Here is a 48,436-nt window from a genome sequence, read left to right on the forward strand (position 1 = left end):
GCAATTGGAAATAGACAAGTCCTCTCTCGTTGTTTATGAAGCCTTGGCAAGTGAAGTACGAATAAAAATCATTCAGTTACTCTCCAAAAATAAGATGAACATCAAAGATTTGGCAGAAGAACTTAAAATAAGCAGTCCCATCGTAACAAAACACATTAAAAAGTTAGAAGATGCAGGAATCATAAAAACAGAAAAAGTTCCTGGTAAATCCGGAATGCAAAAAATCTCAATTCTTAGAGTCGACCATATTGAGATTAACTTCCCTAAAAAAATCTTTCATTCTTTTGCCTCTTATGAGACATCGGTGCCGATTGGTCATTATACGGATTATGATCTGAAGCCTACATGCGGACTTGCCACAGAGAAAGAGTTTATCGGCAGAGTAGACGAACCTAAGTATTTCATGGATTCTAAAAGAGTCGATGCAGAGATTCTATGGTTTACCCAAGGTTATGTTCAATACAACATTGCCAATTTTCTAAAAAAAGATGAAACCTTACAGCAATTTGAAATTAGCTTAGAGCTTTCTTCCGAATTTCCATTTGCCAATGACGTATGGCCTTCAGACATCACCTTTTCATTGAATGGCTTGGAATTAGGTACTTGGACAAGCCCAGGGGATTTTGCTGATGCAAGAGGTAAATTCACACCTGAATGGTGGCCGCACAATATTAACCAGTATGGATTACTAAAAACGATTAGAATTACTAATCACAATGGCACATACATTGACGGTGACCCCATGTCTTCCGTTTCGATTGAGGATTTAGATACGACCTGTGACAGATGGACTTTCCGGATCGAAGTGAAGGAAGATGCAAAACACGTCGGAGGCGCGACAATTTTCGGAAAAAAATTCGGAAATCATGATCAAGATATCATGTTCAAAATGTATTACCTTTAAAATCTTCTAGAATGCACATGTATCAAGGTTGGTTCTTTCATGGGGGCGAACAACAAATTCGTATTATACTTCCTTAGCCCCCCTATCTGTACTCTGATATGAACCAGTTATCACTTCCCCCTATCCATCTCTTTATCGCCCACATCTCCCACCTTCTTTCACTTTACACAGCTCCAGTAGTAATCTGCAGTACTTTTCATACGCTATCCAAACCCAACTACCTTTTGTTAATAAAAATATAAATAGATTCATTGTTTTATAAATTTCTATTTGACTATATGCTAACATCATGCTTAAAATGAGATCAACATAAAACGTTTTCCACGATATGGTTTGTATAAATATAAAACAAATCCATTTTGATTTGTGAAAAACGTTTTTTTAGTAGTTCTATTGTAAGCGTTTTACATTTTTCGTACCGCCGCAATCTCTAATCAATAGAATCGGAGGATCATGAATTTGAGGAAAACAACTCGTAAGCTAACCGCTTCACTTCTTGCACTCACGCTGCTAGTACCTGCACCATTCATTTCAACAGCTTCTGCAAGCGATTCCAAAACAATCCCACCATCCACGCAACAACAGGCTGTCGATTATTCGGGCCACTGGGCACAGAAAGATTTTCAATCCTGGGTGGATAAGGGCTTGATTTCAGGCTATGGAAATGGAATTTACAAACCGAATCAAGAGATCACCCGCGCGGAATGGGTCACATTGATCAATCGCGTCTTTAATTTGCAGGAAAAATCAGAAATTGCCTTCACGGATGTACTGGAGTCAGGTGCTTATTACAGCGATATCCAGAAAGCTTCGGCTGCAGGATATGTATCAGGATATAGCGATGGCACCTTCCGACCAACACAGGTAGTAAGTCGTCAAGAAGCCGCGGTTATGCTGCACAGACTATTCCAGCTCAATTCTTCTGCAAATACTTCTGCACCAAAAGATGTTGAAGATTTACCCTCATGGAGCCAAGAAGCTGTATTATCTTTATTTGGTGAAGGTTATTTGAATGGTTATAGTGATGGCAGCTTTAAAGGCGCAAAAGCCGTAACAAGAGCGGAAGCACTGCGTATGATTGAGAAGTTGGCTGGGGAAATCACTTCTAAGAGCGGGAGTTATACGGGGATTACCACTCAGAATATGGTAATTAGTAACCCGGGTGTTGAGTTGAACAACTCCACTATCTCCGGAAACCTGTACCTTACCGAAGGTATTGCAGAAGGTGATATCACGCTGAATAACGTCACTGTTAAAGGAACCATATTCGTAACCGGCGGCGGCGAAAATAGTATCGTACTTAGTAACTCTAATGCAGGTGACATGGTTGTAGATAAGCGTAATGGGAAACTCCGTGTCGTTACTAAAGGAACGAGTGCCGTACCAAGTGTACGTGTACATTCCGGTGTAATGCTTGAGGAAGATACTACTTTGACGGGAGCAGGCTTCGGCCGGGTCGTTATAGAGAATACGCTCCCGAACGATTCAATCATCAGGCTGAGAGGAAACTTTGATTCTGCTGAGGTACGAGCGTTAGGAGTGCCTACACTACATCTAACTGCAGGCAACATTACTGAAGTTACATTGAACCAATTAGCCAAGCTGCGTATAGATACTGATGCAGCAATCAAGAATCTTATCCTTGGTATAAACGACATGATTACTATCCAAGGCACTGGGAAGGTTGGCTTTGACAGTAAATACAGTAACCAAATCAAATTTGAAACACCTACTCCAACACCTACGGCAACGTCTGGTTCTGGTAGTTCAGGTTCTGGTGGATCAGACGGCAGCGCTGTTGCTACACCTACTACTACCCCGATTCCTACAGCTACAGCGACTCCCACTGCTACGCCGGGTCCGTCAGCAACGGCGCCAGCACTCACCAATGTTTCTGTACATGATCCGTCAGTAGCTGTAGACAAAGGAACGTATTATGTATTCGGGTCTCATATCGATGCGGCGAAATCGGATGATCTGCTGAACTGGACTCGTTTCACAAATGGTTATACAACACCAGGCAACGTACTCTTTGGTGATCTTTCCGCGAATCTGGCAGAATCCTTTAAATGGGCTGGAGAGAACGATTCTGACAGTAAAGGCGGATTCTCCATATGGGCTCCAGACGTTTTCTGGAATGAGAATTATGAGAATATGGACGGCACCACTGGCGCTTATATGATGTATTATAGTGCTTCTTCCACTTACATCCGCTCAGCGATTGGCTTTGCCACTTCGCAAAATATTGAAGGTCCTTATACCTATGGAAATACCGTAATTTATTCCGGCTTCACCAAGGAAGAAGATTATGATACTAACAGCAAAATTAATAAAAAATGGACAAACACAAATATTCAAAAGCTTATTGATAACGGAACATTAGAAGATGCCAACCCAGATTGGTTTGACGCAGGCGGTTCATATAAGAACAAAACGTATACAAACGCAATTGACCCGACGTTATTCTACGATAAAGACGGCAAGCTGTGGATGACTTATGGATCATGGTCAGGCGGTATATTTATTCTAGAAATCGATCCAGCTACCGGCGAGCCTAAATATCCAGGTAAAGACGGAACGACCGCTGATGGACGTCTAATCGACCGGTATTTCGGTACCCATATTTCTGGCGGTATGACCAAATCGGGCGAAGGTCCGTATATCGTTTACGACAAGAATACAGATTACTACTTCTTATATGTAACTTATGGAGGACTAGCGTCCGACGGTGGTTACAATATGCGTCAGTTCCGTTCAACGAATCCGGATGGTCCTTATGTGGATGCTGCCGGACAAAGTGCAGTGCTGGCAACGAGCAATGACCATTCAGCCATTGGCAACAAAGTTCTTGGTAACTTCATGTTCACGAACGTGAATAGTGACCCAGACTTCCAAACTTACGGTTATGTTGCATCAGGCCATAATTCAGTGAATTATGATGAAGAGACGGGTAAAATATTCAACTTTTTCCACACTCGGTTCCCGCAGCGTGGTGAAACACATGAGCTTCGTGTGCATCAAATGTTCACCAACGAAGATGGATGGCCGCTCACTTCTCCTCATCGTTACACTGGTGAAACTATCGCAGTTGTTATGCATGAAGATGTTATTGGAGCTTACCAGTTCGTGAATCACGGGAAAGATACTTCTGCTAAAATAAAATCCACAACAGCTATCGAACTGCGAAGTGATGGAACCATTACAGGGTCCGTAACCGGCTCTTGGGAGCTAAAAGGAGAGTATTACGCCGACCTGCTCATCAATGAAATAGAAAACGGAGCTACTGTACAAAATCTCTACAAAGGTGTATTCGTAAAACAATGGGATTCCACTCGTCAGAGCAATGTTATGACTTTCACAGCCATGTCCAATAAGGGTGTTACCGTCTGGGGCAGCCAAATTGAACTGCTGAGCACAGATCAAATTGTATCCAATGTTAAAGATAGTTTAAGCTTGGGCAATACAAGTAAAGTATACAAAGATCTTACGCTCCCAACTGAGGCCGTAAGAGGAACAGTCATTACGTGGTCGTCTTCCAATGAAGCCGTAGTAGGAAACGATGGTTCAGTTGTTCGTCCTGAAAAAGGACTCGGAAACGCAACGATTGAACTTACTGCTACGATTGCATTGGGTGAGTCTACTGCAACTAAGACCTTTACTATCGTTGTAATGGAACTGACTGGAAATATACTGGAAGACGGTTTGGTGGCAGCTTATGATTTTGAAGGAGATCTTTCAGAGAACGGAGATCGTACTGATAAGGGTACAATTACCGGCAATCGGATTAACAATACTGGTGGGAACATCACCTATGAGACAGGTGAAGTTGGTCTTGCAGCTAAATTCGACGGTAGCTCCGGTATTCGCCTACCAAATGGTTTGATTAAAGGCAACACCTACACAGTAGGCATGTGGCTTAACCCACAAGAACTGACTCCATTCACTACAGCCTTCTTTGGTGCTACAACAGATACGAATTGGATTAGTCTCTTGCCTTATGGAAACGGTGGAGCTACTACCCGGATGTGGTTTGGTAGCCAAACCTTCCACGATGCAGAAGCAGGCATGCAGATTCCAGTTAACCAATGGTCGCATATAGCTTTCACTTACGATGCCGGGACTGTGAAGCTCTATGTAAACGGAGTATTGAAGTACACTGGAAAAGAATTTACGGATGTATTTGACAGCGCAGATGCAGTATTCGCACTGGGTGTAAACTACTGGGATATCCCTTACAAAGGTTTGATTGATAACCTGCGTATCTACGAAAGTGCACTTTCCGCTGAAGCTGTAGACTTGCTGGTAAACGGTGAGCCTGACAGCAATGTTAAAGTAAGTACGATAACCATTCGTGATGCTGAAATGGATGTGGCTGTGGGGAATACCTTTACCCCTCAAGTAAAAGTACTGCCTACCAATGCAGGAAATAAGAAACTTACTTGGAGTTCTAGTGATCCTAGCGCCATTTCAGTTGATGCTACAACCGGAACCGTAACAGCACTAACGGTAGGTGGAGAAGCAGTGATTACAGCCACTGCGACTGATGGCAGTGGAGTCTCAGCAGACTATAAGGTAGACGTTACGGATGGAAAAGTAGCCTATTATGCTTTTGATGGAAACCTTGATGACTCCCTCCAATTGGTCGGTACTGGCCAGGTTACGGGAATAAAAATCGAGGCTCCAACTGTAGGTAATATCACTTACGGTAACGGTATCACTAATCAAGCAGCAGTATTTGACGGTGTTTCCGGGATCCGGTTACCTAATGGATTAATTGACAGCAATACCTATACCGTATCTATGTGGTTAAATCCTGAGCAGCTTACTGATGCAACGACAACTTTCTTCGGTGCTGCTTCGATCAACAACTGGATTAGCTTCGTTCCACAGAACGGTGGAGGTAAAACACTGCTATGGTCTGGCGAGGCATGGTATGATGCTATTTCCGCTATGAAGATTCCAGAGAATAAATGGACGCATGTAGCATTTACGGTCAACAACGGTACCGTGAAGGTATACCTCGATGGAGTTGAGCAATTCTCCGGTGAGGGCTTCCCGAATGTGTTTAAGAACAAGAATGGTGTGTTCGCTCTTGGCGTAAACTATTGGGACGTACCTTATAAGGGAATGATTGATGAACTGAAGATTTACAGCAGAGCACTCAAATCAGACGAAATACTGACCGAATATAACTCAAATGTAAATTAAGAGAATCATAATTTGGAAAGAGAGCGGAGCCTCAGGCTCCGTTCTTTTTATCTTAAATCACGCGATCAAAGTGAATGAGCGTCCAGAAAATTTCTCACCTTCGTATTGTAAAACAAGCATTTAAATAATATAATCATTAACTATACGTCTTGAACTAAATTGGAGGCCATCTATGAAACTTGACCTGTCGGAAGAATCTCTTCCCGTCTACGAAGCTTTAGCCAGTTCAGTTCGTCTGCACCTGCTGCGCTTGCTTGCCGAGAACCCAATGAATGTCAAGGAATTGGCCGCAGCGGTAAATTTGAGCAGCGCCATTATGACAATGCATGTGCGTAAGCTAGAAGCTGCAGGACTTATCCAGACACATATGGCACCTGGACGAAGTGGTCTGCAAAAGATCTGTACGCTGGCTGCTGAAAGTGCCGAGATCACCTTTCCAGGCAGACAAATTAATGAGCGCAAAAGCTACCGCAAGGAGATTCCTGTTGGGCATTATTCCGACTTCATGATCGAGCCTACCTGCGGTCTTGCCACTACAGAGCAAGTGATTGGCAGCTTTGATGATCCCCGTTATTTCTGGGATCTCGAGCGTATGAATGCTGGTATTCTCTGGTTCGGCAAAGGATATATCGAATATAAAATCCCTAACTTCCTTCTCTCCAGTCAACAGCCCGAGGAGCTAATCATTACGATGGAGATTGCCTCCGAAGCGCCTTCCATTAATAATAATTGGCCCTCCGATATCACTTTCACACTGAACGGAGTACAGCTTGGATTCTGGACAAGTCCGGGTGACTACGGAGATAGACGTGGTAAATACACGCCAGCTTGGTGGCCAGCACTCACGAATCAATACGGCCTCCTTAAGCAGCTGCGCATTACATCTAAAGGCACGTTTATGGACGGCCTGAAACTGTCCGACGTTACGCTGGATCAAGTGAACATTCGCAACAAGCAATGGACTTTCAAGCTTTCCGTCGATGAAGAGGCCGAGCATATTGGCGGCATTACCCTTTTTGGCAAAGGCTTTGGCAACTATAATGATGATCTAATCGTTGAGCTGTTCTACACAGATACCCATGAATAAAGCCGCATTCATCTCCCATCGGAGAGTCGAATGCGGCTCTTATTTTACCTTATTTCATGTTCAATGAAGGGTCCCCATAATCCGCCACCAGGCAGTGGACAGCCACGTTCCTTAAGCTTAGCTACAACAGGAATAATGCATCCACAAGCTACGCAAGTCACACTCTCATGCAGCTTAGGACAAGTCCCGCAAAGCGAAATCCGTTCAGCATAAACCTCATCTGGAACACAAAGCTCTGTCTTAAACATGGATGATGACAAGATTCGCTCTATCTGTGCATCGGTAACCTTATAATCGTCGCGACACCCCTTGCATGCAGATGTTGTTGACATGATAACACCACCTTATGCCTTCGGCGTAATCTCCAGCACAGTTACTGACATTGGAGCCAGCTCTACATTAAGAAGATCACCTTCAAGTGTAAAGGCTGTAAAAGCTTGCGGTACGACAGCATCTGGCTGACTAAATGTATTATGAGCATCTATCTTGTTACCTGTGAGCGTAGTGCCTGTCACTTCAACCTTCTGCCCGGAAAGGCCACGCAGCTCGAGGGGTACAGTAGCTGATGCAGCGTGATTCAAGTTGCAAAAACTGACATGAATGATCCCAGCGTCTGTTACGGAAGCTGAAGCAGATACTTCAGGAATCTCGCGGCCTTCAAAGCTGTAAGTCCCACTATCGATTGTTAAATCCAACAACTCAGCATCCTGATGGACTTTAAACATATTGAATACATGATAGGTAGGCGTTAGCAGCATTTGTTCTCCTTCGGTTAAAATCACTGCTTGAAGCACGTTAATGGTCTGCGCAATATTTGCCATCCGTACCCGGTCACTGTGTTTATGGAAAATATTCAGTGTTACGCCAGCTACAAGGGCATCCCGAATTGTATTTTGTTGATATAGGAATCCTGGATTCGTACCCGGCTCAACATCATACCAAGTTCCCCATTCGTCAACGATAAGGCCTACTCTTTTTTCTGGGTCATATTTGTCCATAATAACGCCATGTTTAGTAATCAGCTCATCCATGCGAAGGGCCTTCTCTAAAGTGCTAAACCATTCACTAGTTTCAAAGCCTGTTGCTGCCCCTTTATTCTCCCATGCTGGACCAGGAATCGTATAATAATGAAGGGTAATCGAGTCCATAAAGCGTGTAGCTTCACGCATAAGAACTTCCATCCAGTGATAATCATCCACGTTAGGACCACAAGCGATCCGATGAATACGATTCTCCCCGTAATTACGTACATACGTCTGATATTGGCGATAAAGATCTGCATAATATTCTGGACGCATATTCCCGCCGCAGCCCCAATTCTCATTACCAACGCCAAAATAAGTGACAGCCCAAGGCTCTTGATGACCGTTCTGCTGGCGAAGCTCAGACATCGGTGAGACACCGCCAAAGGTTAAATACTCTACCCATTCGGACATCTCTTGAACCGTACCACTTCCCACATTACCATTGATATAAGGTTCACATTCCAGCATCTCACATAATTCCATAAATTCATGTGTACCAAAATGGTTGTTCTCAACCGTGCCGCCCCAATGCGTATTGATCATACGTTTACGAGCTTCGCGATCACCAATACCATCTTTCCAATGATATTCATCTGCAAAACAACCACCCGGCCAGCGAAGTACTGGAATTTGTATTTCTTTAAGCGCTTTCACAACATCATTACGAATACCGTTAGTGTTAGGAATCGGTGAATCTTCTCCGACCCAAATGCCTTCATAAATACAACGTCCTAGATGCTCAGAGAAGTGTCCATAAATATTTTTGTTTATCATACCTTTGCGAATGTCTGTGTTAAGGATTGCGCGATCTGCCATGAATAAACTCCGCCCTTCAACATTTATATTTTTATTAACTAATTAATAATTATACAAATATTATAGAGCGGTCCTCAGCGATCCGTCAATCTCCAATATGAATGAATCTATTCTTTATCAATCGGTTTGTTTATCCCATCTTCATAATAATCAAAAACGAGCTGCCGCTGCGTTCCTCTTACCCCGTAAAATACGTCGGAGATCCGTTTCCCCTTCCGTCTTAATTCGTTCTCCAGCCATTCTCTGGTCAGTCCATTATTCTCAAGATTCTCTTCAATGAGGACGCCATCCATAATTAACTCAACGGGAAAGCTCTGAGGAACCGAAAGAAGCTTCAAATCTTTTCGAGTAACATATTGATACTCTTGTTTCTTTAAGACGGATACCATTCCGTTATCTTCTAATACGGCATACTCTACTACCTCTAGATTAAAAATTTCTTTTTCCCTCAGTGCCTGATCCAAGGAGTCTAGCGAATACCTTACCTTTTTCATATTCCCTTCAAGAATTTTCCCGTTTTCGATAAGTACCGTAGGTGATCCTGAGATCCAGCTTCTCATTTTACGATTCTTTAAAGCGAGAACAGAAAATAAAAAGGACACGGCTACAACAACTAGAAGAGCCACGATCATATACGAAGATTTCAGGTCTTTATTAAACGCTAAATTCGATGCAATCGATCCTAATATAATCCCTGTCACGAAATCGTGGAATGTCAGATTAGAAATGGTCTGTTTGCCCAATACTTTAGCGGTCAATAAGAGCATGATCATAGCAACAACGGCCCGTAGCACTATATCCATATATTCTTGCATCTCTAATGCTCCCTTCCTATTTAATCCTCCATTATTCACAAACCGAGTAGAAATGAAACCTCAACAAAAGCTCTGCCCATCCAAACCCGCCGATTTCTCTAAATGCTAAAAGGGCTCTGGAATGGTTCTACTGAACCGTCCCAAAGCCCTAGCTTCAAATTCTTACTTTTCAGTCTTAATTGCTAAAAGATTGTGTAGAACCATTGCACTCTCAGCTCGAGTTGCTGAGCCTCCCGGAGCGAATTGCTGTTCACTTCGACCCTGGATAAGTCCAAGGGCTTGGGCATCAATGATCGATTCACGGGCCCATGAGGCAGCCGCACGCAAGTCACCGAATTGGATTACAGGCTTGGGCTCCACCTTTCTCCCGCTGACATAATCGTACGCTCGCATCACCATGACCGCCATTTCTTGGCGGGAAATAAGAGCTTTTGGGGCGAAGCGAGTCTCACTCACCCCATGGACTATCCCCGCCTCTACAGCCCGCGCCACTTCCTCCGCATACCACTGATCCGCAGATACATCCGCAAATGCTGTAGATCCTTTCGCTTTAAGTCCTAGCAAGCGGACCAGCATAGCTGTAAATTCGGCACGGGTCACTGATCGGTTCGGCTCGAAATTCTGAGGTCCGACGCCTTGAATCAGATGTTTGGCCGACAGCTCTTGCACAACCGCCGCCGCCCAATGTCCAGAAGGAATATCGTCATACGATTTGTTATATTCCAGTACGGCATATGTGCCTAAGTGTTCGGTGTGCAGAGCCACCTTGCCCTTCAGCCAGGAACCGCCTGCATACTCCATATTTCCGGACTCCGGCAAATAATAGCCACCGAGCAAATTCCTTTTTGCCTCTGGGTAAATGTTAAGCTCCAATGTAACGGGCTCAACAAATTGGTGAAGTATGCTTCTTGTACCGTCACCAGCGACAATATACAGGTTAAAGAGAAGGAACTCCCCTGCCTGGTTCAATGCTGCACCAGTTTGCCGCTCCGCGTTAGCTAGTATTCTTTGCTTCGCTCCCCCATTTACCTCGGAAGCCTCCAGAAGGATTTGGCTACCGGCCAATTGCTCCGCAGGAACCAAAGCCTGCAATTGTTGAAGCACCGCTGCCGGAAGGGTCACATTGATGTTAGAAGCCTCTACCCGAAGCGGCTTCTGGTTCAGCATGTCTGCTGCCATCCCCGGTAATACTAGCATTCTCAATTTACCCTTGTAGACAATTGCTGCCGAAAGATCGTTCAACGAGGCTGCATTTAGTTGCAGTCGTCCCGCCGTTTCCTCCGGTACGGAAGGTACTTGTGGTTGCGGACTCGGAACAGTTGAAGTATTGTCTTCCGCTTGTAGAATCTGAAGCGTCAGACTGCTCTGCTGTCCTCCGTAACTTGCAGTAATCACAGTCATGCCCGGATCGAGTGCTTGCAGCTGCCCTGTTGCCGTTACTATGGCTACCTTCCTGTTACTGCTCTCGTAGATCACACCCTCGGTTACCGTATGGCGGCTATCATCACTATATACTGCTGTTGTGACCACCTTACCACTCTGCCCTGTTTCCAAGGATGTCGGACCGCTTAACGAAATGGAGAGAAGCTCCGGAAGTTGTTCATCCACCTTTAATGAATAGGAAGCGGTCATGCTGTCATAAACGGATGAAATAACCGAAACACCCGGGCCTTTTGCTTCAATATGGCCATCTTTGCCTATACTCGCGACGTTAGTATCGCTGCTCTCATAGATTATGCCTTCGGTTACTATATAACGGCTGCCATCGCTGTACACAACCGAAGTAACCGCCGTTCCGGTCTCCCCGACAGTCAGGATTGCCGGACCGCTGATTGCCGTCGAGACTCTTTCTGTAGGCTCCAGAACCGTCACCTGAAGCTGCCGGAACGGCTCTACATTGCCAGCCTTATCCACCGAACGATAATCGATGCTGAAGGTTCCGGAGTTCTCAATATATACGCTCTGAGTAACCGTATTCCATGCACCTCCGTTGAGCCGGTATTCCGTCCGCTTGACTCCCCAGCCAACAGCCCCCCCATTGGATTGGTCGGTAACATCAAAAGTGATATTAACTTTGCCCTTAAATGCGCCCCCTTCTCCTGTTTCTCCAAGTACAGTCGCCTTCGTGACAGGAGGTGTTGTATCTTTCGGCAGAATCTCCAGATACGCGGTATATTTGCCATTCTCATTCTTGCGGCTTCTTATGTCTGTGGCAAGATTATAACCTACCTGCCTAAGTGCCAAGCTTATCACCGGATCGGAAGGGAACTCCGAACCAACCCATGAGGTGATATCGAACTGCCTCCACTGCTCCGGTCCAGAAAAGGTCTGAAGCGCTGCCTGAGTACCGATTGTTGGAGCATTGTTGTAATTCAGCGTTGCCTCTGTCCAAGAATCATCCTGGACTCCAAATACACCAATATCGGACAAAGTGCCTGCCCCGTCATTCGTCTTTCCGAACACATTCAGCTTTACAGAACCGACTTCGCCGACAAATGAACTTAGATCGAATTTCAGATAAGCCCTTCTGTCTGTGTCCCCGCTGCCATTTCTGATTTGCAAGTAATTGACCGAGCTATAATTGACTGCAGCTTTCGATCCCCCATTGACATACGCATCTTCAGAAACATACAGCTTCGTTTTTGCCTCCTCGTCTGGTTCCGTATCGGAAGGCTCGGAAGGTTCGGCATTCGGATCAATTCTAAACTTGACAACATGGCTTTTCCCTTTGGAGCCACTTGTATCGATTGCGAGTTCGATCCTCGGTGAGAGTTGCATTACGGTCACGGTTGGATCTTTCATTAGTTCTTCCAGCGCGGCTTTACCGACATCCAATTTCACTACAGATTGGGATTGGGTCGGGTCCGAAATAGCTATCGTCAATTCATCTCCAGACTCCTTGATGATGACGGAAGCTGGATTATTAGCACGCACGGATTCGATTATTCCCGGAACCCAGAAGTTCATAGCCGTAAGTCCCAGCTTCTGTTCCTTTACGGCTTGAACACTATCCGTATTGGCAATAATTTCGATGTCGGGATTGCTGCTATAACGCGCTGTCGCTGCTTCATCCTGGTTCGGTAGCAGCACGTACGAATACGATTGATCCACAGGCTTCGTTCCCTGAGCAATCGACAGGCTGGTATAATTTCTAGTGATCGGCTCCGTTGATCCCCCTTGATTAATATCCTTCCAAGCGCCAGTCCGGGCCTCCCGCAAACCGTCTATCGTTGGTGCATCAGGGAAATAATAACCGATCCCCGAGCCGGGAATATTTCCTTCCAGATGTGCCCAATGCACCTGATTCATCGACTCAGACCAACCCAGCGCAGAAGGCTTAACCTCACCGTTGATTGTAAGTACATTGTCACCGCTCTCCTTGAGCTTGCGGTTATCTACAATTGTCTCCACCTTGCGGCTATCCGTGCTTGTAATACCTGCCCCAAGCGCTACGATTTCATCGTCGAACATGAACCAGGACTTTTTACCGGACAATGTGCTGTTATCCGGATCCAGATCCATGCCGGCCGCTCCGTAAAGTCCGTCTATGGAGGATCCTCCTACCCATGTTTTTGATGTAGTCTTGGCTGCACCACGCGTTGCCCCATCCGATGTAACTCCTGGCAGACGGTAAGCATTTACAGTCGGCCAGAATGCATCAGCATATTGATTCAGATCCTGATTATACAGATAGGTCATGCCTTCACCCGTATACCAACCCTTCAGGTTCTCCGTCCCGCCTTCATAGTTGGCAATTCGGGCCGAAGACATGCTGATTCCAAAAGCATATCCAGGCCGGTGATGGACAATTCGGTCCATAGCTGCAAACTGCTTGTGCACAGTAAGGTCTCCCGATGGCTGCACCTCTGGATCATTCATAAGCGTCTGGAGCAAAACAATATCCGCAACCCTTAGACCTTCGTAATAACTGTCCAATGCTGTATCGGCTTCGAACCAATACTTCACCATCGATTTAAACCGGGCCGCTTGCTCCGGTGGCGCGGAGGAAGCCAACCGAAGAATATGCGACCAAGGCACGAGTTGTCTGTTCCCCCGGGCTATCGATCTGCCGAACACCATATCCATCATTAGTTTTCTGTAGACAAGAGGTTCATAAGAATCCGTTACCCAGTTATATACATTCTTCAGATTGGCATCAGTCAGCGGCCAAGAAGACCCTGTCAATAAGGTCATCATCTTCATCATATCGCCAAGTAATACAGCCCCGTAACTACCGGTATATGCAATATTATTATGCTGGATAAAGGAGCCGTCCTCATAGAATCCATCTCCGCGGGTTACATAAGGCAATACCTGGCTAACGGCATCCCGTCCCTGTTTGATCTTCCCGCTGTCACGATTGTGAATGCCTCTCAGAACTACTGCCAGTGCTTTATCCAACCGATTCGCGCCGGTTTCCATCAACGAGGGTTGGTTGGTCCGTTTGGTTGGGTCCGGACAGAACTTATCAATGGCTTTGGTATATTTGTTAATCTGATCGGCTGACAAATACTCGAACATCAAGGCCATCGTATCCCCCAATGCCAGCGGAATGCCGATCTCCCACTCGAACCAATTGCCTTTCTCCAGTTTGGTTTCGTTATACCAATTCGCATATAGGAAATCTAAACCGTCCAGAATATCTGATTTCAGCTGCATATTCTCATACAATGGTGAGCCTGTTGTCGAAAAGGCAATAGCCATATCCTTCAACCGATTATATGAGGCTGCCGTATCAAAAGCATCTGCTGTGCTGCCCGGCTTATCACTCCATAAATAAGTACGGTTCATTTGCTTGTTCATCGTATCCCAAAATCCAGTTTGCTCCTGATTGCTGATCTTATCGGATAAAGTCTTTATGGACTTGGCAATATCCGGATTATGTGGGTCGAAGGATTGCCCTCCGGTCAAATATTCCACCCATCTTCCACGAAGCTCGTCATATTCGTCTTTTGGAGTCTCTCCTTCAGTAATATTAAATTTCAATACATGCGTTGCCCCTATAGAATTCTTCACATCCACCGTTATAACTGTATTTCCCGAAGCTTGCACCACATCCGTCTTGCTGTCTTTGCTGAGCAGTGTCAACCCCGGTATATCCAGTTCTAGGGACAATAGATTTTGCGACTGTGTAGGATCAGACACCGAAACGACAAGCTCCTGATCGATCTGCCGAATCATCACGGAAGCCGGATTGAGCGCCTTGATGGAATCTACCGTTCCTGGATTCCAGAAATTAGCGGCGGTTATGCCCAGCTTCTTCTCTCTGACCGCATGCACATCCTCTGTATTGCGCAGCACTTCGATATCCGGGTTGCCACTATAGTCTTCAGTACTGGCAATGTCACGATTAGGCAACAGGACATAGGAGTATGAGCCGTTCGTAGGCGTATCTCCATGCTCAACTGCCATGCTTAAATAGTTGCGCGTAATGGGAACATCGGATTGAGTGGCATTAATCTCTTTCCAACTGCCGGTTCTGGCTTCACGTTGAGCCAGAATACCTGGAGCTTCAGGGAAATAGTAGCCCACGTCAGAACCCGGCATATTACCCTCCAGATGGGCCCATTGAACGTTCTTCACTGTCGCTGACCATCCGGTCTGTGACGGTTCTGCAACTCCGTTGATTAGAAGTTCGTTATTCCCCGCTTCGTTCAGCATCCGGTTATCAATAATCGTCTCAACAGATTTAGGGCCGGCAGTTGTTTTGGAGATTCCCGAACCAAGCGCCACAATCTCATCATCGAACATAAACCAGGATTTCTTGCCTTGTAAATCGCTTCCAGTCACTTGGGAGAGTGAGAAATCCATCCCTGCTGCACCGTAAAGGCCTTCCAGCGACGATCCACCCACCCAGGTTTTCGGATTCATGTAACTTTTCCACTCCACAGGGACCATCCCCTGCCCCGATCCATCCGTTGTCGTGCCAGACAAGCGGTAGGAATTAACCGTAGGCCAGAAGTCATTGCGGTATTGGGTCAGATCCTGATCATATAAATAGGTCATCCCAATCCCCGTATACCAACCTTTCAGGTTCTCGTTGTTCCCTTTCTCAAACGCCGAGATGCGATTGGAGAACAAGCTCAGACCGAAGCCGTAACCTTCGCGTAGATGAACCACCCGGTCCATGCCAGCGAATACCTGATTCTTAATCAGAGCTCCTCTTGGATCGATCTTCCCGTCATTCATCAGCTTTTTCACAATCGTTATATCGGCAAGCGACAACCCATCATAATAATTGCCGGATGCCATATTCGCTGAGATCCACTCTTTCGCCGCTTGCTTAATGGATACTGAAATATTCTCCGGAGCAGTTTCAGCCATCCGCAGCAGGGTGACAATTAGCCCCCTTGCGCTGCCGCTCCCTTTTCTTGAGATACCTCTGCCATTGACCGAGTCCATAAATTGACCATTGTAGATCACCGGCTCGTAAGTCTGAGCCACCCATTCGTAAATGTTCAGAACATTCGGGTCCGTTATTGGCCATGGAGAATCGGTCAGCAGATAAGACATATCCGCCGTGCCTTTGAGCCAGACGGAACCATATCCTCCCGTATAGGCGATATTGTTATGTTGAACGAGGGAACCATCCTTATACACACCGTCTCCATGGGTTGTGTACACATACTCGGAGCCAATGGAATCGCGGCCCTGAATGATCTTTGCACTGTTGTTGCCAATCACGCCTCTTACCGTGACCACAAGCGCTTTATCCAGCAGGTTCGCTCCCGTCATCTTCGTGCCCTTAACGCCAAGCACCGACCCTACTTTTGGGTCTGGACAGAAGGCATCAATTGCCGCAAGATACTGATTGATTTGCTGCGGTGTCAGATGATCATACATGAGCACCATAAGATCATTCACAACCTGCGGCGTGCCGATCTCCCAGTCCCACCAGTTCCCATAAGCGCTTTTGCTCGGATTGTAACGGTTGGTGTACATCCAATTGATTGCGCTTACAATATCATTCACCAAAGCGCTGTTGCCGTAAAGCTCCGAGCCCTCCACAGAATAGGCCAATGCCATAATCTTCAAGCGATTGTAAGCGCTTGTAATAAACTGCGAATCTGTAGTGCTTGCGGTATCACTCCACAAGGAGGTGCGGACGGAGGATTTATCCATACTCTCCCAAAGTGCAGCAGCCAACGCAGCCTGAGCGCTTATACTGGCGGCTATATCAGGATCACTCCCATCGTATTGACCACCACTTAATCGGTCGTACCATTTCAGTTTCAGTTTTTCATAGGCCTGTATCGTGTCGGAGGCTTCGACAGTAACCAAACATTCGGCTGCAAGGCTACCATCCGGCGTGGCAATCTTGATGGTCGAAGTTCCGATCCCCATACCCGTTACATTGCCAAATGCATCCACAGTCGCAGCTTCTGGATTGCTCGAAGTCCACACTACCGTTTTATCCGCCGCCGTTATTGGAGATAAAGTCGGCAGAAGTGCAACCGTGTCCCCTTTGACCATAGAGAAGGCCGTCCGGTCTAGCCCAATTCCTGTAAGACCCGCATATTCCTCTAACACGAAATCATCAATCCATAGCTTTCCTTTTCCAGTCTCCAAAAAAGGTTCGATAACAAGCTTCGTCGCATTAGCCGGCATAGTTAGAAGTACTTGTTGCATACTCCAGTCATGTGTGCCTGTTATTTTGGGAGAGGAAGGTCCATCTCCCACTTTAGCAGTATTGTAATACTGTGTTCTAAAGTAGGCTCCCTGCCCAGTGACATTGTCCGTCTTTAGCCAGACTTTAAGTCTGTAGGATTTACCGGGGATAACCGAAGTTACCCCCTGATTGATGGAAATCCTGCTTGTGGCAAAGGCATCGAACAACATGGACCGGGTTCCTTCATGCGCTGTGCCAGTATCAATCTTGATATTCGCTGTTTTATTCGTCCCTTTCCCGCTACCTGTAGGGACCCACAAGCTCCAGCCCACCGGAGCAGCGTCTGTAACCCCTGTCCAGGTCGAGTCCAGGGTTGTCGTTGTATTTTCAAAGCTTCCGTTAAGTATGAGATTAGACGCAGCCGCTGAGGCTTTACCATCAGCGTTGTATTGAATTCCTACGCATGAAGAAAAAAGATCAACAATGAGAACTAACACTAAAATCAGACTTGATTTCCGCATTTGTTCACCCCAATCTTTGAATTGTTTAAAGCTAGCAATGTCTACAAGTTATCTTCCTGCACAAAATTCAGCACGGCATCGTCGACGGCCGAAGTTCTTCCCAGATCAGGGCAATTTACAAGCTCAATTTCGCAAGTCTCCGCACAGCCGTGCAGTTCCAAAAGAACCAGTTCATTACGACCTTTGCGCAGCAATGGGCCGGGGATATATAGGGCCCTTTGCGGTCCTGCATTCCAGTAGCGGCCCAGATTAAATCCGTTGATCCAGGCAACCCCTTTATTCCATCCATCGAACCGTAGAAAAGTATCGCCAATTTCCTCCGCCTCAAACCAGCCCCGGTAGAATCCGGGCAAACCCGAAAGTGCCGCAGCTTCTTGCTTCTCCACCGTCTGCTCCTTGTACTCAAGAGAAGCCAGCGTTCCCGGTTCTAACGGAAGTGTACGGATCGTCCATTTATATTGCAGCTGGTTATCGATTCGAACCCCGTCCAGAATTCCTTTCGGATCACGAATGAGCGGTCCATAATTAATCCGACCCATATTCTCGACGAGAATATCCAGCTGCGCTCCACCGGCAGGAATGGAAAGTTCAAGTGGCTGCGGATTCCAGCGTTCAATGACCCCAAGTACCTGTCCATCCAGGAAAACCTGCGCCCGATCACGCACACCCTCGATGTAAAGCTTCTGCCTGGACCGTGGTCCCTGCACATAAGTGCTGTACATTATAAAACCATAGGATTGTCCGAGCTTTTCCATCGGCTGCACACACACACTGTTCACCGGCTCGGATAACTTCTCCAAATTGGAAGCTGTGAATAGTTCCGCTCTTTCCATTAAGGCAACTTTCCCGTAGGAGATCTTCGGAATCGGCTCAGGAAGCGGACAAGTCGGTGCAAATCCATGTTTGCCCAGTACCGACCGAACAGCTTCAAATTTCGCCGTCGTATCTCCCCATTCCGTGAGCGGGGCATCATAATCATAGCTTGTAGTCGTCGGCTCGTAAGCGACGATATGATTCGCCCCATTATAGAAGCCAAAATTGGTCCCGCCGTGGAACATGTACATATTGAGTGAGGAGCCGTGCGTCAGGATATCATCCAGAACGCCAGCTACATCTTCGGCATCGCGCACATGATGATCCTTCATCCAATGATCGAACCAGCCGTTCCAATATTCCATCACCATAAGCGGCTCTTCAGATCGGTACTCCCGGTATTTGCGGAAGGATTCCTCTGCACAGGAGCCAAAATTAACTGTAGCATGCACATCTTCCAGTGTTCCGCCGAGCAACATTTCATCGGTTGGTCCGTCGGAGGTAAAGAGCAATACATCGACCCCTCTACTGAGGAGTCCATTACGCATATATCTCAGGTAACTACTGTCATTGCCATAGCTGCCATATTCATTCTCTACCTGGACGGCCAGAATCGGCCCGCCATGTGTGGACAGTAGCGGAACCAGCCGAGGAATCAGCTCATCGTAATACCGGTCAACCTTGCTTAAATAAAGAGGATCACAGCAGCGAAGCTGAAGTTCACTGTAAGCCAGCAGCCAGGCCGGCAGACCACCGAATTCCCATTCCGCACAGATGAATGGACTCGGTCTGACAATAACATGAAGCCCAAGCTCTCCGGCCAGTTCAATAAAAGAGACCACATCGGCCATGCCATCAAATACGAACTCCCCTTCCTTGGGTTCATGCATATTCCAGGCGATATAGGTCTCCACGGTATTGAATCCGCAGGCTTTCAATTTCAGTAGCCGGTCTTTCCAGTATTCAGGCACAACCCGAAAATAATGAATAGCTCCCGACACGATCCGGTAAGGCTGTCCGTCCAGCAAATAGTGTCCGTCGTTCCAAGTGAGTAGGCTCATACTCTACAACCTCCTTTTTTAACATCTATTCTAACGATTCCCCGCAGTGAAAGACGGCAAGCCGTCTGATCTTGGGGCTTGCAGTAGTTAAGAGCACCCGCAGTCGTATTTTCTCTGTGCAAATTGGAGGGAAGGCGTCGATTTTCTTATGGCCAATCGCGCTGCCACGTTTCAACTCCAGCCACGCTCCGTCACTGAATGCTTCCAGCACATATTCGCTCACTCTCTCGCCATAAGCGATGTCTTCCATAATATCAGCGTGGTCAATCACGGTAGCTACAGGCAATTCCAGCTCAATAAGATCTCCGGTTCCTGCTCTTACCGCCAGAGCCTTGCCGAATCTGCGCTCGATCTCCTTGCCAAATTCCAGCAGTCGCTGCACATCGGCCTCCGGAAGCAGTCCGCGGTTGTCAGGGGCCACATTGAGCAGCAAAGTCGCCCCATGTCCGACCGAACGATAATAAATATCCATTAGCTGCTCCAGAGACAGCAGCAGATGCTCTTCCTGAGGATGCCAGAACCAGCGGTCTTTACGGATGGGCACATCGCATTCCGCAGGCACCCAGCTCGGTGTTCCGGGAAGCCAGTTCAATGAGGCTTCACTGAACATGCTACCCCGCGCGGAATCCGCAGTGTTCCAGCATGGATAAGGAGCAACGCCATCTTCATTGCCAACCCAGCGAATCGTTGGTGCCCCCATATTAAACACCATAGCACTTGGCTGATATTGTTTGATCAGATCCATAATTCGCCGCCAATCGTAATTACGGCCCTCAGATCCTGCACCGTCGAACCAAATCTCCGTAAGTGGGCCATAGCCCGTAAGTAGCTCCTGCAATTGCAGGCAATAGAAATCATCATACGCTTGCGGATCCGCATAACATGGCTCATGTCTGTCCCATGGAGACAAATAAATGCCGAAGCCTAGCCCAAGTTCACGGCAAGCCTCCGCGCATTCCCTGACAACATCGCCTCGCCCTTCTTTCCATGGGCTGGAGGCAACAGAATAAGTGCTTGTTGCAGTCGGCCACAGGCAGAAGCCGTCATGATGCTTAGCGGTCAGTATAAAATAACGGAATCCAGCTTCTTTAGCTGCACTAACCCATTGGCGGGCATCCAGATGAAGCGGGTTGAAAAGCGTAGGTGAGTCGCTGCCTTCTCCCCACTCCTGATCGCAAAACGTGTTCATTCCAAAATGGCAGAACATCCCCAGCTCCAGATCCTGCCACTCCATCTGTTCCCTAGAAGGCAACGCTGCTTGCTCTTCGGACTTGTTCTTTGAAGAAATTCTTTCCATCATTTTTATACTCTCCCATATATTGTGTAAGCCCAATGTATAAATAAGGCTTTGGAAAGCCGGTTGATGACCTTCCAAAGCCCCGTCCCCAACTTGGGATACCTCGCTTATTGCCTATTTACTTGATGACACCTTTTTCGTTGATAATTTTCGTTGCTTCATCAACCATCCATTGCTGCACCTTATCAATCGATTCATTTCCAAGCATGAATCTGCTGAAGCCGTCATCGATAATTTTGGTCAATTCGGACGTTGCCGTCGTCATCACCTGCGCACCGTCAAGGAACTGAATTTCATTATCAAAAAGTGTGTATTTGAGTGAATCCATATCATACATATCTTCTTTGCCAGCGACCAATTTAGTCAGCAAGGTCTCATTGTCAGCTTTTTTATATCCGGAGAATTCCAGTCTGTTATCACTAACAGCCGTCGACATAAATCTCATCAATTTGAAGGAAGCCTCTTTGTTCTTTGAAGTTGCGCCCATCGCCAGCATGTTGCCGCTGGTGAAGTATTTGCCTTCATATTCTTTCGGTTCCGATCCTGCAGGAGGCACCGGTACCGGAGCAAAGGCTGTCTTGAATTCATGCGGATACTGTTCGGTGTTACCTGGATCAGCAATCGTCCAGTTGCCAGCCAAGATCATAGCGGCTTCTTCATTGAAGAATTCGGTACGATAGTTGAGCTTAGCGGCAAGAGCGTCCGCATAAGATTTCGCAGATTTATCAGCAGACTCCATATCTTTACGCAGCTGGAAGAAATATTTATATGTCGGATCCGCGAAGATCGTCGTTCCGTCATCATATACGAATGGGTCTTTCATCATCGTTTGAGCTGGAGCGTTCATGTACAACTCCCAAGTGTGGAAGTATGTGCCGTAACGTTTGTCCACGCCTTCGCCTTTGGTCAGTTTTTTGGCATAGTCGCGGTAGTCATCCCATGTCCAGCCAAAAGTAGGTACAGGCAGACCCGCTTCATCCAGTGCATCTTTGTTCAGCATCACATAGTTACTGCTCTTCGTATATTGCATCCCATAATAGTTGTTGTCGACCTTAGCATTCACATAATATTCATCCTCAGGAACGAGGTTATCTTTCTCATAGAATTCATTCAGCGGGGCAAGTGCTCCCCGAGTCGCCCGTTCAAGCACGCCTCCCAAGCTTGGCACCTGAACAACATCAATCGCTTCGCCGGAAGAAATCAGGAAGTCAAGTTTCTTCAGCATCTCCACAGAATCACCGGGAACGAGTGTCACATGCTCTACCTTGATGCCTGGGTTCTGATCCATAAATTCCTGCAGCATAGCATCGGTACCAGCCGACTGGGCTTCATTATCCCAGTTGTAATACTTGATGGCGACTTGCTTGTCCACCTTGGTGTTCCCGGCATTCGTACCAGCTTCAGCATTCCCATTCTTTTCCGAGTTTCCGGAATTTCCACAGGCGCTTAGCGTTAAGGAAACCGCCAGCATGGAGCCCAGTACAACGGATAATCTTTTTTTGCTCTTTGTTTTCATTTTACTTCCCCCCGCACTGAATTTTAAGTATAGTGCCTTGTTCATTTCTTATTATAGGCATCCGCTTTACTGGCCAAGTGCACAATTTTGCTGTTGTAGGATCACATTTTTGACTTTTACTATCTATCGTGTACACCCACAGGTCAGCCCTTTACGCCGCCAAGGGAGATTCCGTTAATGACTTGCTTTTGCAGGGCAATGAACACGATGACGAGCGGGATGATCGCCGAAACAGCTGCCGTCATCATAATCGCATAGTTGTTCGAATAATCGTCCCGGAACAGTGTCATACCGAGTGGAATAGTGTACAAATTCTTATTTAGTAAGAAGATCAGCGGATTCTGGTAATCATTCCAGGTCCAGATAAATTTGATGATCGCCACCGTAGCGAGCACCGGCTTGCAGAGCGGAATAATGATAGACCAGAATATCCGTAAATGGCCTGCACCGTCAATTCGCGCCGCTTCAATATATTCGTCGCTGACACCAATCATAAATTGCCGCAGCAGGAACGTGAAGTAGATGGAGAACATACTCATTAATATGATTGCAGCATGAGTATCATAAAGACCGAACCAGCGAATCAGCAGAAAGCGCGGAATCAGTGTGGCCTGGTCAGGTATAATCATGAACGACAGCAGCGCCAGAAACACCATATTTCGTCCTTTGAACTTGATTTTGGTCAAGGCGTACGCCGACATAGATGAAATGATAAGTGTAATTAAGGTTGTAATAATCGCAACTTTAAAGGAATTTAAATAGAAATGAGAAAAAGGTACTCGTCCCATCCAAACCATCTTGAAATTATACGCTACATTGATCTTCTCAGGAATCCATTGGATCGGGAAGCGCATAACATCTTTCTCATATTTAAAGGCTGCGGATATCATCCAGATCAGAGGAATAAGAAATACAATGGACAAAGCCCCCATGATGCAGGTAGTGATCACTCTGGACATATTTTTTCTAATCAGTTGCATGTTAATCTCCCCCCTTTATTCTTCATTTCTCATTTTCCAAGTAGCTGCGGTGATCAAGCCTATGACGGCGAATAGCAGCCAGGAAATTGCAGAAGCATAGCCCATGTTGTAGTATTTGAACCCTTCCTCATAGATCCTGAACACAAGCACAGTAGAAGAATTGTTCGGGCCACCTTCGGTCAAAAAGGCGATGATGTCGAACACCTTAAACGAGCCAATCAACATGGTTATAAGCAAGAAGAACGTGGTCGGACGCAGCATAGGAACCGTGATGGCAAAGAATTTTTTCAGTGCGCTGGCTCCGTCTATTTCAGCAGCTTCGTAGATTTCATCGGAAATATTCGTCAAGCCGGCCATATAGATAATAATGGTGTAACCCAGACTCGCCCAAGAACTGATAATGGCAATCGATAACAGCGAGGTCTTTGGATCCACCAGCCATTTTGGAGGGCTGGAAATTCCAAGCTCCATCAAGAACTGATTGATCGGTCCAAGGGATGGATGGAACAATGCGCTCCATACGGCGGCAATTGCAATAATCGAAGAAATATAAGGGATAAAGAAGGCAACTTTGAAATAATTTTTAAGAAATACACTATTTTGAATCAATGCCGCCAGCACCAAAGCAATCGCAATCGGTATCGGCACGGTCATAATCATATAAATAGCATTGTTCTTCAAAGCTTGAATGATGCTCGGATCATGGAACATTTTGATATAGTTATCCAATCCGATAAACTCGATCCCTTGAACCCCCGACAATAGATCCCATTTCGAGAAGCTTAAATAAAGTGAGAATCCAAGTGCAAATACATTAAGAAAAAGCATTCCGACAATTTCCGGAGCTAGAAACAGCCACCCGGTCAAAGCCTCTTTCCGCTGCGGAGTCCAGAACTTCCGCTTCTCCTGCAGAATTTTTGGCACAGGTTGTTTTGCAGCCTCCACGTTGTATCACCTCGACAATTTGATTTGTCATTATAGTAATATATCCGCCTTCCGCATGAAGGAGTGATTATGACCCGAGATGTGCAAGATTTTGACCTTTGTCTTTCGACATCAAAAAAACCGCCCTAGATGGGCGGCGGGTTTATTCGGTAGGTTGAGATTTGCACTTCTCAGCGTACCGAGTGTTTGGATTTATATTCGCTCGGCGTTGTTCCCACATATTTTTTAAACACTTTTGAAAAATAGGTTCTGTCCGAATATCCCAGACCGACGGCTAGCGATTCCAGGTTCTGGCTGGAGATTTTCAGCATTTTGGTCGCAACCTTCATCTTATGCTGATGCACATAGTCCGTAAAGGTCAGACCTGTCATGCGTTTGAAATAACGCGAGAAATAGCTCGGGTCCAGAAAGAGATAACGTGCCATATCGATTGAAGTGATGTTATCGCCAAGATGCTGATCGATAAATTGCTGGATAAGCTGCAGCTTGGGCTCCTGCGGGGGAGTTCCCGCCACCTGCTGTTTGTTGCCTGTAATCTGCACAAGCTTTCTTTCCACCAGTTCCATCGTATCCTCCAGTGTGCGGGTTTGCACGAGATAGACGAACAGATCCTCATCGAATGTTAGGCTAGTGAACATCAGCTCGATACCGCGGAGCATAAAGGATAAATCCCGGACGAAATCGCCCGGATGGATAGCCATAACTTTTGCAGTCCTAGCGATTTCCTGAAGAGTGCCACGGATGGCTTCAAGATCATTTTTAATCACGGCCCGTTCCATCTGCGGGATATAACTATCCAGAAATCCTTGAGGAGCAGGATGGAAGCGAGGAGTAGCAATTTGCAGAGTATCCAGAACTGTGTATTCCGCACTCGCATAGAACTCGCACTTGTCCTGGACAATTTGCCGATGAATCTGTCCGATCGCCTGCAGCTCTATTTTCTCAGTGACTGCGATGATGCCCGGTTGAATCTTAAGGAGATGGGAGCACTCGGAACACAATCGCTGTAAATAATCATGAAAATAAAGACTGGCATTCTGCGCCAGATTCACACGGTAATTATACAGAATCACAATATTCTTCTGCTCCAAAAAAGGCGTAATTCCCTCACACGCTTCGGACAGCTCTAGGGCTATATTGTAGATGGCATATAAAATAAGCGGATACTCGCTCTGCTTGTACCTCTTCTCGAAACTGGAAAAGTGAATGCTGACCGTGCCCAGCATGAACCACGGGTACGTCCAGGATATGCCGATTTGCGCCGCATAGGCTAGCGTGGTTTCGGGCGGGGCGCCGCCAATCACCCTTTGCAGCAAATTCTGCCGGAATAACTGGCTGTTGTAACCCGTCTCCCCATGCTTGATTAACCCGATCTTCGATTTAAGCAAGCGTACAGACTTGGCAAGGCTTTTCTCCAGTTGCTCGTCCGTAAGCTGGTCCTTGATTAAATAGTCATCCACCTTCAGCTTTACCGCTTGCTGAGCATAATGGAAATCCTCATGACAGGTCAGGAAAATAATTCTGACCTCCGGCTTCATCCGGGTAAAGTAATCGGCCAGCTCAATCCCGTTCTTTTGCGGCAAGCCAATATCCGTAATCACGATGTCGGGCTGCACTTCCTCAAACATTAATAACGCCTTGGCACTGGAATAGGTGCTGCCGACAATCTGCAAGCTATGTGCTTCCCAGTCAATCATCTGCTGAAGCACCTTGAGCATAGGAACATCATCATCTATGAGCATCACTTTATACATCAATATCCCTCTCTCTCGGGCAGATTAACCTGATGATTGCCTTGCGGCAAATACAAAGAAACGGACACCCCACCTTGCGGCAAATTATGCAGCGACAAGCGGGTATCCTGACCATAGGTCAGCCTCAGCCTTTGAACCACGTTAATTAAACCGACCCTTTGATAAGTTCCATCCTGTTCATCGTCCTTGTAGAGCAATCTGCGGTTCAGTCCTGCCAGAATTTCTGCCCCTGCTCCGCAGCCATTGTCTTCGACTTCAATCATAATCCCATCAGGGATCGTTCGCGCACGGACGACAATACGCGGTGCTGGGTGGTCTACTAGACCGTGAACGATAGCATTCTCTACGAGAGGCTGCAGAATAAGTTTAGGAACGATGAGCTTCTCTGTATCCGCTTCCAGATCGACCTCCAGTTCAAGAGGGATTTCGTTGCGGATCTTCATGATGTCGATATAATGACCAAGCAGTCTGCATTCTTCCCGTAAGGTAGCCGGTTCATTGACCTTCAGATAGGCACGGAGAAGACTCATTAGCGAATCAATGATCCCGCTGTGCAGCTTATCTTTAGCCAAAATAAGGCTACATTTGATCGAATTCAACGTGTTGATTAAAAAGTGGGGACGAATCTGCATAAACAGCGCCTCAAGTTCCATCACACGCTTCTGTTCTTGCTCCAGCTCGATGTCGTGAATCAATCCTTGCAGTTGATCCAGCATAGTATTCAATGTCTGCCCCAGCTCAGCGATTTCATCCTTGCCCTTGACCTCCAGCCTGACATCAAGATTCCCCATCCCGAACTGGCGCACAACGCGCTGCAGCTTCATGATTGGACTATGCAATCTTTTGGCAATCAGCATGGAAGTGGCCGAAAAGACAATAAACAAGAGAAGTACTAAACCAATGCCACTATAAAAAGTTCGCGAAATCTGGCCCGACCATTCTTTCTCAGAAGCTTCATAGACCAGCTCCCAATTGGATTTGTCGATGGCTCTGGCCGTACGCACGCTTCCTCTAGCTTCCTTGCCATCTGGGGCTAGCTCTGAGTTCCCGGCGATCAGACCTCCTCTGGAATCAAACAACGCCAGCTTGCCAAACTCGACCGGCCCGAGCAATTTGTTGAAATAGGCATCGGGAATGGAGATGAGAAGCACAGACACCTGCTGTTTCTCCCGGCTATCATAGATTACTCTGGCAATATAGTAGCTACTGCTTTTACCGGAACCGCTGTCGGCCATCCCAAGCCATTGTAATGTCTCCGGTTCGTGAATATTGACACGTCCCATCAGCTTGTCCATGTTGGCATTAATCACGGATAAATTCTCAGTCCCAGACGAGATCACAAAGTGTTTCCGGTTGACCAAATACATGCGAATGTTATTATTTAGCGGCTTAGAGTTGATGAGCGAAAACACATCCTGAATTTGCGTAAAATGTACGTAATCCTGATAGGTGTTCAGTCGCTCGGTATCTGCAAAGACCTTCAGATTGGCGCGAAAATTGGTATCGTTTACAATAAAATGCGATGCAAATGTCACATCATCAATGGTCTTGTTTAGTTCGTCAATCATAACGTTCAGGAAGTTATCGTTGCTGAGCTGCAGCTTTTCTACCATAGTATCCCGAATAAGCACAAAGGAGATGATCGATACTGCAATCAGCGGAATAAAAATCAGCAAAAGAAATGAAACCTGGATACGTCTATAGTAAGTGAATTTGAACATGTCTTCTCCGCGCCTCTCTCATGCTCTTTTCTTTTATTCTATCAGCCCGTTATCCAGTATACATGCATTATCTGATTACCGTGACTTTCTTTTGACCGTTTGCGAAAACAATAAGCACTACTTCACCAAAGATTTGTATACCTTCCACTACGTAGGAATCCAAGTGACTGGATGGAACCTCATGGCTGATCACGATCATATGCTCCTCGTTCCTTTCAGGGAAGCTGATCCGGCATGCCTCCGCCTGCATAGCATCCACAGCTTCACCCGTATGGCGGTAAATCGGCACCTGTTCAACCAGTGGACAGAACGGCTCACCGGAAGGCTGCGGGTACAGCATCTGCATCATCGATACCGTTCCTTTTCCCGTTCGGGCGTAAACGGCATGCTGATTGGGTTCCAGCAGATTGTATTCGCGGGAGATTACCCCGTCATCAATCTTGCCCTGAAGTCCTTTAACATTAACGGGAATAATGCAAAGATTGGCTTCTTGCTCATTTTTTGTACGGCAAATGAATGTCTCGTCGTCCATCTGAACCGCTCCGGGTGCAAAATGAAAATGCTGGGAAAACGTATGCTCCTGACGGCAGCTAAAGCTGTCGACCAGAAGCCAGTAATAAGGCTTGATGAATATGATCCTCCTTAGCAGGTGTACCGGATCATCCAAATGACGGTAGCCATCATGGCTGCCCTCCACATAATCAAAGTCCGGATTGCTGATCCATTTGCTGCCTGTCGGCTTCGCAATTTGGGAGAAGGACCATGTATCCGTGATTTCAGTGAATCCAATTCCGTCAACAGTAGTCGTATTATGGGCAGCGCTTTCTTTTAACGATTTTCTAAGTGGTGTGTGATCACTATAGTTGTATCTGCCCAGATCGGTAAGCATATCCCGCCCAAAGGCATGCAGATCGAAATGTAGCAAATCCGCGTGACCATGTCCACCACCAAGCGGTCCGCAGTGGAAATATAGGTACAAGTCCTGCTCGTCCCAACCCGTTCGCATCATATAATGACCGGAATGTGTGAAAGAGCGCGACAAGTAAGGCGGTTCCTCCGCAATCAGCTGCTCGTAACCTTCAACTCCATTCATTCCGAACAACCAGGCATTGTCATAATCCATATGATCGTATCCGCCAAAGCGGAGCACAGAATCCTGGAACAACCAACCTGCATAAGTCAAAATCGAACGGACATCGCTGTCATCGCTATCCCCGAGCATCGGCTGCCGATGATTCGGTTTGGCCCAATACAAGGAAGCGACGGCCATTTGATGAACTTTTTGCTGAAGTTCATCCTGTAGCTCCAGTCCATTCATGCGAGCCAAGCGGATGCAGTCGAGAAAACATACCAGAACCTCATGGTGATAGGTGGGCGATTGCTCCCAATGAATACCGTCCGCCATGACCTGGATTCTAGCCGTCTCCCCCAATCTCTCCTCACCTAGCTGTCGCCAAATCTTAGCCCTAGTGAACTCAGGGAAGTAGAGCGCGGTTTGGAATAAACCACAAGTCTCCAGAACGCCCCAATTGCTGATATTCTTCCAGCCCGTAAACGATAAAGCTAAATATTCGCTGTGTTCATGAAGGGATATCATCACTTTCGCCAGAAGCGTCGGTGTGAGCAACGGACTATCCTGTATATAGGACAACGCTTTGATCCAGTTCGCACAGCGAAGACCCGCTTCAATGGTCCGCCAAGTCAGCGTATCATTCGTAGGAATGTCTGGAACAGGATTACGGTCCATCCAATCTTCAAGCTGACAGCAAAATGTTCTCGCATACTCCTCATTACCTGTTATCGCATACGCTTGTCCTAATGCCACCCAGTAGCGGTGGCGATTCAGCATATAAGCCCATTCTACATCCTTGTCCGGAACATAGCCCCAGTAAATTTCTTCCTCAAAGGTAACCGGAATGCGGCTGCGTTCCATGTCCCAGGGAAACCGAAAAAGAAACGTCTGCTCCATAACTTCATCCGCCGTCTTCATTACGACTTCCAGCTCATCTGCGCAATATTGCTGTATATAATCGATATGCTGCTGTTTCCGACTGTCCTCTGCCCGCCAGCCCGGCGTGCTCCGACTAGTCAAATACCGATGCAATTCAGTCAGCGCATCGTCCTGCTGTGCTTGGCTGAGCGCATCCTTCACGGGCGCTAGAGCAGGTAACTCAAGGTCGAGTAGCGTAAAGACAGCATAGAGAGAGGTTGTTCGGCCATCAGCGTTCATACCAGTACCCCCTGGTGCCTTTTTGCAGCCGCAGCAACGCTTCGAGGTAGAAATAATCTCCCCAGATCATGAAATCATCCGGAGACAGACCGCCGCGTACATGGTAAGAGCCGTGCTTCAGCAGCCCCTCCGCATCTTCACCGATCGTGGAATAGTTCTGCACAAGTGAAGTCATCGACTGTATTAATCCCTGCTGAAAATAAGCCCGTTCGGGATCTTCATCTTCCATTAGCTCCAGCAGTTCCTGTAGTCCAGCCGCAACAATTGCAGAGGCCGAGCTATCCCGGTACGTATCCGCAGACACTGGAGCATTAAAGTCCCAGTAAGCGACATGATCCTGTGGCAAATGCTCCAGAAAATAACGGGCCATCCGCTTGGACGTTTCCAAATACAATGGATCCTTAGTATAACGGTAAGATAATGCAAAACCGTAGACGCCCCAAGCCTGACCGCGCGTCCAAGTCGATCCGTTAGTATAGCCCTGGTGCGTAGCGCCCCCAATCGGCTCTCCGGTCTTCTGGTCGAAGAAAAACGTATGGTAGGAGCTGTCATCTCCCCGCACCAGATAACGTTTCGACTTATCTGCCTGCATGATCGCCACCTGCCGATATAGGGAATCCCCGGTCTGTTGTTCCGCCCAATACAGAAGAGGTAGATTCAACAAGCAATCAATAATGATGCGCCCGCCTTCTTGGGCATCTCCGATAGGTCCCCATGCCTGAATATATCCACCGCCTGTGCGCCAGCGCTTCAGCAGTAAGTCTGCCGCTTGCAGTGTCAACTGACGTGCGGATTCGTCTTTTTCTATCATCCACTGGGCTTTGGAGGATAACGAATACAAAAATCCGATGTCGTGATGATCAAGCACCGTCTTTGCCGCGAAACGGCGACGGAAATCCTCTACAGTATGAGATGCCGCAATACGGAAGCTGTCATCCTGCGTATATTCATAGCACAACCACAACATTCCGCTCCAGAATCCGTTAGTCCAGTCGTCGTTATTATTAAGCTCATAAGTTCCATTCCTGCTGACATGAGGGAAACTGCCCCCGAACCGGTCTATGTTCTTACGTACCTTCTCTATCGCATCCTCAATCGCACTGCTCCACATAAGTTTCTTGCTCCCTTCAGGCTCTTCGTTTCTTACGTCTCATGATAAGGAGAGTGAACAGGATCTAATAGGGGCGATTTTTGCTTTGATGTGCATTATTTTGACTTTTGTACGACGTAACAAAATATATAACTATTTATGGAAAAATACGTTAAAATCAGAAAGTGACTTACAACTTTCATTCTTTTTAGAAACGGAGTGTCCTATTCATGAAAAAGCTAGGTGCATTATTTTTATCCATTTTCATGGTTATGTCTGTCTTTACCACTGCCCATGCGGCTGAAAAGCCTGTCGGTGTGTGGATTGATGGAACAGAAATTAAGTTAGGAAATTCTAACCCTGTTGTAGAAAAAGGAACTACCTTGGTTCCTATGCGTCCACTTCTAGAGAAGCTTAATGTAAATATGAATTGGAATAAAAAGACCCAAACCGTAACGGGGACCAAAAATGGACTAGCCCTCTCACTGACTATCGGCAGCACCACGGCAACGGTAAACGGGGAGAAGAAAAAACTAGAAGTGGCTCCTAAAACCATCAACAATGTCACCTATGTTCCTGTCCGCTTTATCGGTGAAACGATCGGCTATAAGGTAGAATGGAATGCGGTGCAGCGCACCATCACCTTTGTAGCTAATAACGAGGCTGCAGGTAGCACCGGATTCTTATGGAAAGTGGAGAACAACGGCAATACCGTCTATCTACTTGGTTCTATCCATGTGGCTAACGACAAAATGTACCCGCTACGCCCGGAAATTGAAGCTGCTTTTGAAGCATCTCAATATCTCGGGGTCGAAGTTGACTTAACAAAGGTTGATCAAACGGAGATGCAAAAGTTCCTTACGGAGAAAGGTTCTTATACAGATGGGACCAAGCTCAAGGATCACGTTTCCGCTGATACCTATAACAAAGTTGTTGCGCTTCTGAAAGCAAATGGTCTTGCAGGAAATGCATTCGATTCCTATAAGCCATGGGTCGTTACTCAAGGTATCTCAAGCCTACAAATGCAAACAACAGATTATACACCTGATACGGGTATCGACCTATATTTCACACAGAAGGCAGGCAAACTGAATAAACCTATCATTGAATTGGAAAATATGCAATTGCAGCTGAACATGTTCAATCAATTCTCAGATGGATTGCAAGAAAAGCTTCTCCTTGATACACTCGATAGCCTCAAGCAAACGGACAAAGCTGCAGCAACGGCTTCGCTGGATGCATTATCCCAAATGTGGATGCAGGGGGATGAACAATCACTCGTGGCTATGACACAAGCAGTCGCTAAGGAGCCAGAATACTATAAGGGTCTCGTTTCGGATCGGAATGCCAACATGGTGAAGCATGTAAAAGAGTATTTGAATAGTGATAAAAAAGCGACTTATCTTGTCGTTGTTGGTGCACTACACATGCTGGGTGATGATGGCATTGTGACTCAATTGCAAAAAGACGGCTTTAACGTCGTCAAACAATAAATACTAGTGTCAAAATAAATAAGGCTGTCTCTTAGTCATCTACAATGACTTTGAAGGCAGCCTTATTATTTCTACTTCTCTTTTGGGCTCAATTCTAAAAATAGTAGTAAATTAACGTGAAGACAGAGACAAATTTCAACTGCTAATCTTTCTACCATTTGATTAACTGATCCACCTTCACCGGAAGTCCAGTAGCGATCGAACGATTGGCCGCTATCCCGGTCATAATAGACAACGCCCCATCCACATGGGAAGCTGCTCGATTAAACCGGTCCTCCACAGGTCGTTCAAAAATATCACGAAGCATGACCGGATCTCCGCCCCCATGTCCCCCAACACCTTCTTCAATTTCAACTTCATATGGCGGCGCAAAATGAGGGAATATAGTGATTTGCTTGTCCTTTAGTGCACCTTCATCTTCTTTCTTCCCTCCGGCATTTACATAAGACTGTTCAACTACTTTAACTTCCATCCGCCCCTTTGTTCCATTAAATACTACAGTGAAGCCTTCCCAAGGCAAGTAAGCATTAAGTGAATAGTTCATAATCGTCTTGTTTTTGTATTTGACCATGACTGCCATCGTATCCTCAATGCTGATATTATCACCGAATACGCTTTGATCACGCAGGTACCCATCTTCATGCTCGGCATCCAAATACATCTGCTTCAGCTGTTCATTATCTTTAAGATGAAGGGCAAAGGGATCATTTTCGGCTGCTGCACTACCATGAGCACGCTGATAAAACTCGGTCACACCGCGCTTCTCTGCGTTTTCTCTACCATAAAACCTTAAATCCCCCATGGCATAGACCGTGTCCGGACGTGAGCCCAACCAGAAATTCATCAAATCGAAATGATGTGTTGATTTATGGACCAATAGACCTCCACTATTACGCTTATCCCGATGCCATCTGCGGAAGTAATCCGCTCCATGCTGTGTATTTAGCAGCCATTCAAAGTTAACAGAAAGTACTTCGCCAATGGCTCCATCCATGATCAATTCACGGATTTTGGTGTTATGCGGGGCATAGCGGTAATTGAACGTAACGCGCAGCTTTTTCCCCGTTCGATCAATCGCTTCAAGAATCTCCTGGCATTTCTCTTCATCCACCGTCATCGGTTTCTCTGAGATAACATCACAGCCAAGCTCCATCGCCCGGATAATATAACGATGATGTGTGCGGTCAATACTCGTAACGATAACCACATCCGGCTTAGTCTCTTCAATCATACGATCGAACTCATGAGCTTTATAAGTAGGAACCGCATGATACTGATATTTCCCTTCCAGTAATCGGTTCGCATAATCCATTCTTACCCCATTCACATCGCAAAAGCCTACGATTTCCGAAGTTTCACGATAATTCGTAGTTATCTCACCATAGAAGAACTCCGCTCGGCCACCGGTACCTACGAATACATATTTCTTCTTCGACACAAGAATCACTCCATCGCTATTGATTTAGATGCCGTTTCTTCTTATAGTTTATAGTATAAAATACATCGAAATCTAAGCGATTATTAGCAAATATGAAGGAAACTTTGCATATATTATCTTCATTATCTGAAAGGGGCAAATCTACAATGGAACAGGAGCTAGAGCCTCCATTTATCATTGAACAAATCAAAAGAGCCGGCCCATTCAGCATGGATTCCGACCATTATCACGATACATATGAAATTTATTATTTACTCGCAGGTGAGCGCAGCTATTATATCAACAATCTAATTTATACCTTACGCAAAGGTGATCTGATATTTATTAACAAGAATGAACTCCACCGCACCACTTCTAAGGGTTCAGCACGGCATGAGCGAATATTGATTAACTTTGAGGAGAGCTTTCTGCAAAAAACGTTGGCCAACTATGATCTGAGTTTTCCTTTTTTATCTACCCAAAGCTTGCTTCTGCGTCCCGGAGTACATGAACAAGGAGCCATCGAATCTATCCTCTTCTCCATGCTAAAAGAACAAGAAGAACATCGATCACAGCAAATCCCCTATCTTCAGACACTTCTCATCCAGTTATTTATTGAAATGAACAGAGTACAAGAAATAAGCCGCGAGCCCATCGCTCCTGAGAGCAGTGAGAAGCAGCTTAAAGTCTACGAAATGATCAATTATTTACAGGCACATTATGTTGAAAAGCTTACATTAGAGCAGCTATCCGAAACTTTTTTTATCAGCCGTACCTATCTTTGCCGTTTATTCAAACAGACCACTGGCTTCACCATTGTTGAATATCTAAACTACATTCGGATCAAGGAAGCCCAACGACTCTTGCAGAGCACTAACACTAAAGTCACTACCATTGCTGAGAATACAGGCTTTGACAGCATCGCTCACTTTGGGCGGGTGTTTAAACAAATCGCGAAATGCTCACCTCTGCAATACCGCAAGCAGAATCGCTGATCATCAGGCCTTGATTACACCTTTTTTTATTATAATATTTCCATAAAGTGCTTCTTCACCAGTTACAACAATAGCGTAGCTTTCCTTTGAACGATTATAAAAATCAAACCGCTCCTCATATTTAATCGTCGCTTCAGCGTCATGTTTGGCGATAATCGACTCGTATACGGACCAGATCACCGGCACCGTAGGGTCTCCCTCAACCACAGCCATAAACGCCACCTGATGTTCCACATAATGATCAAGGGGCAGCAGTTCCAATATTGCATTCAAAAGATCAGGTATCCCAATACCATCATATCTTAGTACTTTTGAGTTTAAGGAGTGTCCTGGATAATTAGCATCTGCCAGTACAAGCTCATCACCATGACCCATTTCCATCATTACACGTACCAGCTCCGGAGATAGTAGCTTAGGAATTTTTTTCAACATCCAAGCACCTCATTACTTCCCATAAAAAGATCTCAGTGCAACCAGTTCATCAATCCGATGCTGTGGCAGCTCTCTCTCCCCGTCAATCATACGTGTAATAAAGGTAATCTTGGCTGTATATTCGAGTCTCTCCATATTCAGATAAGCCTCCATAACATCCGTTCCCCAAGTAAGTGCTCCGTGATTTTCGAGCAGGACTGCTGTTTTTTTGCCAAGGAAAGGCATCAGTGAGTCCGGGATTTCTTCAGTTGAAGGTGTTCCGTATGCCGCCAAAGGAATATCCCCGATCATGATAACCGACTCTGGCATCATCATTTTATCGAGCGCCTCACCTTTAATGGCAAAAGCGGTAGCGTACGGGGGATGTGCATGAACCACACCATTCATCTCAGGTAGCTCATTATAAATTCTCAAATGCATTTTGGTTTCCGTTGAAGGTCTGTATCCTTCCGCCGCTTCAAGAACTTCACCTTGCAAGTTTACTTTTACAAGCATATGTGGCTCTAAATATCCCTTGCTTACCGCTCTGGGGGTAGTGAGAATTTCATTCTCTGATAACCGTGCTGAAATATTCCCATCATTGGCGGCAATGAAATCTTTATTAAACAAATTTCTGCCAATATCACAAATCTGCGAACGTAGTTTTTGTTCCAAGTTATCCATAAGTTCTCTCCTCGTATCCTATTTTTTAGAGTTCTTCACCAAAGAAGGCTGGTATGTCTTAAAGGTAAAAGATCGTGCCACGAACTCTTTCGCCTTAGAAACTTCCAATTTCCCCAGGGCAGCCAGCTGGACAATGATATTGCCAATTCCACTGGCCTCCACTGGCCCTGCAACGACTTCTCTACCCGTAGCATCAGCGGTGAGCTGGCATAATAGCTCATTTTGAATCCCACCGCCAACCATATGAATGATAGTGATTGTCTTGCCGGTGATCTCTTCCATTTCTTCAATCGTTCTACAGTATGATTGCGCAAGGCTCTCAAGGATAACGCGTATAAACTCAGCTTTCGTATTAGGCGACTGTTGCCCCGTTCGCTCACAATATTCCTGAATCCGTTGCATCATCACACCAGGTGTGCTGAAAAGCTGGTCATTCGGGTCAATGATCGCTGGCGCCCCATTAATCGTTTGGGCTAATTCCACCATTTCACTTTGACTAAAATTCTCTCCTGCTTTCGCCCAATTCCTCTGGAGCTCCTGTAGAATCCATAGTCCCGTTGTGTTTTTTAGCAAACGATTAGAATTACCGTAGCAACGTTCATTTGTGAAACCATATTCATAGCTTTTCTCTGAAATGACCGGCTCAAGCGTCTCCATACCAACCAACGACCACGTACCACAGCTTATAAATGCTGCTTCATCCTTACGAGTATAAGGGATCGAAGCTACTGCTGAAGCCGTGTCATGTGAAGCGCCGGCTATCACTTTCATCGGACCTATATTAAGCTCCTCTTGAATAATCGGTAGGATAGATCCAATAATTGTTCCCGCATGAACCTGTTGTGGAACTAGACTACTCGGGATTCCAAGCCTGTTAAATAATTCAGAGGAGAGCTCTCCCGTTACAGCATCCACTAAGCCGCTTGTACTCCAGATCGTGCTTTCTGCTGCTTTTATACCTGAAAATAGGTAATGAAATAGATCTGGCATCATTAAAATCGTATCCGCGGTCTCCCTAAGAGAATCATTATCCTGAAAATCAGAGAACAGCTGATAAAGTGTATTAATGACACTTGGCTGAAGACCGGTCATACGGAATTGCTCTGCTGGTGAGAGTAGCGCTTCCAATTTGAGACGGTGAACCTCCATCCTCCGATCCCTGTAATGATGGGGGGAATAGAGCATCATTCCTTTTGTATCAATAAACCCGTAGTCGACTCCCCATGTATCCACACTTAAGGACCTCAGTTCTCCATGTTGCCTAAAGGCTTTTTGAACCCCTTGCTTCATTTCATGGAAGAGCCTTAGAGTATCCCAATATAAATGCCCGTTGACCTGTACCGGCGTATTCTCAAAGCGATGAATTTCTTCCATTTGCAGCTTATCACCATCATATATCCCCAGCATAACTCTTCCGGAACTGGCGCCGAGATCTATGGCTAGAAGCTTAATCGTATCACCCATTGTTCACCACACCTGCTTCACAGGAAGATTTTAATAGAGGGGTCCAAAGTTCTGACATGCTCTGTAATCTGCTCCCTCCAGATCTTCGGTACCAAATAACGACCATACCCGAGGTCTAAAAATACGTGATTCCTCAACATTATGCATGCTGACCGGAATGCGCAGAATAGACGCCAGCGTAATCAAATCTGCCCCAATATGCCCATAACTAATGGCCCCATGATTTGCGCCCCAATTATTCATGACATCATACACCGATTGGAAAGATCCATTATTGGTTAACTTAGGCGCAAACCAGGTCGTTGGCCAAGTCGGATCTGTTCTTTGATCCAGTGTATGGTGAACATCTTCAGGCAGCTCCACCGTGTGACCCTCTACAAGCTGAAGAACAGGTCCAAGCCCTTTAACCAAGTTCATACGTGCCATAGTAACCGGCATCCCGCCTTTGGTTAAATAATCCGTAGAAAAGCCGCCCCCACGGAAATATTCTTGAGAAGCCGGGCGGAACTCTGTATGGCTCAAACAAGCTTCTACCTCATCCTCCGAAATTTCCCAAAAAGGTTTAATCGCAGGTTTACCGTCTATCGTCTGCTCACCTGTCCCATCAAGAGCTGCCGAACCAGAGTTGATCAAGTGAAGTATTCCGTGTGCTGCCTCACCTTCCAATTGATGACCCGTTACTCGCTTAACTGCATCTGGACTCCAAAAGGTTCGAACATCCGCAAATATTTGTGCAGTATTCGTAAGCAAATAATTGAACAGCATCGTTACTCCGTTCAGGCTATCATTCTCTGTCGCTACGATATAAGGAGTACGTTTGCCGTTCCAGTCAAAAGAGGAGTTCAGTATCGTTTCCATGAAATCCCCATTAGGAAAATGATCTGTCCATTGGCGCTGACCTTGGAACCCACCCACAATCGCATTATGACCATTGGCCTCTTCCTCAAAGCCCAACTCAGCGAGAACAGGATTGCCGATCATCAGATCACGGGCGATCAATGTCATTTTCACACAAGTCTCCCACTGCTTCTCTTTCTCATCATCACTTATTTGCAGATGCTTCGGATTATTATCGGCACCAACTTGGCAGTTTTCTTTGGTCCACTCGAGTGCTCGCTTATATTCCTCTTTATCATAAATCTCCTCTTCAAAGCGGCGTACATATTCTGACATATCTATATATTCATTACGCATTCCCAGATACTCTTGGAAGAACTGTTCATTCACAATCGATCCAGCAATCCCCATCGAAACAGAACCCATTGATAAATATGATTTCCCTCTCATTTGAGCGACAGCCAACCCAGCTTTGGCGAACTGCAGCAATTTAGTCTGCACATCCGCTGGAATCTCCTCACTGCTAGACTCCTGAACATCCTCACCATAGATACCAAATGCCGGAATTCCTTTTTGTGCATAAGCAGAGAGAACAGCAGCTAGATATACCGCACCTGGGCGTTCCGTGCCGTTAAATCCCCAAACCGCATGTGGGATCGAGGCATCCATATCCATCGTTTCAGAACCATAACACCAGCAAGGGGTCACAGTAATCGATAAGCCAACATTAGCCCCAGCAAATTTCTGAGCCGCAGCAGCAGCTTCTTTCACACCACCAATCGTAGAATCGGCAATGATGCACTCTACGGGGCGGCCATCCGGATAAAATAAGTTCTCTTCAATAAACTTAGCTACCCGCTGAGCCATACCCATGGTTTGAGCTTCTAACGATTCGCGAACCCCTCTTCTTCTGCCATCAATGGTCGGGCGGATGCCAATTTTCGGATAGTTTTCTATCACTACTGTTCCTCCTCAAGATCATCTTAGGTTCATCGGTAATGGACCTATTTCTCCTACATCATAAAATATGGAAACGCTTTAGTCAACATAAAACAACATATTTATAGATAATTTATGTGGTTTTATGTGGTATTAATATTATTATACTGTGGTATTATGTGAATATGAGGTTATTTATTTGATTTTTTGAGCAATGTAGTAAACTAGGAAGTAGATGATGATAGAGGTGAGTGAACTGATGAAAGCATTTGAACGGCGGGATCTAATCATTAATGAGCTGTATAGACAAAAGAAAGTCCATGTCGCTCAGCTGGCGCAAAAATTCAATGTCTCGGAAGAGACTATTCGGCGGGATCTGGATAAACTGGACAAGGAAGGACTTGCCAAGAAAAATTATGGCGGGGCAATCCTTAATGCCCACACAAATGAGGACCCTCCCTATGTTAGTAGACATCAGGTAAATATAGAGGCTAAACGTACGATAGCTGATCATGTGCTCCAATTAATTAATGATGGGGACAGCTTGGTGACGGATACGAGTTCAACCGTTTTTGAGGCTTTACGGAGAATTATAGAGGAGAAAAACAATCTTACGATTATTACGAATTCTTTGGTTGTGTTATCCGAATTTCAACATTCTGGACAAAAGCTAATTTCCACTGGAGGAATACTAGGGCCCGAGACTAGCTCCTTCGTTGGACATACCGCCTCGCAGACTATTCAAAAATATAATGTGGACGTAGCCATATTCAGCTGCAAAGCGTTGTCTATGACTGGTGGGATCAGCGATTCGAATGAAGAAGAAAGTGAACTAAAGATTCTGATGCAACAGCAGGCGAATAAAGTAGTTCTGCTCGCAGATCACTCTAAGTTCGACAGGACTGCGTTCATTAAATTATTTAGTTTCGATAGAGTGGATTATATCGTTACAGACGAGAAGCCTTCTGAGGAATGGATCGAGTTTCTGAATAACTATCATATATCTCTTATCTATGCACCCGCTGAGTAATCAGTAGGTGCATAAATAAAGATAAGGGGGAACCTTTATTTCACTAGTCGTTTAAAAGACTGCTTTTCTCTACGATCTTCAGCCACTCCCCAGCAATCAGATCATGCCCAGCCGCTGTCGGGTGAACGCCATCCCACAGCCAGTATGCTGCATCTGTTCTACGAGTAGCTGCATCGAATGCTTCCTGTAAAGGAACAAACACAGCATTAAATTCCTCTGCAAGCTGCTTAACAACACCCTGATAATGAGTAATCCGCTCTTTCCATTCTTCCCATTGTTCTGCCGGAGCTCCGGTATTTAGAATAAAAGGCTCACACAAGACCAGCTTCGTTTGCGGAAGTACTTCCCCGGTTTCTTCAAGCACATGACGGTACGCACGTTCAAAACGGTCCGTTATACCACTTGGTTCCCCTTTCATTGTTCTCCAAAGATCATTAACACCAATTAAAATACTGATGATATTCGGCTGGAGGTAAATCGCATCCTCATTCCAGCGTGCATATAAATCGGAGATCCGATCCCCACTAATTCCACGGTTATAAAATATTAGATTCTGCTCCGCCCTTTCATTTCCTAGCTTGCCACCAATGATATATGCATAGCTATGTCCTAGAATATGATTGGGATCTTCATCACGACCACGGTTTCCATCCGTAATAGAATCACCCTGAAACAAAATCACTTTTTTCGCTTTAGAAGTTGGATTAGTCATTACTACGATTCATCTCCTTGATCTCGTCTTTTACATGAACATGAAACATTCAAGTTGAATGTTCCATAGGATACAAGTAAAGTTAACATATAGAACTCAAGGAAGGAAGAAAATAATGAAATACAGAAGACTAGGCAATTCAGGACTAAAAATCAGTGAAATCGGCTTAGGCAGCTGGCTTACATATGGAACAGCAGCAGAGCAAAAGGCAGCAGACGCCTGCATCAGCAAAGCTTTTGAATGCGGTATCAATTTCTTCGATACAGCTAATGCCTATAACCGCGGTGAAGGTGAAAAGGCAATGGGCGCTGCTCTTCGCGCCTATGAAAGATCATCTTATGTGCTCAGTACAAAGGTGTTCTTCCCCATGGGAGATGATGTAAATAATCGTGGTTTATCACGTAAGCACATCATGGAGCAATGCGAAGCTAGCCTTCGCCGCTTAGGAAGCGATTATATTGATGTTTATTTTTGTCATCGCTTTGACAAAGAGACGCCTGTGGAGGAAACTTTACGCGCGCTGGACGACCTAACTGCGCAAGGTAAAATTCTGTATTCGGCAGTGAGCGAATGGAGCGCAGCTCAAATTTCTGACGCCACCGGCATTTCACGCAGACTGAATCTGCGTCCGCTTATTTCCAATCAGCCTATCTATAACATGTTCGAGCGTTACATTGAAGAGGAGGTACTTGAGGTATCTCAGCGTGAGGGCCTCGGTCAAGTGGTCTTTTCCCCACTCGCCCAAGGTATTCTCACAGGTAAATACAAACCTGGACAACAGCCTCCGGCAGGAACCCGCGCAGCTGATGATTCGGTAAATGGCGTCATTCGCAGCTACTTCCGCGATGATGTACTGACTGTTGTCGGACAGCTGGATGAACTAGCTAGCAGTCTTGATTTGAAGCTGTCGCAACTAGCGTTAGCTTGGACCCTACGGCAACCTGGTGTAAGTTCTGCAATTATCGGGGCCAGTAAGCCAGCGCAGGTGGAAGAGAACGCCAAAGCTGTTGATGCCGTTCTATCGCTTGATATTTTGGAGAGAATTGAAGAGATTCTAAAGCCAGTAGCCGATTTCGCTCCAGCGAGATAATCTAAAAGAGGTTGTACCAAAAGCCACAGCAATTGGCTTAGGTACAACCTCTTTTTTCTTAAGAGATCAATTTGGATTCTTCGGCTTGTTCAGCCGCCTTGTCGATATAACGCTCCAGCGGCTTCTTGAGCGTTAGCGCCAGTAAGAGTGCTATTACACCGAATAGGCTCAAATAAAGACAATCGCGAATCGCCACTTCCGGCAGAATCCCCCCTACCGCCTCCCGCATCAAACTAATCGCATAAGTAAATGGCATAAACGGATTCAACATTTGAAAGAAATGGCCTGTTGTACTGATTGGAAACGTACCGCCAGAGCTTGAGAATTGAAGCACCATGAATACGATTGCTATTCCCTTCCCAACGTTGCCGAATACGGAGACAAGCGTAAATACAATCGTCACGAATACGATACTAATTAATACTGCAAAAAGGACAAACCACACCTTGTCCACCACATAACATTTCAGAATAAAGATATTACCAAGTACAGCCACCAACGCTTGGAGAATTCCAACCGTAAGAAACGTCAGCAGACGTCCAAAATACAATTGATACCGCTTGTACACAATTCCCTCAGTGTCCACTCCCGTACGGAGAAGTGAGATTAGGAGTGTGCCACCTACCCATAAGGAAAGTACAACATAAAAAGGAGTCATAGCCGAACCATAGTTCGGAATAGGATATAACTTATTCTCTTTTAATACTACCGGATTGGCTAAAAAATCACTTTTGCTCTTAATATCCCCTCCGAGCAGCTCAGCAATCTCTCCCAGATCCACCTCATCTTTGATCTGACGGATGGTAGCTGCCGCTTTACGAATCGAATCTTCCAGTATCGGAAGATCATTTCGCACCATATCCGCTGCGACCGCTACTCCCTTATCCGCACGGGGGAGACCTGTACGTATCAGATCAGAAATCTGGTGCACCCGTTCCTCGACAGCCGGCAGATCCTGACGGACGAAATTTGCAGCTTGTTGTATTTTTTCTCCTGCAACAGGCAAGCTGCTCTGAATTAGCGGAAGTGTATCACGAACAAAAGTACCAAAGCTCTGTGTCTTATCTGCGACACCGCTAGCTGCTGTATGTACCGCTTCACGAATAGCTGGTAAGTCCTGCTGTAGACTAGCCAGGCTTGATTGTCCGAACTCAATCGCTGCCATAGTCTCCTCAAGAAGGGTACCCAGCGCCGATAGACGATCCGGAACTTGATCCAGGGCAGTGGCTGTAGTCTCAGCAGCAGTGGATATTTGCTCTAATGTATTTTTTATAGCAGGGATAGTTGCCGCTTCATATTCGGAAATAAGCTTCGAAATGGCTACGTTCCCTTCGCCAGATTTAAGACCCAGTTGCTTAACATTACTCGGATCAGGCTGATCCTCATTTTGTAGATCCGTCGCCAGCGAGTTTACCAAAGAAGACTGTCTGCTCAAGACATTGTTTACAGCCTTCAAGGTGCCAATCTCAACATTAGTTACTGTTCCTGGTGAGAATGTATTCAGTGCCGATAACAAAGAAAGCGTATGATCCATCACGTTACTTCCCGACACCAGCTGAGTGGAAACTGACTCAAGTTGCTCGCGTACCGCTTGCGGGTCAATATCTTCTCCCTGCAGCAGTTCAGCAAGCTGAACTACTGCGTTCTCCGTTTTTTGCAGCAGGTATATATTTTGTTTGAGGGCGGCAGGTACCGCTTCAAATGCAGCATTACTCTTCTCTAAGAACTGTTGAAGCTCTAGAACAAAATCATTTCCAGCATTTACAATTTTGTCGGCTTTAGGTAGCGCAGTTAGAGCAGTGTTAACAACTTTATTTGCTTCCGCAAGACCTTCCGACGCCTTGTCCATGATTTGTTCAACTTCACCAAAATGATTATCAAGTTGAACGATTAACTGTGCTGCTTGTTCAATTTTGGGTAGCTTATCCTGCAGCTCCCCTAAATGATCTGCAACATTGGCAATTTGAGGCCAATGTTCAGCTATTTTTTCTAATGCCAATCCCGCCTTTTCCACCTCAGGCAGCTTATCCTCCAACTTAGAGATGCGCGTTGCTGATGCATGAATTTGCGGCCATTGCTCCTCAATTTTCAATACATGTTGGCCTGCCGTTTCAATCTCGGGGAGACTTGCCTCTAACTTAAACAACCCTTTTTCAACCTTGCGTATAATAGGCAATTCAGATTGGAATTTTGAATCAATTTGCTTTAAAGCCGTAAATACGGTTTCGCTAATGGTTTCCGTAAAATTCTCACTGATCTGTGTTGTAATTGAAGAGGCACCTTTATCTGTGATTTTAGGGGCAATCGCATTGATCTTCTCATTGACGGTATATTCAATCTCTGGTTTCACGATCCTGCCTTCGAGGATTCCTGTCATTCTTTTGGAGAAATCAGCAGGGATAACAATACTCGCATAATAATCTCCACGCTTCACACCGTTGTGCGCAGCTTCTGCATCTACGAAGGTCCAGCCTAAGCTTTTATTATTCCGAAGACTTTCCATGACATCATTGCCGATATTGAAGCTCTTATCCTTCACAGAGGTCCCTTCATCCAAACTGGTTACAGCAATCTTAATGCCAGAGGTATTACTATAGGGATCCCACACTGCCGCAACGTTAAACCAATCATATACAGAAGGTAACACCACCAAAGCAGCGATCAGAAACACGGCCACAGGAACCTTAAATACGTTGCGCCAGTCGTTCCTATAAATCCGTAGTATTCCACCCATTCGTTGCTCCCCCTAATCTGTATGTTTTGACATTTTAATATGCCCGAGGAGGCAAACTTTTACTATCATTTTTAGTGGATTCATGACCGGCATCGTTTTTCAGAAATATTTTTAAAAAATTGCAACAAAACCTGCTCGTTTAACGTAATAGAAGTATATAGCCCGTTTAGGAAAAAACGTAGCGGGTAATAAGATATATACAACCTTTTTACATATCTCAAGGGGGAGATTTCTAATGTTTAAGAAAAAGTCAGCGTATGTGTTACCAGTTGTTGTTCTATTGTTTCTTTCCCTAATTACTACTGCTAGTACCGTTGGAACACGAGTAGATGCGCAAGATAGTGGCAAGACTCAGCAACAGACGGTATATATCCATACTATTCAATCCGAGAATGGCAAGCTTTCCATTACAGCCGATGAAATAAACTGGTATCAGGGTGCTGATGCTGACCGAATCTTTGCTGAAAGAGACCCAGAAGGTGCAGCAGAAATTGGCGGAGCTCCAGACGGATATTATGTTGTTAATGATGTTGATACACTGACAACCTATCCGATCGCGGATAACGCAACAGTCACCATGCAGATCTTTGATCACACTGGTAACATAGAGGACTTAGATATTCAATGGAACGAAGCTATCACCTTACAGCAATTTATCGATCAATTTAATAAATCGGATATTTTCGACTTAAGCCAGTTCCCTTATCACCTTACGATTCAGGACGGCGTAATCACTTCCATCGTGCAACAATATACACCTTAAGCAGCAACACGTAACATATGAAAGAGAGGGTTACCCAGCGGCCATTTACGTGGCTAATGGGTAACCCTCTTTTATTGCAAAACGGAATATTTTTATTGCGTATCCTTAACAGGAACTCCAAAATTCGGCGTGCCATCTTCATTCCAATGGAAGACCTGAGCACGAGTATGACGGTTTGGATCATAAAGAGGATCGCCAGTAATTTCTTTATAATTACGGCAGTGGTAGATGAGCACATCTTCCCCATTTTCATTGACCGTAAAGCTATTATGGCCTGGACCGAATTGTCCATTTTCTTCATTCGTTTGGAATACAGGATTTTGTAGTTTAGTCCATGAAGCTGCCTCCAGAAGTTCGCTGTCTTCATCCGCTACTAATAGTCCCATGCAATAATTGAAGTCTGTAGCACTCGCCGAGAAGCTGATAAAGATACGACCATTTCGTTTCAGTACTGCTGCGCCTTCGTTTACTTTGTACCCTATAATTTCCCAGTCATGCTCTGGAGTAGCAATCATAGTCTGAGGACCTGTGAGTGTCCACGGATTGCTCATTTCAGAAATATACAGATTAGAATTACCCTCAATATTCAGGTCCTTCTGAGCCCATACATAGTACAATTTTCCTTTATGCTGAAACGTTGTCGCATCCAAAGCGAACGATTCCCAAGCAGTCTTCACTTGACCTTTTTCTACCCATGTTCCTTCTAAGGGATTAGCAGATGCATTCTCGAGCGCAAACATACGGTGATCGAACAAACCATCCGTCGTCTCCGTAGTCCTTGCTGCGGCAAAGTAAATGTACCATTTTCCGTCTATGTAATGAATTTCCGGCGCCCAAATGTTAGCACTAAGCGGCCCCGTCTCATACTTGCGCCATGCTACAACTGGTTCTGCAGTAGTTAATCCTTCGATGGTTGTAGATCTTCTTACTTCGATCCGGTCGTATTCTGGAACAGAAGCCGTGAAATAGTAATATCCATCCGTATGTTTATATACCCATGGATCAGCACGTTGCTCCACCAATGGGTTGTTGTACTCTCTACTCGTATCCATAATCTCTCTCCTCTAAAAAAGCTTTAACAATGCAGAACCATGCGGTGGAAGAAACTGCGTAACCCCTTCATTAGTAACTTCCAGGTCATGGCTTTGCCACAGATTACGTATCGTTTTTGGAACTGAAACATTTAGCTTTTGGTAAGATACCTGAAGTGTCGACTCTTTGTCACTGAGATTAAACAACGCTACATAGTGGTTACCTTGTTCATCCTCAGAAGTCCAGATTGCATACTCTTCGTTCCGCTCTACTTGTCTACCACCCTTACCAAAATGATGCAGATGAAGTACTTTCCTATTGGTTAACAAAGATAATGTCCACTCATCATTGTCTCTAAGCTCTCCCCCGAACATTAAAGGCGAACGGAAAATAGTCCACAGCGTCATCATGGTAACCTGTTCGTCAGGAGTAAACCTTGTAAATCGGTCTCCCCCGCCATCAACGGAACGAATCCCAAGATGACCTAGCGGCAGCATATCACAGTCTGGCCAATGGCCTGGCTGAACGTAAGGAGCCCATTTTTCGCAGCGCTCAAACATTCCACGCAGCAAATGCCAATGATCCCAATAATCGTCGGTCATTCTCCACAGGTTAGCATGTTCAGCTAAGTGTTCAGCTTCTTCTACCGGAGCAGGTCCAGGTGAAAGACTAAGCACCATTTCACGACCACAGCGGTCGATAGCCTTACGGATCATGGCAACTTCGTCTTTGTGGTATCCATAAATACGTGAAGCGGCAATATCATCCACCTTCACATAATCTACGCCCCAACTGGCATACAGCTGGAAGAGAGAATCATAGTAAGCCTGACTGCCTTCTTTAGAAGCATCTACTCCATACATATCTGTATTCCATGGACATATAGAATTGGGATGTGCTATATCACGTGCAGTTTGCTCAGATCCTAGAATGGAACTTGCCGCATGAACGGCCTGTCGAGGGATTCCACGCATAATATGGATGCCGAATTTCAACCCTAATCCATGCACATATTCAGCGAGTGGGGCAAAACCTTTGCCTCCCTTTGCGGAAGGAAAACGATTTTCTGCCGGTTGAAGTCTGGAATACTCGTCCATGACCAGCGGTACAAAGTTACGATATTGGGAAGAGTTCGCTCCAGGCTCATACCACTGAATATCTACAACAACATATTCCCAGCCAAATCCCTTCAAATGAGCAGCCATATATTCGGCGTTGCCTCTTACCTCTTCCTCATTAACACTAGCTCCGTAACAGTCCCAGCTATTCCAGCCCATCGGGGGCGTTGCAGCTAAAATAATGATTTTCACGTCCTTTTCTAAAACTTTCAGTTTAAAAATAGCATAGACAAAAAGACTTGTAAACATATTTATTTAAACCTTTTAATACTTTTGTAAAACAAATAGTGAGAATAACATGATTCCGCTGTGAAACCATCTTTTT

30 protein-coding genes are annotated in these 48,436 nt (G+C 45.7%); 8 read left to right on the forward strand and 22 right to left on the reverse strand.

Translation table 11 applies throughout. The annotated features are described in order from the left end of the window. The 3 genes from ACWNM1_RS21800 to ACWNM1_RS21810 all read left to right on the forward strand — a co-directional run. A partial coding sequence (locus ACWNM1_RS21800; RefSeq protein ID WP_449602619.1) for an ArsR/SmtB family transcription factor occupies positions 1-904 on the forward strand: 904 nt, incomplete at its 5' end. Between the two features lie 459 nt (positions 905-1,363). After that, positions 1,364-6,112: a LamG-like jellyroll fold domain-containing protein gene (locus ACWNM1_RS21805; protein ID WP_449602620.1), complete on the forward strand. Its 4,749-nt coding sequence runs from the start codon at positions 1,364-1,366 to the stop codon at positions 6,110-6,112. A 172-nt stretch (positions 6,113-6,284) separates the two neighbouring features. Continuing rightward, positions 6,285-7,199, forward strand: a complete 915-nt coding sequence (locus ACWNM1_RS21810) for an ArsR/SmtB family transcription factor (protein WP_042186033.1) — start codon at positions 6,285-6,287, stop codon at positions 7,197-7,199. A gap of 44 nt (positions 7,200-7,243) precedes the next feature. Here ACWNM1_RS21810 and ACWNM1_RS21815 read toward each other — a convergent pair whose 3' ends face one another. The 13 genes from ACWNM1_RS21815 to ACWNM1_RS21875 all read right to left on the reverse strand — a co-directional run bounded on the left by ACWNM1_RS21815 (position 7,244) and on the right by ACWNM1_RS21875 (position 31,413). Then, positions 7,244-7,531, reverse strand: a complete 288-nt coding sequence (locus ACWNM1_RS21815) for a hypothetical protein (RefSeq protein ID WP_042186032.1) — start codon at positions 7,529-7,531, stop codon at positions 7,244-7,246. 12 nt (positions 7,532-7,543) lie between these two features. Further along, complete coding sequence (locus tag ACWNM1_RS21820) at positions 7,544-9,040, reverse strand: alpha-N-arabinofuranosidase (RefSeq protein ID WP_449602621.1); 1,497 nt, start codon at positions 9,038-9,040, stop codon at positions 7,544-7,546. 107 nt (positions 9,041-9,147) lie between these two features. Next, a complete protein-coding gene (locus tag ACWNM1_RS21825; protein WP_449602622.1) occupies positions 9,148-9,855 on the reverse strand; it encodes a DUF421 domain-containing protein in 708 nt (235 codons plus the stop codon). Positions 9,856-10,017: 162 nt separating this feature from the next. Further along, positions 10,018-17,985, reverse strand: coding sequence for a polysaccharide lyase family 8 super-sandwich domain-containing protein (locus ACWNM1_RS21830; protein ID WP_449602623.1), 7,968 nt, complete (start codon positions 17,983-17,985; stop codon positions 10,018-10,020). 41 nt (positions 17,986-18,026) lie between these two features. Beyond that, complete coding sequence (locus ACWNM1_RS21835; RefSeq protein WP_449602624.1) at positions 18,027-19,859, reverse strand: glycoside hydrolase family 35 protein; 1,833 nt, start codon at positions 19,857-19,859, stop codon at positions 18,027-18,029. Between the two features lie 25 nt (positions 19,860-19,884). Then, positions 19,885-21,159 carry an alpha-L-fucosidase gene (locus ACWNM1_RS21840; protein ID WP_449602625.1) on the reverse strand — a complete coding sequence of 425 codons (1,275 nt, stop codon included), beginning with the start codon at positions 21,157-21,159 and terminating at the stop codon, positions 19,885-19,887. A 115-nt stretch (positions 21,160-21,274) separates the two neighbouring features. Continuing rightward, a complete protein-coding gene (locus ACWNM1_RS21845) occupies positions 21,275-22,672 on the reverse strand; it encodes an ABC transporter substrate-binding protein (protein ID WP_449602626.1) in 1,398 nt (465 codons plus the stop codon). Positions 22,673-22,815: 143 nt separating this feature from the next. Next, complete coding sequence (locus tag ACWNM1_RS21850) at positions 22,816-23,652, reverse strand: carbohydrate ABC transporter permease (protein WP_042186014.1); 837 nt, start codon at positions 23,650-23,652, stop codon at positions 22,816-22,818. 15 nt (positions 23,653-23,667) lie between these two features. Continuing rightward, positions 23,668-24,597 carry a carbohydrate ABC transporter permease gene (locus ACWNM1_RS21855; protein WP_042125419.1) on the reverse strand — a complete coding sequence of 310 codons (930 nt, stop codon included), beginning with the start codon at positions 24,595-24,597 and terminating at the stop codon, positions 23,668-23,670. 170 nt (positions 24,598-24,767) lie between these two features. Next, a complete protein-coding gene (locus tag ACWNM1_RS21860; protein WP_449602627.1) occupies positions 24,768-26,351 on the reverse strand; it encodes a response regulator transcription factor in 1,584 nt (527 codons plus the stop codon). After that, positions 26,351-28,072, reverse strand: coding sequence for a histidine kinase (locus ACWNM1_RS21865; RefSeq protein ID WP_449602628.1), 1,722 nt, complete (start codon positions 28,070-28,072; stop codon positions 26,351-26,353). The genes ACWNM1_RS21860 and ACWNM1_RS21865 overlap by 1 nt, the downstream gene beginning before the upstream one ends. Before the next feature lie 67 nt (positions 28,073-28,139). Continuing rightward, entirely contained in the window at positions 28,140-30,302 is a 2,163-nt protein-coding gene (locus tag ACWNM1_RS21870; RefSeq protein WP_449602629.1) for an alginate lyase family protein, read from the reverse strand. Beyond that, positions 30,292-31,413, reverse strand: a complete 1,122-nt coding sequence (locus ACWNM1_RS21875) for a glycoside hydrolase family 88 protein (protein ID WP_449602630.1) — start codon at positions 31,411-31,413, stop codon at positions 30,292-30,294. Before ACWNM1_RS21875 ends, ACWNM1_RS21870 begins: the two co-directional genes overlap by 11 nt. Before the next feature lie 209 nt (positions 31,414-31,622). Here ACWNM1_RS21875 and ACWNM1_RS21880 point away from each other — a divergent pair, with 209 nt between their 5' ends. After that, positions 31,623-32,885, forward strand: coding sequence for a TraB/GumN family protein (locus tag ACWNM1_RS21880; RefSeq protein WP_449602631.1), 1,263 nt, complete (start codon positions 31,623-31,625; stop codon positions 32,883-32,885). 151 nt (positions 32,886-33,036) lie between these two features. Here ACWNM1_RS21880 and ACWNM1_RS21885 read toward each other — a convergent pair whose 3' ends face one another. Continuing rightward, a complete protein-coding gene (locus ACWNM1_RS21885) occupies positions 33,037-34,323 on the reverse strand; it encodes a Gfo/Idh/MocA family protein (RefSeq protein WP_449602632.1) in 1,287 nt (428 codons plus the stop codon). Between the two features lie 146 nt (positions 34,324-34,469). On the opposite strand from ACWNM1_RS21885, the gene ACWNM1_RS21890 reads away from it, so the two are divergent. Beyond that, positions 34,470-35,297, forward strand: a complete 828-nt coding sequence (locus ACWNM1_RS21890; RefSeq protein ID WP_449602633.1) for an AraC family transcriptional regulator — start codon at positions 34,470-34,472, stop codon at positions 35,295-35,297. A gap of 3 nt (positions 35,298-35,300) precedes the next feature. On the opposite strand, the gene fucU is transcribed toward ACWNM1_RS21890, so the two are convergent. The 4 genes from fucU to ACWNM1_RS21910 are packed head-to-tail and all read right to left on the reverse strand — an operon-like array spanning position 35,301 to position 39,653. Continuing rightward, entirely contained in the window at positions 35,301-35,729 is a 429-nt protein-coding gene (fucU, locus tag ACWNM1_RS21895) for an L-fucose mutarotase (RefSeq protein ID WP_449602634.1), read from the reverse strand. Between the two features lie 12 nt (positions 35,730-35,741). Beyond that, positions 35,742-36,392, reverse strand: coding sequence for a class II aldolase/adducin family protein (locus ACWNM1_RS21900; protein ID WP_449602635.1), 651 nt, complete (start codon positions 36,390-36,392; stop codon positions 35,742-35,744). A gap of 18 nt (positions 36,393-36,410) precedes the next feature. After that, positions 36,411-37,856, reverse strand: a complete 1,446-nt coding sequence (locus tag ACWNM1_RS21905) for a rhamnulokinase (RefSeq protein WP_449602636.1) — start codon at positions 37,854-37,856, stop codon at positions 36,411-36,413. Positions 37,857-37,886: 30 nt separating this feature from the next. Then, positions 37,887-39,653, reverse strand: coding sequence for an L-fucose isomerase (locus tag ACWNM1_RS21910; RefSeq protein ID WP_449602637.1), 1,767 nt, complete (start codon positions 39,651-39,653; stop codon positions 37,887-37,889). A gap of 238 nt (positions 39,654-39,891) precedes the next feature. Between ACWNM1_RS21910 and ACWNM1_RS21915 the strand changes: the two genes are divergently transcribed. Beyond that, positions 39,892-40,662 (forward strand): DeoR/GlpR family DNA-binding transcription regulator, encoded by a 771-nt coding sequence (locus ACWNM1_RS21915; RefSeq protein ID WP_449602638.1) that lies wholly within the window; start codon positions 39,892-39,894, stop codon positions 40,660-40,662. Positions 40,663-40,705: 43 nt separating this feature from the next. On the opposite strand, the gene ACWNM1_RS21920 is transcribed toward ACWNM1_RS21915, so the two are convergent. Beyond that, positions 40,706-41,374: an SGNH/GDSL hydrolase family protein gene (locus tag ACWNM1_RS21920; protein WP_449602639.1), complete on the reverse strand. Its 669-nt coding sequence runs from the start codon at positions 41,372-41,374 to the stop codon at positions 40,706-40,708. A 115-nt stretch (positions 41,375-41,489) separates the two neighbouring features. Between ACWNM1_RS21920 and ACWNM1_RS21925 the strand changes: the two genes are divergently transcribed. After that, positions 41,490-42,464, forward strand: a complete 975-nt coding sequence (locus tag ACWNM1_RS21925; RefSeq protein ID WP_449602640.1) for an aldo/keto reductase family protein — start codon at positions 41,490-41,492, stop codon at positions 42,462-42,464. Positions 42,465-42,522: 58 nt separating this feature from the next. On the opposite strand, the gene ACWNM1_RS21930 is transcribed toward ACWNM1_RS21925, so the two are convergent. After that, complete coding sequence (locus ACWNM1_RS21930; protein ID WP_449602641.1) at positions 42,523-45,198, reverse strand: YhgE/Pip family protein; 2,676 nt, start codon at positions 45,196-45,198, stop codon at positions 42,523-42,525. 235 nt (positions 45,199-45,433) lie between these two features. Between ACWNM1_RS21930 and ACWNM1_RS21935 the strand changes: the two genes are divergently transcribed. Then, positions 45,434-45,961: a hypothetical protein gene (locus tag ACWNM1_RS21935; RefSeq protein WP_449602642.1), complete on the forward strand. Its 528-nt coding sequence runs from the start codon at positions 45,434-45,436 to the stop codon at positions 45,959-45,961. Positions 45,962-46,053: 92 nt separating this feature from the next. Here ACWNM1_RS21935 and ACWNM1_RS21940 read toward each other — a convergent pair whose 3' ends face one another. Further along, positions 46,054-47,013, reverse strand: coding sequence for a glycoside hydrolase family 43 protein (locus ACWNM1_RS21940; protein ID WP_449602643.1), 960 nt, complete (start codon positions 47,011-47,013; stop codon positions 46,054-46,056). 12 nt (positions 47,014-47,025) lie between these two features. Beyond that, positions 47,026-48,270: a glycoside hydrolase family 27 protein gene (locus tag ACWNM1_RS21945; protein ID WP_449602644.1), complete on the reverse strand. Its 1,245-nt coding sequence runs from the start codon at positions 48,268-48,270 to the stop codon at positions 47,026-47,028. Positions 48,271-48,436: the final 166 nt, after the last annotated feature.

Source organism: Paenibacillus sp. Marseille-Q9583 (assembly GCF_976954365.1).

Bases quoted from the DNA above. Each gene is read 5' to 3' on its own strand.
- ACWNM1_RS21810 (WP_042186033.1), top strand. From the start codon at position 6,285: ATGAAACTTGACCTGTCGGAAGAATCTCTTCCCGTCTACGAAGCTTTA.
- ACWNM1_RS21815 (WP_042186032.1), bottom strand. From the start codon at position 7,531: ATGTCAACAACATCTGCATGCAAGGGGTGTCGCGACGATTATAAGGTT.
- ACWNM1_RS21820 (WP_449602621.1), bottom strand. From the start codon at position 9,040: ATGGCAGATCGCGCAATCCTTAACACAGACATTCGCAAAGGTATGATA.
- ACWNM1_RS21825 (WP_449602622.1), bottom strand. From the start codon at position 9,855: ATGCAAGAATATATGGATATAGTGCTACGGGCCGTTGTTGCTATGATC.
- ACWNM1_RS21830 (WP_449602623.1), bottom strand. From the start codon at position 17,985: ATGCGGAAATCAAGTCTGATTTTAGTGTTAGTTCTCATTGTTGATCTT.
- ACWNM1_RS21835 (WP_449602624.1), bottom strand. From the start codon at position 19,859: ATGAGCCTACTCACTTGGAACGACGGACACTATTTGCTGGACGGACAG.
- ACWNM1_RS21840 (WP_449602625.1), bottom strand. From the start codon at position 21,159: ATGATGGAAAGAATTTCTTCAAAGAACAAGTCCGAAGAGCAAGCAGCG.
- ACWNM1_RS21845 (WP_449602626.1), bottom strand. From the start codon at position 22,672: ATGAAAACAAAGAGCAAAAAAAGATTATCCGTTGTACTGGGCTCCATG.
- ACWNM1_RS21850 (WP_042186014.1), bottom strand. From the start codon at position 23,652: ATGCAACTGATTAGAAAAAATATGTCCAGAGTGATCACTACCTGCATC.
- ACWNM1_RS21860 (WP_449602627.1), bottom strand. From the start codon at position 26,351: ATGTATAAAGTGATGCTCATAGATGATGATGTTCCTATGCTCAAGGTG.
- ACWNM1_RS21865 (WP_449602628.1), bottom strand. From the start codon at position 28,072: ATGTTCAAATTCACTTACTATAGACGTATCCAGGTTTCATTTCTTTTG.
- ACWNM1_RS21870 (WP_449602629.1), bottom strand. From the start codon at position 30,302: ATGAACGCTGATGGCCGAACAACCTCTCTCTATGCTGTCTTTACGCTA.
- ACWNM1_RS21875 (WP_449602630.1), bottom strand. From the start codon at position 31,413: ATGTGGAGCAGTGCGATTGAGGATGCGATAGAGAAGGTACGTAAGAAC.
- ACWNM1_RS21880 (WP_449602631.1), top strand. From the start codon at position 31,623: ATGAAAAAGCTAGGTGCATTATTTTTATCCATTTTCATGGTTATGTCT.
- ACWNM1_RS21890 (WP_449602633.1), top strand. From the start codon at position 34,470: ATGGAACAGGAGCTAGAGCCTCCATTTATCATTGAACAAATCAAAAGA.
- fucU (WP_449602634.1), bottom strand. From the start codon at position 35,729: ATGTTGAAAAAAATTCCTAAGCTACTATCTCCGGAGCTGGTACGTGTA.
- ACWNM1_RS21900 (WP_449602635.1), bottom strand. From the start codon at position 36,392: ATGGATAACTTGGAACAAAAACTACGTTCGCAGATTTGTGATATTGGC.
- ACWNM1_RS21905 (WP_449602636.1), bottom strand. From the start codon at position 37,856: ATGGGTGATACGATTAAGCTTCTAGCCATAGATCTCGGCGCCAGTTCC.
- ACWNM1_RS21915 (WP_449602638.1), top strand. From the start codon at position 39,892: ATGAAAGCATTTGAACGGCGGGATCTAATCATTAATGAGCTGTATAGA.
- ACWNM1_RS21920 (WP_449602639.1), bottom strand. From the start codon at position 41,374: ATGACTAATCCAACTTCTAAAGCGAAAAAAGTGATTTTGTTTCAGGGT.
- ACWNM1_RS21925 (WP_449602640.1), top strand. From the start codon at position 41,490: ATGAAATACAGAAGACTAGGCAATTCAGGACTAAAAATCAGTGAAATC.
- ACWNM1_RS21930 (WP_449602641.1), bottom strand. From the start codon at position 45,198: ATGGGTGGAATACTACGGATTTATAGGAACGACTGGCGCAACGTATTT.
- ACWNM1_RS21935 (WP_449602642.1), top strand. From the start codon at position 45,434: ATGTTTAAGAAAAAGTCAGCGTATGTGTTACCAGTTGTTGTTCTATTG.
- ACWNM1_RS21940 (WP_449602643.1), bottom strand. From the start codon at position 47,013: ATGGATACGAGTAGAGAGTACAACAACCCATTGGTGGAGCAACGTGCT.
- ACWNM1_RS21945 (WP_449602644.1), bottom strand. From the start codon at position 48,270: ATGGGCTGGAATAGCTGGGACTGTTACGGAGCTAGTGTTAATGAGGAA.